At 64.4% G+C, this 55,183-nt stretch carries 56 protein-coding genes, 1 tRNA gene and 10 pseudogenes (1 of these 67 cut by a window edge); 47 read left to right on the top strand and 20 right to left on the bottom strand.

Annotation, left to right across the window (positions count from 1 at the left end; translation table 11 throughout):
• Positions 1–44: 44 nt before the first annotated feature.
• Together NW75_RS10640 and NW75_RS10645 are read right to left on the bottom strand one after the other, a co-directional pair.
• Positions 45–765 (bottom strand): annotated as a pseudogene (locus tag NW75_RS10640) (SIMPL domain-containing protein).
• 88 nt (positions 766–853) lie between these two features.
• On the bottom strand, positions 854–1,114 hold the full coding sequence (locus NW75_RS10645) for a GlsB/YeaQ/YmgE family stress response membrane protein (RefSeq protein ID WP_081988733.1): 261 nt from the start codon (positions 1,112–1,114) through the stop codon (positions 854–856).
• Positions 1,115–1,419: 305 nt separating this feature from the next.
• On the opposite strand from NW75_RS10645, the pseudogene NW75_RS10650 reads away from it, so the two are divergent.
• The 3 genes and pseudogenes from NW75_RS10650 (at position 1,420) to NW75_RS10660 (ending at position 7,110) form a co-directional block, all read left to right on the top strand.
• A pseudogene (locus NW75_RS10650) lies at positions 1,420–2,599 on the top strand (efflux RND transporter periplasmic adaptor subunit).
• A gap of 4 nt (positions 2,600–2,603) precedes the next feature.
• Entirely contained in the window at positions 2,604–5,768 is a 3,165-nt protein-coding gene (locus NW75_RS10655) for an efflux RND transporter permease subunit (RefSeq protein ID WP_033965195.1), read from the top strand.
• 79 nt (positions 5,769–5,847) lie between these two features.
• Positions 5,848–7,110 carry a DUF445 domain-containing protein gene (locus tag NW75_RS10660; protein ID WP_052192361.1) on the top strand — a complete coding sequence of 421 codons (1,263 nt, stop codon included), beginning with the start codon at positions 5,848–5,850 and terminating at the stop codon, positions 7,108–7,110.
• Positions 7,111–7,136: 26 nt separating this feature from the next.
• On the opposite strand, the pseudogene NW75_RS10665 reads toward NW75_RS10660, so the two are convergent.
• Positions 7,137–7,807, bottom strand: a pseudogene (locus NW75_RS10665) (HAD family hydrolase).
• Between the two features lie 63 nt (positions 7,808–7,870).
• Between NW75_RS10665 and NW75_RS10670 the strand changes: the two are divergent.
• Genes NW75_RS10670 through NW75_RS10685 form a run of 4 tightly spaced genes read left to right on the top strand, consistent with a single transcriptional unit; the run spans position 7,871 to position 11,358 of the window.
• Positions 7,871–8,968, top strand: a complete 1,098-nt coding sequence (locus NW75_RS10670) for an ABC transporter permease (RefSeq protein WP_033965197.1) — start codon at positions 7,871–7,873, stop codon at positions 8,966–8,968.
• Positions 8,965–9,906: an ABC transporter ATP-binding protein gene (locus tag NW75_RS23755; protein ID WP_156143020.1), complete on the top strand. Its 942-nt coding sequence runs from the start codon at positions 8,965–8,967 to the stop codon at positions 9,904–9,906. Before NW75_RS10670 ends, NW75_RS23755 begins: the two co-directional genes overlap by 4 nt.
• Entirely contained in the window at positions 9,788–10,759 is a 972-nt protein-coding gene (locus NW75_RS10680) for an MlaD family protein (protein WP_033965200.1), read from the top strand. Before NW75_RS23755 ends, NW75_RS10680 begins: the two co-directional genes overlap by 119 nt.
• Positions 10,756–11,358 carry an ABC-type transport auxiliary lipoprotein family protein gene (locus tag NW75_RS10685; protein ID WP_033965201.1) on the top strand — a complete coding sequence of 201 codons (603 nt, stop codon included), beginning with the start codon at positions 10,756–10,758 and terminating at the stop codon, positions 11,356–11,358. Before NW75_RS10680 ends, NW75_RS10685 begins: the two co-directional genes overlap by 4 nt.
• Positions 11,359–11,361: 3 nt before the next feature.
• Here NW75_RS10685 and NW75_RS10690 read toward each other — a convergent pair whose 3' ends face one another.
• Entirely contained in the window at positions 11,362–12,267 is a 906-nt protein-coding gene (locus NW75_RS10690; RefSeq protein ID WP_231565122.1) for a peptidylprolyl isomerase, read from the bottom strand.
• 114 nt (positions 12,268–12,381) lie between these two features.
• Between NW75_RS10690 and NW75_RS10695 the strand changes: the two genes are divergently transcribed.
• Together NW75_RS10695 and NW75_RS10700 are read left to right on the top strand one after the other, a co-directional pair.
• Positions 12,382–12,472 (top strand) — tRNA-Ser (locus NW75_RS10695).
• Positions 12,473–12,693: 221 nt separating this feature from the next.
• A complete protein-coding gene (locus NW75_RS10700) occupies positions 12,694–13,530 on the top strand; it encodes a universal stress protein (RefSeq protein WP_033965203.1) in 837 nt (278 codons plus the stop codon).
• 100 nt (positions 13,531–13,630) lie between these two features.
• On the opposite strand, the gene NW75_RS10705 is transcribed toward NW75_RS10700, so the two are convergent.
• On the bottom strand, positions 13,631–13,891 hold the full coding sequence (locus tag NW75_RS10705; protein WP_033965204.1) for a hypothetical protein: 261 nt from the start codon (positions 13,889–13,891) through the stop codon (positions 13,631–13,633).
• Here NW75_RS10705 and NW75_RS25145 point away from each other — a divergent pair.
• Positions 13,839–14,063 (top strand): hypothetical protein, encoded by a 225-nt coding sequence (locus NW75_RS25145; RefSeq protein ID WP_197057789.1) that lies wholly within the window; start codon positions 13,839–13,841, stop codon positions 14,061–14,063. The two genes, NW75_RS10705 and NW75_RS25145, sit on opposite strands and share 53 nt — an antisense overlap.
• Here the strand turns inward: NW75_RS25145 and NW75_RS26365 are convergent.
• Positions 14,005–14,364, bottom strand: coding sequence for a hypothetical protein (locus NW75_RS26365; RefSeq protein WP_231565134.1), 360 nt, complete (start codon positions 14,362–14,364; stop codon positions 14,005–14,007). The genes NW75_RS25145 and NW75_RS26365 overlap by 59 nt on opposite strands.
• On the opposite strand from NW75_RS26365, the gene NW75_RS10715 reads away from it, so the two are divergent.
• The 6 genes from NW75_RS10715 (at position 14,248) to NW75_RS10740 (ending at position 20,406) form a co-directional block, all read left to right on the top strand.
• Positions 14,248–15,786: an MBL fold metallo-hydrolase gene (locus tag NW75_RS10715; RefSeq protein WP_231565132.1), complete on the top strand. Its 1,539-nt coding sequence runs from the start codon at positions 14,248–14,250 to the stop codon at positions 15,784–15,786. The genes NW75_RS26365 and NW75_RS10715 overlap by 117 nt on opposite strands.
• Positions 15,787–15,867: 81 nt before the next feature.
• Positions 15,868–16,113 carry a hypothetical protein gene (locus NW75_RS10720; protein ID WP_033965207.1) on the top strand — a complete coding sequence of 82 codons (246 nt, stop codon included), beginning with the start codon at positions 15,868–15,870 and terminating at the stop codon, positions 16,111–16,113.
• Complete coding sequence (locus NW75_RS10725) at positions 16,113–16,451, top strand: TraR/DksA family transcriptional regulator (RefSeq protein WP_033965209.1); 339 nt, start codon at positions 16,113–16,115, stop codon at positions 16,449–16,451. Before NW75_RS10720 ends, NW75_RS10725 begins: the two co-directional genes overlap by 1 nt.
• Positions 16,452–16,650: 199 nt before the next feature.
• Positions 16,651–17,931 (top strand): MgtC/SapB family protein, encoded by a 1,281-nt coding sequence (locus NW75_RS10730; protein WP_033965210.1) that lies wholly within the window; start codon positions 16,651–16,653, stop codon positions 17,929–17,931.
• Positions 17,932–18,022: 91 nt separating this feature from the next.
• Positions 18,023–19,510, top strand: a complete 1,488-nt coding sequence (locus tag NW75_RS10735) for a thymidine phosphorylase family protein (protein WP_033965211.1) — start codon at positions 18,023–18,025, stop codon at positions 19,508–19,510.
• On the top strand, positions 19,507–20,406 hold the full coding sequence (locus tag NW75_RS10740; RefSeq protein WP_033965212.1) for a ribose-phosphate diphosphokinase: 900 nt from the start codon (positions 19,507–19,509) through the stop codon (positions 20,404–20,406). The genes NW75_RS10735 and NW75_RS10740 overlap by 4 nt, the downstream gene beginning before the upstream one ends.
• Before the next feature lie 52 nt (positions 20,407–20,458).
• On the opposite strand, the gene NW75_RS10745 is transcribed toward NW75_RS10740, so the two are convergent.
• Positions 20,459–21,535, bottom strand: coding sequence for an NAD(P)-dependent alcohol dehydrogenase (locus NW75_RS10745; RefSeq protein ID WP_033965214.1), 1,077 nt, complete (start codon positions 21,533–21,535; stop codon positions 20,459–20,461).
• A 268-nt stretch (positions 21,536–21,803) separates the two neighbouring features.
• Here NW75_RS10745 and NW75_RS27340 point away from each other — a divergent pair, with 268 nt between their 5' ends.
• Entirely contained in the window at positions 21,804–22,004 is a 201-nt protein-coding gene (locus NW75_RS27340) for an ArsA-related P-loop ATPase (protein WP_269430313.1), read from the top strand.
• The gene (locus NW75_RS27345; RefSeq protein WP_269430314.1) at positions 22,001–23,596 is read left to right on the top strand and encodes a TRC40/GET3/ArsA family transport-energizing ATPase; all 1,596 of its coding nucleotides are present in this window, start codon (positions 22,001–22,003) and stop codon (positions 23,594–23,596) included. Before NW75_RS27340 ends, NW75_RS27345 begins: the two co-directional genes overlap by 4 nt.
• Before the next feature lie 6 nt (positions 23,597–23,602).
• On the opposite strand, the gene lgt is transcribed toward NW75_RS27345, so the two are convergent.
• The gene (gene lgt, locus NW75_RS10755) at positions 23,603–24,478 is read right to left on the bottom strand and encodes a prolipoprotein diacylglyceryl transferase (protein WP_231565124.1); all 876 of its coding nucleotides are present in this window, start codon (positions 24,476–24,478) and stop codon (positions 23,603–23,605) included.
• Between the two features lie 128 nt (positions 24,479–24,606).
• Between lgt and NW75_RS10760 the strand changes: the two are divergent.
• Positions 24,607–26,356 (top strand): annotated as a pseudogene (locus NW75_RS10760) (chloride channel protein).
• Here NW75_RS10760 and trxC read toward each other — a convergent pair.
• A complete protein-coding gene (trxC, locus tag NW75_RS10765) occupies positions 26,353–26,796 on the bottom strand; it encodes a thioredoxin TrxC (RefSeq protein WP_033965243.1) in 444 nt (147 codons plus the stop codon). The pseudogene NW75_RS10760 and the gene trxC overlap by 4 nt on opposite strands.
• A 208-nt stretch (positions 26,797–27,004) precedes the next feature.
• Between trxC and NW75_RS10770 the strand changes: the two genes are divergently transcribed.
• Positions 27,005–27,664, top strand: coding sequence for a peroxiredoxin (locus NW75_RS10770; protein ID WP_033965245.1), 660 nt, complete (start codon positions 27,005–27,007; stop codon positions 27,662–27,664).
• A gap of 2 nt (positions 27,665–27,666) precedes the next feature.
• Positions 27,667–28,047, top strand: coding sequence for an ArsR/SmtB family transcription factor (locus NW75_RS10775; RefSeq protein ID WP_033965216.1), 381 nt, complete (start codon positions 27,667–27,669; stop codon positions 28,045–28,047).
• Positions 28,048–28,069: 22 nt separating this feature from the next.
• Here NW75_RS10775 and NW75_RS10780 read toward each other — a convergent pair whose 3' ends face one another.
• From NW75_RS10780 to NW75_RS10795, 5 genes and pseudogenes are all read right to left on the bottom strand, one after another.
• Positions 28,070–28,408 carry an ArsR/SmtB family transcription factor gene (locus NW75_RS10780; RefSeq protein WP_231565125.1) on the bottom strand — a complete coding sequence of 113 codons (339 nt, stop codon included), beginning with the start codon at positions 28,406–28,408 and terminating at the stop codon, positions 28,070–28,072.
• Positions 28,409–28,410: 2 nt separating this feature from the next.
• Positions 28,411–31,662: an efflux RND transporter permease subunit gene (locus NW75_RS10785; protein ID WP_033965220.1), complete on the bottom strand. Its 3,252-nt coding sequence runs from the start codon at positions 31,660–31,662 to the stop codon at positions 28,411–28,413.
• The gene (locus NW75_RS28240) at positions 31,659–31,970 is read right to left on the bottom strand and encodes a hypothetical protein (RefSeq protein ID WP_443024462.1); all 312 of its coding nucleotides are present in this window, start codon (positions 31,968–31,970) and stop codon (positions 31,659–31,661) included. The genes NW75_RS10785 and NW75_RS28240 overlap by 4 nt, the downstream gene beginning before the upstream one ends.
• Positions 31,971–32,675 (bottom strand): annotated as a pseudogene (locus NW75_RS28245) (HlyD family efflux transporter periplasmic adaptor subunit); the annotation flags it as partial.
• Between the two features lie 35 nt (positions 32,676–32,710).
• On the bottom strand, positions 32,711–33,049 hold the full coding sequence (locus NW75_RS10795; RefSeq protein ID WP_033965246.1) for a rhodanese-like domain-containing protein: 339 nt from the start codon (positions 33,047–33,049) through the stop codon (positions 32,711–32,713).
• Positions 33,050–33,147: 98 nt separating this feature from the next.
• On the opposite strand from NW75_RS10795, the gene NW75_RS10800 reads away from it, so the two are divergent.
• The 7 genes and pseudogenes from NW75_RS10800 to NW75_RS10825 all read left to right on the top strand — a co-directional run bounded on the left by NW75_RS10800 (position 33,148) and on the right by NW75_RS10825 (position 38,034).
• Entirely contained in the window at positions 33,148–34,122 is a 975-nt protein-coding gene (locus NW75_RS10800; protein ID WP_443024460.1) for an NAD(P)/FAD-dependent oxidoreductase, read from the top strand.
• Complete coding sequence (locus tag NW75_RS28250) at positions 34,119–34,427, top strand: hypothetical protein (RefSeq protein ID WP_443024461.1); 309 nt, start codon at positions 34,119–34,121, stop codon at positions 34,425–34,427. The genes NW75_RS10800 and NW75_RS28250 overlap by 4 nt, the downstream gene beginning before the upstream one ends.
• A gap of 23 nt (positions 34,428–34,450) precedes the next feature.
• Complete coding sequence (locus tag NW75_RS10805; RefSeq protein ID WP_033965221.1) at positions 34,451–34,654, top strand: YgaP family membrane protein; 204 nt, start codon at positions 34,451–34,453, stop codon at positions 34,652–34,654.
• Positions 34,651–35,922: a TolC family protein gene (locus NW75_RS10810; protein WP_033965222.1), complete on the top strand. Its 1,272-nt coding sequence runs from the start codon at positions 34,651–34,653 to the stop codon at positions 35,920–35,922. Before NW75_RS10805 ends, NW75_RS10810 begins: the two co-directional genes overlap by 4 nt.
• Positions 35,923–36,034: 112 nt before the next feature.
• Positions 36,035–36,307: a carboxymuconolactone decarboxylase family protein gene (locus tag NW75_RS10815; protein ID WP_231565126.1), complete on the top strand. Its 273-nt coding sequence runs from the start codon at positions 36,035–36,037 to the stop codon at positions 36,305–36,307.
• Between the two features lie 22 nt (positions 36,308–36,329).
• Positions 36,330–37,246, top strand: a pseudogene (locus NW75_RS10820) (MBL fold metallo-hydrolase).
• Between the two features lie 7 nt (positions 37,247–37,253).
• Positions 37,254–38,034: pseudogene (locus NW75_RS10825) on the top strand (sulfite exporter TauE/SafE family protein).
• Positions 38,035–38,128: 94 nt separating this feature from the next.
• Here NW75_RS10825 and NW75_RS10830 read toward each other — a convergent pair.
• From NW75_RS10830 to NW75_RS10840, 3 genes are read right to left on the bottom strand one after another with little or no spacing between them, the layout of a single operon-like run.
• Positions 38,129–38,551, bottom strand: coding sequence for a phytanoyl-CoA dioxygenase family protein (locus NW75_RS10830; RefSeq protein WP_137902951.1), 423 nt, complete (start codon positions 38,549–38,551; stop codon positions 38,129–38,131).
• A 17-nt stretch (positions 38,552–38,568) separates the two neighbouring features.
• Complete coding sequence (locus tag NW75_RS10835; RefSeq protein WP_052192362.1) at positions 38,569–39,183, bottom strand: acyl-homoserine-lactone synthase; 615 nt, start codon at positions 39,181–39,183, stop codon at positions 38,569–38,571.
• A gap of 56 nt (positions 39,184–39,239) precedes the next feature.
• Positions 39,240–39,998: a LuxR family transcriptional regulator gene (locus tag NW75_RS10840; protein ID WP_033965250.1), complete on the bottom strand. Its 759-nt coding sequence runs from the start codon at positions 39,996–39,998 to the stop codon at positions 39,240–39,242.
• A 362-nt stretch (positions 39,999–40,360) separates the two neighbouring features.
• Between NW75_RS10840 and NW75_RS28255 the strand changes: the two are divergent.
• Together NW75_RS28255 and NW75_RS10845 are read left to right on the top strand one after the other, a co-directional pair.
• Positions 40,361–40,411, top strand: a pseudogene (locus NW75_RS28255) (hypothetical protein); the annotation flags it as partial.
• Between the two features lie 16 nt (positions 40,412–40,427).
• Complete coding sequence (locus NW75_RS10845) at positions 40,428–41,063, top strand: DUF2285 domain-containing protein (protein WP_033965224.1); 636 nt, start codon at positions 40,428–40,430, stop codon at positions 41,061–41,063.
• Positions 41,064–41,250: 187 nt separating this feature from the next.
• Here the strand turns inward: NW75_RS10845 and NW75_RS10850 are convergent, their stop codons facing one another.
• The gene (locus tag NW75_RS10850; RefSeq protein WP_033965228.1) at positions 41,251–41,727 is read right to left on the bottom strand and encodes a rubrerythrin family protein; all 477 of its coding nucleotides are present in this window, start codon (positions 41,725–41,727) and stop codon (positions 41,251–41,253) included.
• Between the two features lie 204 nt (positions 41,728–41,931).
• Between NW75_RS10850 and NW75_RS10855 the strand changes: the two genes are divergently transcribed.
• The 17 genes and pseudogenes from NW75_RS10855 (at position 41,932) to NW75_RS10920 (ending at position 54,662) form a co-directional block, all read left to right on the top strand.
• A complete protein-coding gene (locus NW75_RS10855; protein WP_052192363.1) occupies positions 41,932–42,222 on the top strand; it encodes a PepSY domain-containing protein in 291 nt (96 codons plus the stop codon).
• Complete coding sequence (locus NW75_RS26380; protein WP_231565127.1) at positions 42,215–42,502, top strand: hypothetical protein; 288 nt, start codon at positions 42,215–42,217, stop codon at positions 42,500–42,502. Before NW75_RS10855 ends, NW75_RS26380 begins: the two co-directional genes overlap by 8 nt.
• Positions 42,460–42,816, top strand: coding sequence for a cytochrome b/b6 domain-containing protein (locus NW75_RS26385; protein ID WP_231565128.1), 357 nt, complete (start codon positions 42,460–42,462; stop codon positions 42,814–42,816). The genes NW75_RS26380 and NW75_RS26385 overlap by 43 nt, the downstream gene beginning before the upstream one ends.
• Positions 42,797–42,937: a hypothetical protein gene (locus NW75_RS26390; RefSeq protein ID WP_231565129.1), complete on the top strand. Its 141-nt coding sequence runs from the start codon at positions 42,797–42,799 to the stop codon at positions 42,935–42,937. Before NW75_RS26385 ends, NW75_RS26390 begins: the two co-directional genes overlap by 20 nt.
• A 73-nt stretch (positions 42,938–43,010) precedes the next feature.
• Positions 43,011–43,481 carry a winged helix-turn-helix domain-containing protein gene (locus NW75_RS10865; RefSeq protein ID WP_231565130.1) on the top strand — a complete coding sequence of 157 codons (471 nt, stop codon included), beginning with the start codon at positions 43,011–43,013 and terminating at the stop codon, positions 43,479–43,481.
• Complete coding sequence (locus NW75_RS10870; RefSeq protein WP_033965229.1) at positions 43,474–44,814, top strand: sensor histidine kinase; 1,341 nt, start codon at positions 43,474–43,476, stop codon at positions 44,812–44,814. The genes NW75_RS10865 and NW75_RS10870 overlap by 8 nt, the downstream gene beginning before the upstream one ends.
• 81 nt (positions 44,815–44,895) lie before the next feature.
• Entirely contained in the window at positions 44,896–45,429 is a 534-nt protein-coding gene (locus NW75_RS10875) for a hypothetical protein (RefSeq protein WP_052192365.1), read from the top strand.
• A gap of 61 nt (positions 45,430–45,490) precedes the next feature.
• Positions 45,491–46,216 carry a cytochrome b/b6 domain-containing protein gene (locus NW75_RS10880; protein WP_033965252.1) on the top strand — a complete coding sequence of 242 codons (726 nt, stop codon included), beginning with the start codon at positions 45,491–45,493 and terminating at the stop codon, positions 46,214–46,216.
• Positions 46,209–46,911 (top strand): annotated as a pseudogene (locus NW75_RS10885) (VIT1/CCC1 transporter family protein). Before NW75_RS10880 ends, NW75_RS10885 begins: the two are co-directional and overlap by 8 nt.
• Before the next feature lie 55 nt (positions 46,912–46,966).
• A complete protein-coding gene (locus NW75_RS10890) occupies positions 46,967–48,193 on the top strand; it encodes a 2Fe-2S iron-sulfur cluster-binding protein (RefSeq protein ID WP_033965231.1) in 1,227 nt (408 codons plus the stop codon).
• A 4-nt stretch (positions 48,194–48,197) separates the two neighbouring features.
• Positions 48,198–48,776: a hypothetical protein gene (locus tag NW75_RS10895; RefSeq protein WP_033965232.1), complete on the top strand. Its 579-nt coding sequence runs from the start codon at positions 48,198–48,200 to the stop codon at positions 48,774–48,776.
• The gene (locus tag NW75_RS10900) at positions 48,773–49,498 is read left to right on the top strand and encodes a cytochrome c3 family protein (RefSeq protein WP_033965233.1); all 726 of its coding nucleotides are present in this window, start codon (positions 48,773–48,775) and stop codon (positions 49,496–49,498) included. The genes NW75_RS10895 and NW75_RS10900 overlap by 4 nt, the downstream gene beginning before the upstream one ends.
• Complete coding sequence (locus tag NW75_RS27770; RefSeq protein ID WP_331386078.1) at positions 49,491–50,804, top strand: HAD-IC family P-type ATPase; 1,314 nt, start codon at positions 49,491–49,493, stop codon at positions 50,802–50,804. Before NW75_RS10900 ends, NW75_RS27770 begins: the two co-directional genes overlap by 8 nt.
• Positions 50,801–52,051: a cation-translocating P-type ATPase gene (locus NW75_RS27775; protein ID WP_331386074.1), complete on the top strand. Its 1,251-nt coding sequence runs from the start codon at positions 50,801–50,803 to the stop codon at positions 52,049–52,051. Before NW75_RS27770 ends, NW75_RS27775 begins: the two co-directional genes overlap by 4 nt.
• Positions 52,048–53,217: pseudogene (locus NW75_RS10910) on the top strand (AI-2E family transporter). Before NW75_RS27775 ends, NW75_RS10910 begins: the two are co-directional and overlap by 4 nt.
• On the top strand, positions 53,162–54,157 hold the full coding sequence (locus tag NW75_RS10915; protein ID WP_231565131.1) for a CYTH and CHAD domain-containing protein: 996 nt from the start codon (positions 53,162–53,164) through the stop codon (positions 54,155–54,157). Before NW75_RS10910 ends, NW75_RS10915 begins: the two are co-directional and overlap by 56 nt.
• A gap of 34 nt (positions 54,158–54,191) precedes the next feature.
• Entirely contained in the window at positions 54,192–54,662 is a 471-nt protein-coding gene (locus NW75_RS10920; RefSeq protein ID WP_033965234.1) for a CHAD domain-containing protein, read from the top strand.
• A gap of 54 nt (positions 54,663–54,716) precedes the next feature.
• Here the strand turns inward: NW75_RS10920 and NW75_RS10925 are convergent, their stop codons facing one another.
• Both NW75_RS10925 and NW75_RS10930 read right to left on the bottom strand, forming a co-directional pair.
• On the bottom strand, positions 54,717–55,100 hold the full coding sequence (locus NW75_RS10925) for a hypothetical protein (RefSeq protein ID WP_033965235.1): 384 nt from the start codon (positions 55,098–55,100) through the stop codon (positions 54,717–54,719).
• A 2-nt stretch (positions 55,101–55,102) separates the two neighbouring features.
• Positions 55,103–55,183: the 3' end of a hypothetical protein gene (locus NW75_RS10930; protein ID WP_033965236.1), read on the bottom strand. It continues 153 nt past the right edge of the window; only the last 81 of its 234 coding nucleotides appear in the window; its start codon lies off the right edge, out of view — the gene reads right to left on this strand; it ends in the stop codon at positions 55,103–55,105.

Below are 55,183 nucleotides of genomic sequence, written 5' to 3' on the forward strand. Positions count from 1 at the left end.
GCCCGGCGGCCTTTTTCGTTCAAGCGTCGCCCAGGCGACGCAGATTATTTGAGCAGGAAGCGTACCAACAGCGTCACCGACACTTCGGTTTCGCCCGCCGCAACGGGGGTCGCGTCGCTCGCCTTCATCTGGCGGGCAAAGAGCATCGGCGGCTGTGGCGTCGCGCCGTCATTGGCACCGCTTTCCGCGATCGACACGATCCGTGCCACCGACAGCCCGGAAGCCTTGGCGTAAAGCTCGGCACGCGCCTGCGCGATCTTCACCGCCGAACTCCGCGCTTCATCAAGCGCCGCGTCGGGCTGGTCGATCGAGAGGCTTGGCCCATCGATCTGGTTCGCGCCTTCCGCGACCAACGCATCCAGAATTGCCCCTGATTTGGCAACATCGTGAAAGCGAACGGAGACGCTGTTGCTGGCTTGATAGCCTGTGACCACCGGGGCCTGCCCGTCTGCGTAGCGATATTGCGGACTGAGCGAGACATTGGCGGTGCGCACGTCGCGAGCCGAGACTCCCGCCTTTTTTCAGCGCAGAGAGAACCCGGACCATGCGCGCGGCATTGTCCGACAGCGCCGCCGCTGCTGTCTGTCCTTGCGTAACCACCCCTGCCCGGATCGTCGCAACGTCGGGCACCCGCGCGACGTGCCCCTCCGCCGTGATATCGAGCAGGGTGCCATCGGGCAGCAAGGCCGGCGCGGTTTGCGCGACAGCGGGGCTGACCGCCGCCAACATCAAAGCGGGGGCAAGCAGAAAGAAGGTCGAACGCATGAAAACACTCCCGGTAGAACGAACCGCTCTTCGGCTCGCATTGTGCGGGCGACGATGGCAGCCTTCTCACCAACCGGAGATGAACAGATTATCGATTACGCCGCACAACAACGATACGGTACAGAGCCAGGACAATAACCGCGCCGCCAGTCGCGGCCGCATAGTTCTCCCAGCCACCCACCAACGCGATGTGCATCGATTTGGCAATGAACCCCGCAAGAAACGCGCCCGCAATGCCGATAAGAATCGTAACAATAAAGCCCCCCGGGTCTCTACCCGGCATGATGAGCTTGCCGAGCACGCCGGCAACCAGTCCGATCAGCAGCCAACCGAGAATAGAACGTTCCATCGCCTTTTCTCCCATAGCGTCCGCATTGTGGCAATCCGGGCGAGCCTCGCGCCCGCCCTGCATCGATGCAAGCAGTTTGTTTCGACACCGTGACAAAATGGGGCCATAAGCGGACATAAAGCTGCGCGGTTGCGACCGATTCGCGCCGATCGTATTGCGAGCGGGCCAGAAACACGCCATGCCATATTCTGACAGATCAGCCTCTTGAGGTTGGTGATCTATTTCTATAACACAGCAAGAATGAACGTCGGCAGCCGCACACTGTCGCGATAGGATGAGAGCCCAGGGGGCGGGGATTGACGCACATGAACTATGAGACGCGGGCGATCGGCAATGAGGAGGTGCTCAGCCTACCGGGCGGCCCCGGGCGGCCGCGCTGGCGGCTGTTTGCCATTGTCGGCGCGGTGATTGTGCTGCTTTTGGTGGGCGGTTATCTGATCTTCGGTCGGAGCAGCCCACCCGCGGCCAAGCCGACAGAACAATTGCCGCTGGTATCGGTGGTGATCCCCGGCCGCTCCAGCGTCGCGCGCACGATTTCGGCAACGGGGTCGCTTGCCGCACGGCGTGACATGCCCGTCGGCGTCTCCGGCGAAGGCGGCATCGTGACCCGCGTGCTGGTCGAACCCGGCCAATGGGTCGAGAAGGGCCAAGTGCTGGCGCGAGTCGACCGCTCGGTGCAAACGCAGACGGCGGCCTCGCTGGCCGCGCAGATCAAGGTCGCGCAGGCCGACGCGACGCTCGCCCAGTCCCAACTCGACCGCGCCAAGCAGTTGGTGTCGCGGGGCTTTATCTCCCGCTCCGACATCGACACCAAGACCGCGACTCGCGACGCCGCCGCCGCGCGCGTGAAGGTGGCCGAAGCGCAGCTGTCGCAGCAACAGGCGAGCAATGGTCGCCTGGACATTCGCGCACCCGCCGCCGGGCTGGTGCTGACGCGCAACGTCGAGGCCGGTCAGGTCGTCTCGGCGGGCTCGGGCGTGCTGTTCCGCATGGCGGAAAACGGCCAGTTGGAGCTGCGCGCGCAAGTCAGCGAAGCCGATCTGCGCGGGCTTCACGTAGGATCGCAGGCGAAGGTCACGCCGGTCGGCGGCAGCGACGTGTTTACCGGCGAGGTGTGGCAGGTCTCCCCCGTGATCGATCCGCAAACGCGTCAAGGCATCGCGCGCATCGCACTGTCCTATAACCCGCTCCTGCGACCCGGCGGCTTTGCTGCCGCAACCATCGTTTCGGGCTCGACCGACGTCCCGCAATTGCCCAACGCCTCGATCCAGAGCGATGAAAAGGGCAACTATGTCTATGTCGTCGGCCGACGACAAAGTTGTCCGGCGCGCGATCAAGGTCGGAGGGGTATCCGATTCGGGTGTCGCGATTGCGTCTGGACTGAATGGCACCGAACGGGTCGTCCTGACGGCTGGCGCGTTTCTCAATCCGGGTCAAAAGGTAAAGCCGGCGCTGGTGACAGCGGACGCGGCGAACAAGAGGTAGGACGATGAGCTTCCGGAACATCTCTGCCTGGTCGATCCGCAACCCGGTTCCGTCGATCGTGCTGTTCGTCATGCTGACGATCGCCGGGATCGTCAGTTTTCGCAGCCTTGACGTGAACAACCAGCCGGACATCGATTTTCCGGTCGTTATCATCGATATCGCGCAGCCCGGTGCCGCGCCGAGCGAGTTGGAAACGCAGGTTACCCAGCGTGTCGAGGCTGCCGTTCGATCGCTGCAAGGAATCGACGAGATCGATTCGACCGTAACCGAAGGCGATTCGCAGACGATCGTCCAGCTCGCGATCGGCACGCCGATCGATCGCGCGGTCGAGGACGTGCGCTCAGCCATCTCGCAAATCCGCAGCAATCTGCCCGAGGGCATTCTCGAACCGCAGATCATGCGCGCCGACACCACCGGCAACGATCTGGCCAGTTATGCCGCGATCAGCACCGACCTGACCGTCGAACAGCTGAGCTGGTACATCGACAATACCGTGTCGAAGGAATTGCTGTCGGTCTCGGGTCTGGCCGGGGTGCAGCGCAATGGCGGCGTCAACCGCGAAATCCGTGTCATTCTCGATCCCTTGAAGCTGTCGGCGCAGGGGCTCACCGCCGCGCAGGTCAACCAGCAATTGCGCCTGGTCAACCTCAACGCGGCCGGCGGGCGCGCCCAGATTGCGGGCTCGGAACAATCGGTGCGCGTGCTTGGCAATGCCCAGACCGCTTATGATCTCGGCCAGGTTCAAATCGCCACCGGCTCGGGCCGCACGATCAAGGTCGCGGATCTCGGCCGTGTCGAGGATCTCTATGCCGAGCAGCGTTCGGCTTCGCAGCTCAACGGCCGCCAGGTGCTGAGCTTCGATTTCCAGCGCGCCAAGGGTGCCTCGGACGTCACCGTTTTCGAAGAAGCCGAAAAGAAGCTGGCCGCACTCGAAGAGCGCAATCCCAAGGTTCACTTCAAACGCATTTCGGACAGCGTCAAATATACCAAGGCGCAATATGACGCGGCGATGGAGGCGATGGTCGAAGGGGCGGCACTCGCGGTGCTGATCGTCTTCGTCTTTCTGCGCGACTGGCGCTCGACGATCATCGCCGCGCTCGCCATCCCGCTCTCGGCAATCCCGACTTTCTGGGTGATGGAGCTGCTCGGCTTCACGCTCAACAACATGACCTTGATGGCGCTGAGCCTGGTGGCGGGCGTGCTGGTCGACGATGCGATCGTGGAAATCGAAAACATCGTTCGGCACATGCGGATGGGCAAATCGGCCTATCAGGCCGCGATCGACGCAGCCGACGAAATCGGGCTCGCCGTGCTGGCCACGACCATGGCGATCGTCGCGGTGTTCTTGCCAGTCGGCCTGATGCCAGGCATTTCGGGTGAGTTCTTCAAGAATTTCGGCCTGACCGTCGTCGCTTCGGTGCTGATGAGCCTTGCCGTCGCGCGCCTCATCACGCCGATGCTCGCCGCCTATTTTCTGAAGGCGCATGGCGAGGCCTCGCACGGCGAGGGCCGGATCATGGATATCTATATGCGCATCCTGCAATGGACCTTGCTGCATCGCTGGTCGGCGGTGGTGGGTGGGGCCGCTGCATTCGGCGCAACGATCTTCCTGTTCATGTCGATCCCCGCGACCTTCCAGCCGCTGCGCGACAGCGACAGCAGCACGGCGCTGGTCGAAATGGTGCCTGGCACGACGCTGGCCGAAACACAGGCCGTGGTGAACCGGGTTGCCGCGTTCCTGCAGAAGCAGCCAAGCGTGGAGTCGGTCTATTCGCGTGCCTTTGTCGGGAATGGCCGGGTGACCGCCATTTTCAAACCCAAGCGCGAGCGCAAGATGAAGAGCTACGAGTTCGAGCGCTCGCTCGCACCGGCGCTCCAGGCCATTCCCGACGCCCGGGTTTCCTTCCGCTCGAGCAGCGGCTGGGGCGGCGGCGGGCGCGCGCTCACCGTCACGCTTGGTGGCGACGACCCCAAATTGCTCGCCGAAACCGGTGCCAAGCTGGTCGAGCAGATGTCCAAGCTCGGCGATGTCGTCGCGCCGCGCATCGCTGGCGATTTGAAACGCCCTGAAATCGTCATCACGCCGCATATGGATCTGGCGGCAAGCCTGGGCGTAACGACCGCAGCGATGTCCAACGCGATCCGGCTCGCGACGCTTGGCGATATCGACCAGAACAGCGCCAAATTCTCGCTGTCCGATCGCCAGATCCCGATCCGCGTCGCGCTCGACCAGGATTCGCGCCAGCGCCTGTCGACGATCCAGAACATCCCGGTGCAAACCGCCACCGGCGGCTCGGTCCCGCTCAACGTCGTCGCCGATATCGGCTTCGGTGCGGGGCCGACCAAGATCGAGCGCGTGGCGCAACAGCGGCAGTTGACTGTCGGTGCCGATCTCGCGCCGGGCGTCGTCAGTGGTACCGCACAGAAGGAAATCCATGCGCTGCCAATCATGAAGACCCTGCCGATGGGCGTCAAAGAGCTCGTTCTGGGTGAGTCGAAGTGGCAGAATGAGCTGATCAACAACTTCATCGTCGCGCTGTTCGCCGGTGTCGTGTTGCTGTTCGCGGTGCTGGTGCTGTTGTACCGGCGCTTGCTGCCGCCCTTCGTCAACGTCCTGTCGCTGGCGGTTGCGCCGCTCGGCGGGTTGCTTGGCCTGTGGATCACCAACACGCCGATTTCGATGCCCGTCTATATCGGCCTGATCATGCTGCTCGGCATCGTCGCCAAGAACTCGATCCTGCTGATCGACTTCGCGCTCGAGGAGATGAACAAGGGCGTCGACAAGGTCGCCGCGATCATCGACGCCGGGCACAAGCGCGCGCAGCCGATCGTGATGACCACGGTGGCGATGGTCGCTGGCATGATGCCGACCGCGCTGGCGCTCACCGGCGATGGCTCGTCACGCGTACCGATGGGCATCACCGTGATCGGCGGTTTGACGATGTCGACGATCCTGACGCTGCTGATCGTACCGGCAAGCTTCAGCCTGGCGGTCGGCGTCGAAGCTCGGGTTGGTCCGTTCCTGCGCCGCAACCTGCTGACCTATCGCGCCGGCGACGATCATGGCCCGCTGATCGAAAACCGGCCGCGGCGGCCCGAACTCGGCCCGGCTGGCCCATCGCGAATCGTGTATCAGCCGGGGGACGACGAGCCGCATCCCGCCGAGTGAGCAGGTTGGGCGAAGTCTGGGATCGCCCGAAATTCGCTTTGCACTTGAACTATCGCCGCGTTCGGGGATTGGTCGGGGCATGAGCCGTACCCGACCACCCCGCACCTTCGAGGCCCCGCCCGCTGGCCTGGTGCGGATGCGCTGGATCGCGGGCGGGCTGCTCGTGCTCATGGCGGCGACCTTCCTGATCGCGCGCGCCTTCGATGATCGCTATCCCGCACTCGGCTTCGTACGGGCCTTTGCCGAGGCGGCGATGGTCGGCGGGCTGGCCGACTGGTTCGCGGTGACGGCCTTGTTCCGCCATCCGCTCGGCTTGCCCATCCCGCACACCGCGATCATCCCGCGCAACAAGGATCGCATCGGCACCACGCTCGCCGCTTTCCTGCGCGACAATTTCCTGATTCCGGGCGTCGTCGCGCGGCGCATGCGCGGGGTCGACATAGCCGGAGCGGCGGGCCGCTGGCTCGCCAATCCGCCCGGCGGCGATGGCCGGTTGCGACGCGGTGCCGCCGCCCTGGCCGCGCATATATTGGAAGCGTTCGACCAGCAGCGGCTCGGCGGAATGGTCAAGGCCGGGATCGGGCAACGGCTGCGCGCGCTCGACGTATCGCCTTTGCTCGGGCAGGCGTTGAGCGCGGCGATCGCCGAAGACAGGCATTTGCCGCTGCTCGACGGTATTGTGCGCTGGGGCGCACGGTTGCTGGCCTCCAACGAACAGCTTATCCGCCAGATGGTGCATGACCGGGCAGGCAGCGTGATGCGCTGGACCGGGCTGGACGAGACGCTGGCGACCAAGATCATCGATGGCCTCAATGGCTTGCTGACCGGCATCGCCGAGGATCCCGACCACCCGTTGCGCGAAAAGGCCGAGGCGGGGCTCGCCGCGCTTGCCCATGATCTGATCAACGATCCCCGCATGCGCGAGCGCGTGGCGGCGGTGAAAAGCGAGATCATCGACAATCCCGCGATGCAGCGCTGGCTCGACGGGCTGTGGGAGCAGGCGCGCGGCGGTATGCTGCGGATCGCGCGCAACCCTGATGCGATGCTGGCAGGCCCGGTCGGCGATGCGCTACGCCAGCTCGGCGAAACACTGCAGACCGATGCGAAGCTCCGCGCGACGATCAACCGGTTCGTGCGCCGCGCCGTGGTCGGCATGGCGGCGGATTATGGCGACGGCATCGTGCGGCTGGTGTCGGAAACGATCCAGGGCTGGGATGCGGGCACGATCACGCGCCGCCTGGAAAACGCGGTCGGCCGCGATCTACAATATATCCGCGTCAACGGAACGTTGGTCGGCGGCCTGGTCGGGCTGGCAATTCATGCAGTGGATGTCGCGTTGTAACGGTCGCCGAATACCCGGCCCGCGCCCTAACGCTCCCAATCCTCCACCGCCCAGCCGCGCGCGTGCGCCAGCGTGCGAAGCCGCCGGTGCGGGTTTGTGGCGATGCGACGTCGGCCCATTCCAGCGACGGCGCGTCCGACACATGGTCCGAATAGAAGCGCACCACGGCGTCGGCGCGCGCGATCCCCTGCGCTGCCAGCCACGCCTCGATCATCCGAAGCTTGGCCGCGCCATAGCAATTCTCCCCCGCGATGCGCGCGCGCAGGACGCCACCTTCCTGCACCACCCCGGTCGCGATCACGGCGTCGAAGCCGAGCCGTTCGGCGATCGCGCGCGCATAAAAGCCGTAGGACGCAGTCGCCAGGACCAGCCGATAGCCCGCGGCACGGTCCGCCGCGATCTGCGCGAGCGCACCAGCATAGACGCCCGTGCCCACGATCCGATCCGCGAATCGTGCCGCAGCGCGCGCTGCCACCGCCTCGGGCAAGGCGTTACCGAGCAGGAGCGCGTGCGTCCTTTCCTTCAACCCGGCCCGCCCGATCGCTCCGACAGCATAGCCCAACGTCGCCAGACCGGCGAGCGGGAGCAAGGCCAGCCGCCAGGGAGCCTCCGCCCATGCCGTGCGGACAAGGAACGAAGTCCAAGTCGGCGCGTATGTAATAGTCTTGTCCATATCGTAGACGCTAAGATGGTGCATTGCAGCGCCATAGGATGTTCGAGCCTTGCCGATCTACCCCGATTGCAGCACAGAAGGCAGCAGATGACCGATATGGCCGCCTTCTCGTTCGACCGCGACACCGTGCGCTTCACGGGAAGCCTTTCGTTGGCGGCGATCGGGACGTTGCCCGAGCAATTGCGCGCTTTTCAGGGCGAGGTCGCGCATGTCGACCTGAGCGCGATCACGCGAATCGATACGGTGGGGGCATGGCTGATCCACCGCTTCGCCGCCGAGCATGATGCAGATGTCGTCGGGCTCGATGCCGATGGCGAACATCTGCTGTCGCAAGTCGCCCATGCAGACCAGCCGGTGGCGATGCGCCCCGCCCCCGTTGGGAGCTTAACCCGCGTCGTCGGCGAAATCGGCGATGCGGTCGTCCAGACTGGACGCACGCTCTACGGCCTGCTCGGCTTTCTTGGCGCGACGCTGATCGCCTTCTGGCATGTGACGACCCACCCCAAGCGCTTTCGCTTCAATGCGGTGATCCAGCGTTTCGAAGTGGTGGGGGTGAGCGCGCTTGGCATCATCGGCCTGATGAGCTTTCTGATCGGCATCGTTATTGCACAGCAGGGAGCTGTGCAGTTGCAGCAATTCGGGGCGGAGTTCCTCACCATCAATCTGGTCGGGCGAATCACACTGCGCGAACTTGGCGTCTTGATGACCGCGATCATGGTCGCCGGGCGATCGGGCTCGGCCTTTGCCGCACAGATCGGCACGATGAAGCTGACCGAAGAAGTCGACGCGATGCGCACGATCGGCGTGTCGCCAATGGAGGCGCTGGTGCTGCCGCGCGTGCTGGCGACGGTGATCATGATGCCGCTGCTCGGCATGTACGCGTCGATCGTCGCGATCATCGGCGGTCTGCTGCTATGCTGGGTCTCGCTCGGAATTCCGCCGGTGACCTTCGTCCAGCGGCTGCGCGAAGTCGTGCCGATCACCGATCTTTATGTCGGGTTGGTGAAGGCACCGGTGTTCGGCCTCATCATTGCCGTGGCCGGTTGCTTCCAGGGCATGCTGGTGGAGGGCGACGCCGAACAGGTCGGCACCCGCACCACATCGGCGGTTGTGCAGGCGATCTTTCTGGTGATCGTGCTGGATGCCTTCTTCGCGGTCTTCTTCACCTCGATCGGCTGGATATGACGCGCGATAGCAAGGCAGACGATCCCGTCATCGTCGTGCGCGGTTTGCGCAGCGCGTTTGGCGACCAAGTGGTGCATGACGGCATCGACCTGACGGTGCGTCGTGGCGAAATTCTGGGTGTGGTGGGCGGCTCCGGCACCGGCAAATCGGTGCTGATGCGCTCGATCATCGGCTTACAGGTGCCGGTCGCGGGCGACGTCGAGGTGTTTGGCGAATCGACCGTCAATCGCGAGGAAATCGACCTCACCGGGCTGACCAAGCGCTGGGGCGTGCTGTTCCAGGGAGGGGCGCTGTTTTCGACGCTGACCGTGGCCGAGAATGTGCAAGTGCCGCTGCGCGAATTCTATCCCGATCTGGAAGGCGCGCTGCTCGACGAAATCGCGGCGTACAAGGTGGTGATGACCGGTCTGCCAGCCGACGCAGGGCCGAAATTCCCCGCCGAACTGTCGGGCGGCATGAAGAAGCGTGCCGGGCTAGCGCGGGCGCTGGCGCTGGATCCGGAACTGCTGTTCCTGGACGAACCGACCGCAGGGCTCGATCCGATCGGTGCGGCTGCGTTCGACGAACTCACCGCCTCGCTGCAAAAGACGCTGGGGCTGACGGTGTTCCTCATCACACACGATCTCGATACGCTCTACGCGATTTGCGACCGCGTCGCCGTGCTGGCCGACAAGAAGGTGATTGCGGTGGGCACGATCGACGAACTGCTGGCGCTCGACCACCCTTGGATCCAGGAATATTTCAAGGGGCCGCGCGGGCGCGCCGCGATCGCCACAGTCCACAACAATGAAGACGCGCGCAAGCGAAAGGCAGTAGCTGATGGAAACCCGCTCGAACCATGTTCTGGTCGGCACCGTCGTGCTGATCCTGATCGCGGTGATGTTGTTGTTCCTGGTGTGGATCGCACGCTGGGGCACCGCCACCGACAAGGAATATGATATCTTCTTCAAGCAATCGGTCGATGGTCTGGCCGTGGGATCGGCGGTCGCCTTTTCGGGCGTGCCGTCGGGCCAGGTCAAGGAAATCAAGCTGTGGAAGCCCGATCCGCAGTTGGTGCGCGTGCGGATCAGCGTGAATGCCGACACGCCAATCCTGGTCGGCACCACCGCCACGCTGCAGGGCAGCTTTACCGGCACCAGCACCGTGCAGCTCGATGGCGCGATCAAGGGCGCACCGCCGATCACATGTCCGGCGGTCAACCCGCTCAACGATTGCCCCAATGGCGTGCCGACGATCCCGACCAAGGCGGGAGGCCTCGGTGCATTGCTGAGTTCGGCTCCGCAATTGCTCGAACGTATTTCGACGCTGACCGAGAAACTGTCCGACGTGCTGTCGGAGAAGAACCAGCAGTCGATCACCGGCATCCTCGCCAATACCAATCGCCTGACCAAGGCATTGGCCGATCGCGGTCCCGACATCGCCGCCACGCTCGCCGAAACCAAAACGACCTTGCAAAAGGCGGGAATTGCCGCCGAACAGATCGGCAATCTCGCCGACACCACCAATGGCATGTTGAAGGATGATATCCATCCGGTGATGGGCAACCTCAACAAGGCGATCGCCAGCGCGCAGCACAGCATGGAAACGCTCGACGCCGCCGTCAGCGATGCGCGGCCCGGCTTGCAGGCGTTCTCCAAGCAGACCATCCCCGAGGTCGGCCAACTCGTCCACGATCTGCGCCAGATGTCGCAGGCGCTCACCTCGGTCGCCGAAAAGCTCGATCGCGGCGGCGCAAGCTCGTTGATCGGCCAGTCGAAATTGCCCGATTACAAGCCCGGAAAGGGACAGTGACTATGGTTCGTTCGTCCACCAAAGTGCTGCTCGCACTGGCTGCGATGGTGCCACTGGCGGGTTGCATCAGCTTTGCGCCGAAGCCGCCCCCTTCGCTGCTGACGCTGACCTCGACCACCACCTTGCCCGTCGGGAACACGCAGAATTCGGGGACCGCGCCCACCATCACCATCCAGGTGCCGGTGGTCGGCCAGTCGCTCGCCGGGACACGCATTCCGGTGCAAGCGAGCGAGACCTCGATCGCCTATGTCGCCAAGGCGCAATGGGTTGAGCCGCCCAACCGCATGTTCGCGCGGCTTTTATCGGACACGATCCCCGCAAAGACCGGTCGTATCGTGCTGAGCAGCTCGCAGGCGTTTTCCGATCCCGGCGCGGTGCTGTCGGGTGAATTGCGGGCGTTTGGCATCGATGCGGCCACGCAGGACGCGGTGGTCATCTTCGACGGATCGCTGATCCGCACCACCGGCAAGATCGTCGAGAAACGCCGCTTCGAGGCGCGCGTTCACGCCAGCGCGATTGCAGCAGGACCCGTCAGCGTCGCCCTCAATCAGGCCGCCAACACCGTTGCGGGCGAAGTGGCCGATTGGGTCGGCAAATAAGCCTCAGCGCGGTGGCGGGGCCGCGCGCACCGGCACCGGCAGGTTGCAGAGGTCTGCGGCACCCGCAGGCACGGTAAAGAACGGCCCGCCGCGATTGGCGCGCGCCGCCAACGTTGCGGCAAATACTGGCGCGTCGGGCCGTAGGTACTGAAATGCGGGCCGCTCGCCCGGCGGCAAATCGGCGGCAAGAACGATGCGCTTGATCGGCACGCGCATTTTCACATCTTCATACAGGCCAAGTCCCCCGCCGGTGCCGCGCGGCAGGGCCGACAGCGCCGCCATTCCGTCAATCACCCGCCCGACCACTGCGATGTTGCGATCGAGATGCCGCGGCGCGTGGCCGATCACGGTATAAAGATCACCTCCGGTGCCGGTATCGGGTGCGAGATCGCGCGCTACGCCGACCATGCCGTAGCAATGCGGCAGCCATTGCGCCTTGCCGTCGCCCGCCACGGCCCAGCCGCTCGGGGTGAAGCCGGTGTGCGTCGCATAGGCATCGCGATACGGATTGGCGACGGCACGGCCATGCGCGCCCCAGGCCCATTCATATTCGGCCGGCGGATGACGATCGATGCCGACGGCGGGCGGCTTCTTCTCGCTCGCATCGCCCCATTGGGTGACGTAATTGTCCTGCACGCGGTACACCGTCGCGTCGCTCCACCACCCGCTGCGCGCAATCGTTCGGATATTGGCGATATGCACGGGCGCGAACTCGGCGGCGAGCCAGATGACGGAGCGTTGGCCATCGGCAAAGTCGAGCAGAAGCAGATCATTTGGGTCGATCCCTGCCCACGCCTCCGCCGGGGCGGCGGCGGCGAGTTGTGCAGCGGTCGGCTTGGGCGTCGGCGCGGGCGGTGCGCTCGCGGCGATCTGGGCGGCGGCTAGCAGGGCGAAGATTGGCGGGACCATCGGCATTGTGCCATCGTGCCACGCTCATATGCACGGGCGCAATCCCCGCCCGCAGCAGATCGCTTGCACAGTCGCCACGGACGCTCTAGGGCGACCGTTCTGTCCAGGACATGCGGAGCGGTGGCCGAGTGGTCGAAGGCGCTCGCCTGGAAAGTGAGTATACGTCAAAAGCGTATCGAGGGTTCGAATCCCTCCCGCTCCGCCAAAATCCGTTGAAATCATTAGATTTTTTCTGGTTTTGTTGGTCCGTCCGGGTCTCCGTCCGGGTTTATGAGGCGGATTTCTGCGAACCGCTGCGACCACCCGATCAAATTCTGAGACGAGCCGCACGGCCGGCGCGCCTGGCAATGGGAAAGCGTCCGGGAATCTACGCATCTCCCGGGATTCCAAGTGAGCCTAATATCCCTTCAACGGGAGAGTTTTCACATGGGCATTCACGACATTCTACTGCAGCTTCGCAGTGCGCCAGAGCACTCGCCGCGCTGGTCGATCGATGCGGCAATATCCCTTGCCACAACGCTCGATGCTCGACTGTCCGGTGTGGTCTGTCAGATCGTCATCCCCCGCGTATCGAACTGGCTTGCCGACAAGCTGGTGCATGCCAACGCACTGATCGCGGAGGAAAATGCCAAGAGCCGGGAAAGCGCACGACATCTTCTGGATGAAATGACCACGCGTATTCCGGCCCAATCCCGTGGCGAACAGACCCTGATCGAGTGCACGGAATTCGCCATGTCCCGCGAACTGGCGAAACGCGCGCGGTCTCACGACATCACCGTCGTGCCCATCGATGACGGCCTCGATATCGCGTACGTGGTTCAAGACCTTGTGTTCGAGTCCGGGAGGCCGATCTACCTGATGCCGCGGAGTGGCGGCGGTGGACATCGGCTCGACATCGTTACTGTCGCCTGGGATGGTAGCCGTGCGGCCGCCCGCGCCTTGGCCGATGCGCTCCCATTCTGCAGCCTCGCCAAGACGGTGCGTGTGGCCTGGGTGTCGGGTGATAACGATAAGACAATGTCGGGTTCCGCTGCGGACATCTGCCGCAATCTTGCGTGCCACGGGATCGAAGCAGAAGCGGTCGATATTCCCGCCGATGGCCGCGATGCCGGCACGGCGCTGCTGGCGAATTGCAAGGCTTCGGGAACTGACCTTCTGGTGATGGGCGCCTACGGCCATTCGCGCGCCCGCGAGTTTGTCCTCGGCGGCGCGACCCGCTCCGTCCTGGCATCACCGGATCTTCCCATCATATTATCGCATTGATGGCGGCTGAAAGCTGGCCTGGAGACGAGCGGTGACCCTGTTCAAAGCGCTTTTTTGCCAGACCTCACCGCGTGGCGGGGCAGCCGCACTTTCCGGCCAATTATGACGGTACGGGATGCTGGTGGTTCGAGCGAGGCGTCTTGCCGCTCGGCGCGCCCATGGTTTCAATGTTGATCTGGTCGGCGAGATGCAATGGCAGGATAATCTGAGCGCTGACCGGGGGGGCGCTGCGAAGAGGGGCATAATTGTCATTTTCCGGCACAGCTCTCTTCGACGATAATTCGCGCGATCCAAATGCGATCGGCGTGATGATCGACCACCGCGCGGTGGGCTGGGTTCCATCCGAGATGTCGGCCGACATCCGGCCAGCGATCCTTCGGCTCAATCCGGAGGGCAAGCCGGTCACCTGCAAGGCAAAGGTGATAGGAGGTTGGGACCGTGGGCCCGATGATCGCGGATATTTCGGCGTGAAGCTCAGCATTTCGATGCCATTGAAAAGGGCAGTTCTATCGACAGCGACCGGGCCGGCCTGAGAATGAGTCCAAGATAAGTATACATACCAAGTGTCGGGCTCGGTGGTTCGGCGTAGCGGTATTCCATGGACCTGATCAGCAGCGCGGCAGCATGACGGAGAAACTCACACTCGCCTTTCACGGCGCGGCGCGCACGGTCACGGGTTCCTGCATGGAGTTCACACATAGGGGAAAGCGCATCCTCGTGGACTGTGGCCTCTTCCAGGGGTCGCGTACGCTGGAGACGCTGAACCGCAGCGCATTTGCGTTCGACGCGCGCCATGTCGATGCTGTCATCCTGACGCACGCGCATATCGACCATAGCGGTTTACTGCCTCGGCTGGTGGCCGAAGGCTTTACCGGCGACATCTGGTGCACCGAGCCGACCGCCGCGCTGCTCGAATTCATGCTTGCCGATGCGGGGCGCATCCAGGAGGGCGACGCCGCCCGACGTAACCGGCGCAAGGATCGCGCCGACCTGCCGGATATCGAGCCGATCTACACCGAACAAAACGCGATGACTGCTTGGCGACAGACACGGCCGATCCCGCTCGAAGAATGGTTTGAACCCGTTCCCGGTTTCAAGGCGCGTCTGTGGAACGCCGGGCACATATTGGGGTCTGCATCGGTCGAGCTGCAGGTCGATGGCACCCATATCCTTTGCTCGGGCGACATAGGGCCTGAACACAAGGCCTTCCACCCCGACCCCGAGAGTCCCGCCGACTTCGATCATGTCATCTGCGAGTCCACCTACGGAGACCGCAAGCGGGAAGACCTAACGATCGTTGATCGCCGCGCCCTGCTGGAGAAGGAAATCACCCAGGCGCTGGCCCGCGGCGGAAACCTTATCATCCCGGTGTTCGCGCTCGAACGGACGCAGGAGCTGCTGCTCGACATGGCCGCGCTGATCGACGCGAAGCGCATCCGGTCAGTGCCGATCTTCGTGGATTCACCCCTGGCCAACAGGGCAACGAGCGTTTTCGCGAAGTTTGCCGATACGCTCGAGGACATGAACGGCGAAAATATCTTCCGCAACACGGCCTTCCATTTCGTCGATGCGACCGCGGAGTCTATCCGGCTCAACAGCGTCTCGGGTGCCATCATCCTGGCGGCGTCCGGCATGTGTGAGGCAGGGCGCATCCGACATCACCTCAAGCACAACCTGTTCAAGCGCGAGGCGACGATATTGTTTGTCGGCTTCCAGGCCGAAGGAACGCTGGGCCGGGTGATCCTCGAAGGCGCCGAACGCGTGCGAATCTGGGGCGAGGATATCGTCGTCCGCGCACAGATCCGCCACATCGAGACCTATTCCGCACATGCCGACCAGGATGGACTGCTCGCCTGGATGGAGGCTCGCCGTCCTGTTGGCGGCAGCCTCTTCCTCGGGCATGGAGAAGCCTCGTCGATCGAAACGCTGCGCCAGTTCGCCCAAACCAGGCAGATCGCGTCCTCGATCCTCGTGCCCGAGATCGGGGAGGCCTATCATCTCGCGCCCGCGAAGCCCGCCGCGCGAACCAGGACCGCCGATCCGAGACTTCAGGACGTGATCGGACCCGACTGGCAGAACAGCTATGCCGATTTCGCGACCAAGCTGAAACGAGAGCTCGCGCAAATCAACGACACAAGGGCTCGCGAGCATGCCGTCGCCGACATGCGAGCGGTGCTCGAGAGCTACAAGCATGCCCGCGCAGAACAGTCGGTTCGACGCCACAGCCGCGAAAATCTCCCTTCGGCCATCGGCTGATCTGGACGGGTGGAGGGTACGGAGAATCCCGTAACGACTCCGTATCGGATGGGTGCCACCGTATTTGTGCGGAGGTGCCCCATGGACAAACTCGAAATTCCCTATCTACTCAAGCGAGCGTGTGCGCATCGGCTCCTCGGACAGGTTGCGAAATGCAGCGAGGCGCGGTCGATTCACCGCCAATTCGTCAAGAATTACCAGGGTCTTCTCCTTGCGATTCGCCACACGCGCTTGTCGCCGGTCATCCGTCAGGAGACACTGAATAAGCAACGGCTCGGTCTGCCCGACGAGATTTCAACCATGATCGCCGACAGGAAGGTGGCCTGATGCCGGATAAGACAGAGGCCCGTAGCCGTCTAACCGAGAGACTTGCCGCGTTGATGTCGCAGGTTGGGCGGATCGAAGCCGAACTGGGCCGACCGCTCGACGACGACTTTGCCGAACAGGCGGTCGACCGGGAGGATGACCAGGCGCTGGACACTTTGGAAAGCTCGACGCTCGCCGAGATCGAACTGACCAGGAACGCCATCGCTCGGCTTGGCTCGGGCAGCTACGGGATTTGCACCAGCTGCGGCAATGTCATTGCGGCCGAGCGGCTGAACGTATTGCCCGCGGCTGCTGAGTGCATCGGCTGTGCCAGCACGCGGCATATCGCCAGACCGTGAAGGAAGACCGGAGCGCGGAAGTGCTTTACCAGCGCAAGGATGTTTTCGAGTTCGTACGGCTCCCGATAACGTGCGCTTCGTAAAAACGCTTACGCTCGACTTGATCGATGACAGATTTCCGTTGGTTCGACCTTCTGTTGACGGGAACGATGAACACGGCCCCCCGGAGATCGACGAACCCCTACAGTGGAGAGATTGATTGGGGGCCACCAGCATCGACGCGATCGGAGCGATTGCCCTCTCGCTCACGCTTGGCCTGCTGATCGGTATCCAGCGCGGATGGACGCTGCGTAAAGAGCCGCCGGGCTCCCGCTTCGCAGGCATTCGCACCTTTGGCCTACTCGGGCTGGCAGGCGGCATGGCCGGTGCCATCCATTCAAGCGACAGCATTGTCGCAACGATCATCCTCGCTGGAGCGGCCATCCTGGTCCTGCTTGGTTACGCAGAGCTGGCGTGGCGAAGTGGCAAGGTCAGTGGGACAGCTAGTTTGGTGGGCCTGCTGACCCTCGGCTGCGGGTTTCTTGCGACGACCCAGCAAGCGATGCTCGCCACGATCATCGCCGTCGTGATCACCTTGGTACTGGCCTTGCGCCCGCAGCTTCACGTCTGGGTCGAGCGGTTGAGTGAAGCCGAAGTGAATGCGATCGCGCGGTTTGCCCTGATAGCCATGGTTATCCTGCCGCTGCTTCCCGATCGTACCTTTGGCCCCTTCGATGCCTGGAACCCGCGTCAGCTATGGATGGTCGTCGTGATGGTGTCGGGCTTCTCGTTTGCCGGCTATGTTGCCAGCAAGCGGTTGGGGGCATCGCGCGGCACGATCGCGACGGCGGGCGCCGGGGCAATGGTTTCGTCGACCGCGGTGACGGCGGCCCTGGCCACCAGGCTACGCAATATCGACGAGCGCGCTCCCATTCTCATCGCCGGAATCGCTACCGCTTCGACGGTCATGCTGCTGCGCGTGCTCGTCCTGGTGGCGGTGCTCGCACCCTTTGCATTTTCCACGCTGGCGCTGCTTGTCGTTCCCGCCGCGCTCATGAGCGCGGCGGCGACGCTCTGGCATATGCGCATTGCGATGCGGCGTCCGGCCAAACCGACCGAGGAGGTCGCGGTTCGCAACCCATTCGACATCCTGCCAGCCCTCGCCCTGATGGCGCTGGTGATGGTACTCTCGCTGGTCTCGCGCTGGGTGTTGCATAAGTTCGGCGATGCCGGGCTTGCGACCGTGCTTGCCCTGTCCGGCATGGTCGATGTCGATTCCGCCATCATCACCATGGGCGGATTGCCGTCCGGAACACTTGATGCGCGAACCGCAGGCCTCGTGCTCGCAGCGCCCGTCATGCTCAACACGCTCTTCAAGGCAGGAGCGGCGATCAGCCTCGCTGGCTGGACCAGGGGCTGGCAAGCCGCTTTGCCGCTCGTGGCAAGCGTCGCCGCCGGCCTGCTCATGCTGCCGATCGTGCTGCGTCAGGCTGGCTCGTGAGGGCACATCTTGATTCGGCGGCGCGGCCGCATCTGGCGGCGACATTCGAGCACCATGCGCAATGCCATGATATACGCGAACGGGGATATCGATGTTGAAGATCAGGCGCGTGGCAGTCGATACTTATCCTGAAAACACAGCATTCCTGCTACGCTCGGCCGACGGCTATGGCGCGGAGCAGTTTCAGGCCATGCGCAAGATCGAGATCACCGGAGACGCTAGCGGCATTCTCGCAACGCTGGCGATCTGCGACGATCCGAATATCGTCGGCGACGGCGAAATCGGCCTGGGCGAGCAGGCCTTCCGACGACTCGGGCTAGCCGAAGGCGAGAGCGTCTTGATCGCGCAGGCCAAGCCGCCCCGCAGCCTGGAGGCCGTCCGGCGCAAGATCGGCGGCGATGTTCTCAGCGACAGCGAGATCGCTGCCATCATCACTGATGTCGCGGCCTATCGTTACTCGCCGATGGAGATTGGCGCTTTTCTGGTGGCCTGCGCCGGCTTCATGACGACCCAGGAAACACTCGCGTTGACCCGCGCCATGGCCGATGCCGGCGACCGCTTTGACTGGCATGCTCCGCTGGTGGTCGACAAGCATTGCATCGGCGGCATCCCGGGAAATCGCACGTCAATGATCGTCGTGCCGATTGTCGCGGCGCACGGTCTCATCATGCCCAAGACATCGTCGCGCGCGATCACCTCCCCATCCGGGACCGCCGACACGATGGAGGTGCTTGCAAACGTCGATTTGTCGGCGGAACGCATGCGGGCCATCGTCGCGACCGAAAAGGCCGTCCTTGCCTGGGGCGGGCGGATGAACCTGTCCCCGGCCGACGACGTCCTGATCTCCGTCGAGCGGCCACTCCGCATCGACACGTTCGAACAGATGGTCGCATCGATCCTGTCCAAGAAGCTCGCCGCCGGTTCCACCCATATGGTGATCGACATTCCGGTGGGTCCCACCGCCAAGGTCCGTTCGCAGGGCGAAGCCGTGCGACTACGCAAGCTCTTCGAATATGTCGCGCACAAGGTGGGACTGACGGTCGATGTTGTGCTGACGGACGGCTCGCAACCGATCGGACGCGGCATCGGGCCTGTGCTGGAGGCCCGCGACGTGATGGCCGTGCTGCGTAACGATGCGGACGCCCCCGACGATCTGCGCGAGCGGGCGCTGCTGCTGGCGGGACGCGTGCTCGATTTCGATCCTGACCTGGAGGGTGGGCGCGGTTATGCGCGGGCGCTCGACCTGCTGGCATCGGGCAAGGCATTGGCGGCAATGGAACGCCTCGTTGCGGCGCAAGGCGCGCAGACCCAGACGTTCCGTCCGGGCGCGCTGCGTAGCGAAATCCTCGCGGACGAGGACGGCTCGGTCGCTGCGATCGACTGTCACCTGATCGCGCGCATCGCCCGGCTGGCAGGCGCGCCGATGGACAAGGGCGCGGGCATCGATTTGCTGTGCAAGATCGGTGACAGGGTTCGCAGGGGTGAGCCGCTTTACCGGATCCACGCGCAGTCGGAGACCGGCCTGCGCTTTGCCTGCGATCTGGCGGCCGAGGGCTCGGGCTACCGGCTGCTGTCATGATCGCGACGATCCATCATTTTGCCGAATCCCTTCAGGCCGCTCATCGCCTGGCCGACCTGCTGGGTATCGACTGCCGGGCGGTCAACGTCCGTCGCTTTCCCGATGGCGAAAGCCTCGTCCGGGTTGAGGATACGCAGCGCACCGCAATCCTGTATCGCTCGCTCGACCATCCCAACGAGAAACTGGTCGAACTGATGCTGGCGGCTTCGGCCCTGCGGGACCGCGGTGCGAGCTGCATCGTCCTGGTTGCACCCTATCTCGGCTATATGCGCCAGGACATCGCGTTCCAGCCCGGCGAAGCAGTCAGCCAGAAAGTGATCGGCACGCTGCTCGCGGCGCATTTCGACATGCTGGTGACGGTCGATCCGCATCTCCACCGAACCGCCTCGTTAGCGGCAGTTGCCCCGGGGATCGATGCAGTCGCAGTGTCGGCTGCGGAGACATTGGTCGAATTGCTCCGGCCGGAGATAACATCAGCCGTCATGCTGATCGGCCCGGACGCTGAATCCCGGCCCTGGGTCGAAACCGTCGCCGCTCCATTGGGTCTCCAGGTCCTGGTCGGTGAAAAGCGGCGGCTAGGCGATCGCCATGTCCAATTGGAGATAGCCGGTATCGAGCGGGTGCAGGGGCGGACCGTGGTGCTGATCGACGATCTCATCTCGAGCGGTGGCACCCTGGTGCGATGCGCCGAACTGCTCCACGCCGCTGGCGCAACACGCATCGAGGCGGTCGCCACACATTGTCTGGCCAGTCCTCACGATCTCGCGAAACTCGCCGCTGCGGGGGTGGCGCGAGTTCGGTCCACCGATACCGTGGCAGGCCCAACCGCAAGCGTCGCTATCGCGCCAGCCCTTGCCTCAGCGCTTGTGCGATGGACGCCGACCGCCGCGCAATGAAAAGAATTGCCGCCGCGCCTGTGCCCGTAAACTCGGCGGGCAGCGCGAACCGTCAGGGCCGGATCGCGACCTTCAACACACCATCCCGCTGGTTGGAGAAAAGTTCATACGCGCTCTCGATGTCGTCGAGCGCGAAACGGTGAGTGACAAGGGGCCCGGTGTCCACGCGCCCTGAAGCCACGACGTCCATCAGCCGCCGCATCCGTTCCTTGCCGCCCGGGCAGAGCGTACTGACGATCCGGTTGTCGCCGAGGCCCGCGGAAAAGGCATCGATCGGGATGCGAAGGTCCTCCGAATACACGCCGAGCGAGGAGAGCGTGCCGCCCGGCCGCAGCACGCGCAAGGCTGCCTCGAAAGTGGCCTGCCGCCCAAGCGCCTCGATCGAGACATCGACGCCGCGGCCATCGGTGATCCTGCGAATTTCATCGACCGGGTCGACCTTGCTGAAGTCGACGACATGATCCGCCCCCATCGCGCGGGCAATCGCCAGCCTTTCGGGCAGGGTATCGACCGCAATGATGGTGGTCGCGCCCATCAACTTTGCGCCAGCGGTGGCGCACAGGCCGATAGGCCCCTGCGCGAATATGGCGACCGTGTCGCCGATACGGATGCGGCCGGATTCTGCGCCGCTGAATCCGGTCGAGAGGATGTCCGGGCACATCAGCACCTGCTCGTCGGTGAGGCCGTCGGGCACCGGCGAGAGGTTGGCCATCGCATCGGGCACGAGCAGGTACTCCGCTTGCGCACCGTCGATCGTATTGCCGAACCGCCACCCTCCCATCGCTTTCCAGCCATGATCATGTGCGCCGCCGCATTGCGAGTGGAAGCCGCACAGAGATGCATTCGAGGTGCCCGACGGCGTGATCGCGCCGGCGATCACGCGCTGACCCTCGCGATAGCCGACGACCGCCGAGCCGAGCTTTTCAATGATGCCGACCGGCTCGTGTCCCACCGTCAGGCCCCGCGCAACAGGATATTCGCCCCTTAGGATATGGACGTCAGTCCCGCAGATCGTGGTGGTCGTCACTCGGATGAGCGCATCCAGAGGCCCGACATCCGGCACCGGTTTTTCCCCCAGGATGATTCGACCGGGTTCGAGGAAAATGGCGGCTTTCATCTTCAGTGCCATGAGTCAGAACTCCATCGACGCGGACGAACCGCACATTGGCTTATGTCCAACGCCACCCCGGGGTCTCTACGTGACGTTGCGTAGCCCTTGGTCTGCGCTTCCACACTTCCCGGCACGCCGTGAGACTACGTATGCCCGGCTGCTGAGCGAAGCGGTAAGCCATCCCTCAACAAAGAGGATTCGAACTTTTCGGTCCCTTCCACATCTTGTGAATTGCAGCGCCAGCCGGCGGCGGGCGTCCCCGCAGTGAAGAGGATCAAGCCAAGTCATGAACGATAGTTCGCTGACCCGCGTCCCACAATTTCTGGTCGAACCCACCCGTTTCCTATTCTTCACGGGCAAAGGAGGCGTTGGCAAGACGTCGATCGCATGCGCAGCCGCCCTTTCGCTTGCCGATCGCGGCAAATCGATCCTGCTCGTCAGCACCGATCCTGCCTCCAATCTCGACGAATATTGGACGTACCCTTGACCAATCAGCCGGTCGCGGTGCCGAACGCTCCCGGCCTGTACGTCCTGAACATCGATCCGACCGCTGCGGCAGAAGCTTATCGCACGCGCGTGCTGGCCCAAATGGAGCCCGATGCGAGCGCCCGGGACCGCGATACGATTCGTGAGCAGCTTTCGGGCGCCTGTACGACCGAGATCGCGGCATTCGACGAATTCGTCGGCCGCCTTGCCGATGCTGACGGCACCTATGATCACATCGTCTTCGACACCGCGCCGACGGGGCACACGCTGCGATTGCTCAGCCTGCCCAAGGCCTGGAGCGGCTTCCTCGCGGAAAATGACCAAGGCGCGTCGTGCCTGGGACCTCACTCGGGACTCAAGACGCAAGAGGAGCGCTTCAGAAGAGCCATGGCGGCGTTGTGCGATCCCGCGGCCACAGCCGTCATTCTCGTGACGCGCCCGGAACGCGGCGCGATCGCCGAGGCGGGTCGAACCTCGACCGAGTTGGCGGTGCTGGGGCTCGGCAACCAGCATCTCGTTGTGAACGGCCTGTTCCGCGCCAGCGACCCATCCGACGCGACGGCGGCGTCGCTGGAGGCCCAGGGACAGCAGGCGCTGGCAGAGATGCCAGCCGTGCTCCGGAAGCTTCCGCGCGACGACATAGAGCTCTGCCCCTTCGAGATGATGGGCCTGGACGCGCTACGTTCAGTCCTGTGCTCTGGCCCATTGTCGACAAACCCTGGCGAACCCGCCGTTGCTGCGCCATGGGTCGGCGACCTGCCCGGCCTCGATCGACTGATCGACCTGCTCGCAGCGGACGGCAAAGGGCTGATCATGGTGATGGGAAAAGGCGGCGTGGGCAAGACCACCATCGCCGCGGCCATAGCGCTAGGGCTCGTCGAGCGTGGCCACAGCGTGCATCTCAGTACCACTGACCCCGCCGCACACTTGGCAATGACGATGACCGGGAATGTCGCCGGGCTTCGCGTCGACCGGATTGATCCCAAAGCGGAAACCGAGCGGTACATCGCCAAGATCATGGAGCAGAGAGGCGGCATGCTCGATGCGCAGGGTCAGGCCCTGCTGCGCGAGGACTTGGCCTCGCCTTGCACGGAGGAAGTCGCCGTCTTCCATGCCTTCTCGCATATCGTCGCCGAGGCGCGCAGCGCGTTTGTCGTGCTGGACACGGCCCCCACCGGTCACAGCCTTCTGCTAATGGATGCGACCGGCGCCTATCACCGCCAAATGACACGGCAATCGACTTTGCACGACCTTGCCGGCCGCATAACTACGCCGCTGATGCGGCTCCAGGATCCCGACTATACGCATATTCTGCTGGTTACTCTTGCGGAGACCACACCTGTCTCGCAGGCAAGCGCATTGCAGGACGATTTGCGGCGCGCGCAAATCGAGCCTTTTGCCTGGATCATCAACAAGAGCCTGCTGGCGGCTGGCTCGAGCGATCCACTGCTGCGCCAGCGGCTCAGCGGCGAGCTGAAACAGGTCGATCGCATACGCGGATCGATGGCTAAGCGACTGTTCTTTGTGCCTTGGCAGGCCACACCGCCGGTGGGCGTCCCCGCGCTCGCACGGCTCGCCCATGACGGCGCATGAACTGCATCACGGGCGTTTCAAAAAAAGACTTGGACAATCGGAAGCGCCTGCCGAGACGACGGGTCGAATTGTTGCACGTAGAACCATCAGGAATCCAGCGAAGACCATCGGCACGCAAAGCCACTGACCCATATGAAGACCTGTCGCGGAGGCAAAGGCAGCCAACTGTTGATCGGGCTCGCGAATGAACTCGACCAAGAACCGGAAAACGCCGTAGCCCAGGACGAACGCGCCACTCAGCAACCCAGGTCGGCGACGCGCGCTGGTGAAACGGAATAGGCACCAGAGCAAGAGGAAGAGGATCGGCCCCTCCAGCATCGCTTCGTAGAGTTGGCTGGGATGGCGTGGGAGAGGCCCGGCGCCTGGAAAGACAATTCCCCATGGCAGGTCTGTCGGCCGTCCCCAAAGCTCACCATTCACGAAATTGGCGAGACGACCGAGGAACAGTCCGATCGGTGCGGACATTGCGACATAGTCGATGATCCGCAACCAATTTAGACGATGTCGCTGGGAGAACAGGAAAATGGCGATCGCAACGCCCAGCGCGCCGCCGTGAAACGACATACCCCCAGCCCAAAGCTTGAATACCTTCAAGGGCTGCGCGAGATAGGTTCCAGAGTCGTAGAAGACCACATAGGCGAGACGCCCACCGAGGATGATGCCCGCGGTGACCCATGTCACCAAAGCATCAGCCTGCTCCTTCGCCATGGGGGCGCCGTCATCGGCGAGCAGCTTCACCAGATAGAACCAGCCGAGGAGAATGCCGGCTATATAGGCCAGGCTGTACCAGCGCAGCGCGAATGGACCGATCTGAAGCAGCACGGGATTGAGGTGCAGCGACGAAAAATAGATCGCGGTTGGGACGTGACCCGCGAGACTCATGCGACAGTCCGATCTAAGGAGAAAATTGCTCAATCGCATTTTCGAGTCTCGTGCTCAAACGGTAATCCTTGCCATGTTTCCAGTCATTTCAGTTGCGCCTGCAGATCAGGCGGACACCATTTCGCCCCATGAATGAGCGCCTGTTGCGGCCTTCGGCGCTCCTTTACCTCGCGCGACGCATCTTTCGATCGAGCGAAGCCAGCTTCATCCTTCTCGCCGTGGGGGTTGGCATTGCGGCCGGGCTCATTGCCGCGGTGCTGGGCAGTCTCGCGCATCTTTTCCAATCCACGCTCTATGACCTCAATTTTGACGATCGGCTGAGTGGCCTCGCCATCATCTCGCCCATCCGTCTGCTGGCACTGCCCTTGGGCGGCGCGCTACTGGGAGCGGTCATCCTGATCGTCCGCAAGCAAAGGCGCACGTCGATCGACGTGGTTGAAGCCAATGCCTTGCATGGCGGACGCATTCCGTTTCGCGACACGCTGCTGGTTTCTGGCCAAACCTTACTCTCCAACGGCTGCGGCGCGTCCGTCGGCCTCGAAGCCGCATATGCGCAGGCCGGAGGCGGCATCGCATCGCTAATTGGCCAATGGCTCAATCTGCGGCGCAACGATATGCGCGTGCTCGTGGGGGCCGGAGCAGGTGCAGCCATCGGCGCGGCGTTCGGAGCACCGTTGACCGGTGCCTTTTATGCCTTTGAAATCGTCATCGGCGCCTATACGCCGGCGAGTATCGCGCCGGTGCTGGCTGCCACCATTGCCGCAGTGATCACGGCCCGCACTCTGGGCGCGACGCCCTATCTCATTGCGGCCACCAGCAGCCAAAATCTCGCGACCCTCGACTATCTGATTTACGCAGTGCTCGGCCTGATCGCGGCCATGCTTGGCATTGCGCTCATGCGTCTGGTCTCGTTCGCGGAAGCGGCCGTTCGACATACCATGCTGCCGGAATGGTCGCGTCCGGTCTTGGGCGGGCTGATTCTCATGCCCATTGCCATGATCTCGCCCCACGCGCTCTCGGCCGGGCACGGCGCCCTGCATCTGACCATTGGCGGCGAACTCGCTTTGGGCATGCTGACGCTGATCTTTGGCTTGAAAGCCTCGCATCGATCGTGTCGCTCGGCTTCGGGTTCCGCGGCGGCTTGTTTTTCGCGTCATTGTTCCTGGGCGCCTTGCTTGGCCAGATCCTGGCGGGTCTTTGGGCACTCATTCCCGGGGCGGTCACTCTCTCACCGGTGGATGCAGCGCTTGTCGGCATGGCGGCGCTCGCGGTCGCGGTGGTGGGCGGCCCGATGACGATGTCGCTCCTGGTGCTGGAGGCCACACATGACTTCGAGATTACCGCAGTCGTCCTGACCGCCGCGCTATGTTCGAGCGCGCTGGTACGCGAGCGCTTTGGCTATTCCTTCTCGACCTGGCGATTGCACTTGCGTGGAGAAGTCGTCAGGAGCGCGCGCGATGTCGGGTGGATGCGCCTACTGACAGCGCGCCGCATGATGCGCACCGCACCGGCCACTGCGTCGCCGACCCTGTCGATGGCTGCATTCAAGGAGCAGTTTCCTTTGGGTTCGACGAGCCGGGTTTTGCTCGAAGATCATGACGGGTACTATGCCGGCCTGGTGCCGACGGCCTCGGTCTACGCCGACACCGGTCCGACTGACCGCATGATATCCGAGCTGACGATCCTGCGCGACGCCACCCTGTCTCCCGATATGCCGATCGGTGCGATCATGGCGCGCTTCGACGAGAGCGAAGCCGACGACCTGGCGGTCGTCGATCCCGCAGGCGCATCCTGGGCATGCTGACCGAAAAATATGTCCGCAAGCGCTATGCTGACGAGATCGATCGGTCGCAGCGCGATCTCTACGGCGAAGACTAGCTGGGAGGCAGGTGCTGGTTGACCCAACTGGTGATGGCGCGTTGGTCCATGGCACCAGCGCTGCGCGCGATCTCACGTCCGCCAGAAAACAGGATGAGCGTTGGAATCGACCGAATCGCGAACCGAGCGGCAACGGCCTGTTCTGCTTCGGTGTCGACCTTCAGCAAACGCACCCTTGGTTCGAGACCCTTGGCCGCGGCGGCAAAGGCAGGAGCCATCGCCTTGCATGGACCGCACCAGCTTGCCCAGAAATCGACGAGGACGGGTAGCGAGCCTGTCTTCACATGGCGATCGAACGCCTGGCCACTTACAGCAACCGGCGCTCCCTGAAACAGCATCTGGCTGCAGCGCCCGCATTTCGGGCTTTCCGAGATGCGGGTGGCCGGAACGCGATTTGCGGTCGCGCAGGAGGGGCAGATGATGACGACAGGATCAGCCAACGCTGCACTCATCCCGCTATTCCCTGTAATTGACGTGCCTGGCCCGCACCAGAGGAAGGGCCAGGAGTCGTTCCATTTGGGCGCGCCGGGAGCCATGTGACGCGTCGTCTCGACATTCTCATGACCAAAGCCCTCAATTTCTCGCTTACATTTGTAATGTAATCATGTAGGGAATAATGCCAAGATGCGTGAGACGGAATTTTCCGAAATGGACGAAACATCGGCCGATATGGGCGGCACCCCACAGTGCCTGCAGATCGGCGATCCGGCCCCCAATTTCCAGGCGCGAACGACGATGGGGATGGTCAACCTCTCCGACTTTCGCGGTCGATGGTTGATCCTGTTCTCGCATCCCGCCGATTTCACCCCGGTCTGCACCAGTGAGTTCGTCGCCCTGTCAAAGGCGAGCGACCGATTTGAGGCGCTCAACTGCGCGCTGCTCGCCGTCTCGGTCGACAGTCTCTATTCGCATCTGGGCTGGATCCGCGCGATCCGCGACGGGTTCGGGGTCACGGTGAGCTTCCCGATTGTCGAGGATCCATCGCTGATCATCGGGCGGGCCTACGGCATGATCTCAGATCGCTCGCCCGACGCGGCCACGATGCGATCGACCTATTTCATCGATCCCGACGGGATCATCCGCGCGATGATCTGCTATCCCGCGACGATCGGACGCTCGGTCGATGAGATGTTCCGGGTATTGGCCGCCCTGCAGATTGTCGATGCCGATCATGTCGTGACCCCGGAAGGCTGGCATCCCGGCGACGCGGTGCTGTTGCCGCCCCACCAGGATCAGGCTGCTCTGCTGGCCGCGGCGGATGACCCGCTGTGGTTTTACCGCAGCAAGCCGCAGTCGCAGAAAGGGTAGGCATGGCGGACACTTTGCCCGCCCCGGATCTCGAAGCGCTCGCCGAAGTGATGCGCACGTTGGGCCATGATACCCGCCTCCGGCTGATCGCCACGCTCCTCGCGCAAGGCGAGAAGTCGGTCGGCGAAATCGAGGCTTTGACCGGCATCGGCCAACCGGGGCTGTCGCAGCAGCTCGGCGTGCTGCGCAAGGCTGAATTGGTTCAGACCCGGCGCGCCGCAAAGCAGGTCTATTACAGTGTGGCGTCGGATGCGTTTATCGCGGCGGCGGCCTTTCTCACCGCGCTTGCAAGGACTGGACCTGCCGAAATGGCAGCTCTGGCTGACCGAAAGGCGGCGTCGCCGGCACGTGGATCGGCTGCCATGTTCGCCAAGATCCTTTAGTTCCCCGGCGGCCGGTTGCTGGTTACGGTGCGCGCTCTGCAGCGGGCACGCCGGTGACTTGCTCGCCGAACTGATCACACAGGAAAGCCATCAAGGCCTGAACCCTGAGATCGGCGATGCGGTAGAAGATCGTGGTGTTCTCGCGCCTGGTCTGGACCAGGCCGCCCTCCCGCATGCGGGCGAGATGCTGCGACACGCTCGATTGCGACAGGCCGCACAAGCCGACCAACTCGCCGACCGATGCCTCGCCTTCGCGCAGGCGGCAGAGCAGGAGCAAGCGCTGTTCATTGGCAACGACCTTGAGAAACGCGGCAACCTCGGTGGCGCGTTCGCACAGTATTTCCACCGCACTGTCGGTCATCGTCATTTGCTTGCCGGTCTCCCGTCGTCACGCAGCACCACGTAGATGGCGGGGATAACCAGCACGGTGAGCAAGGTCGAGGAGGCGAGACCAAAGAGGAGCGAAATGGCGAGGCCCTGGAATATCGGGTCGGTGAGGATCACGGCAGCGCCGATCATCGCGGCGGCTGCGGTCAGGACGATCGGCTTGAACCGGATCGTCCCCGCCTCGATCAACACGTCGCGCAGCGGCTTGTCGGGCGTTGCCGTGTGCCGGATGAAATCGACCAGCAGGATCGAGTTGCGCACGATGATGCCGGCCAGCGCGATGAAGCCGATCATCGAGGTGGCGGTGAACGGCGCACGGAACAGCATATGGCCGATCACGATGCCGACCAGCGTCAGCGGTACCGGTGTCAGGATGACGAGCGGCAGCCGGAAGCTGCGGAATTGGGCGACGACCAGGATGTAGATGGCGAGCAGCGCGACCATGAACGCAGCCCCCATGTCGCGGAAGGTGACCCAGGTGATCTCCCACTCGCCGTCCCACAGCAGGCTCGTCGTCTTTTCGTCGGTGGGCTGGCCGGCCAGGCGGATTACCGGCTTCTGCAGGCCCTTGGCGGCCCAGTCATAGCTGTCTATCGCGCGATCGACCGCCAGCATGCCGTAGATCGGCGCCTCATAATCGCCGGCAAGCTCGGCGGTCACCATATCGGCAAAATGACCGTCGCGCCGGAAGATGGCCGGGCTGCTCTGCTCCTGCTGGGCATCGACGACGGCGCCGAGTTCGACCAGCTTTTGGCCGGTAGCGCCTTGCGAGACCGCCACCGGCGTACTGGCAAGCGTCTGCGTCCAGCTTCGCGCGGATTGCGGGAGGGCGATGGTGATCGGCAGCGGCGTGCGTTCATCCCCGCGCGGCGCGTACCCGACCGTCTTGCTGCCCAGCAGCGCGCCGATCGAATCGTTGATGTCGCGGCTCGACAGTCCGTAATAGTCGATCCGGTCCCGCTGAGGGATCAGGCGGAGCTTGGGACGGGGCTGCCCGAAGCTGTTGTCGACATCGACGATGTAGGGAATCGACTTGAAGATCTTTTCCAGTTCGGTCGCGGTGGCACGCCGGCTCTGCGCATCAGGACCGTAGATCTCGGCAAGCAGGGTGGCGAGCACGGGCGGTCCCGGCGGCGTTTCGACGACTTTGACCGAGGCACCGTCAGGGAGCTTCAGCGTCTTGAGCTTCTGGCGCAGGTCGAGGGCTATCTGGTGGCTCGAGCGGTCCCGGTCGCCCTTGGGTAGCAGCGTCACCATGACATCGCCCATCTCCGGGCGGCTGCGCAGGAAATAGTGGCGCACGAGCCCGTTGAAATTGAACGGCGCGGACGTGCCGAGATAGGCTTCCATCGCGGTCGCCTCGGGCAACTCGCGGGTCAGGCGGGTGACATCTTCGAGGACGCGGCCCGTGCCTTCGAGGCTGGTGCCCTCGGGCATGTCGACTACGACCTGGACTTCGGACTTGTTGTCGAAGGGCAGCAGCTTGACCGTTACCGCCTTGAAATAGAACATCGAGCAGGCGACCAGCGTGGCAATGCCAACCGCGATCAGGAAATTGCGCGCTGACTTCCGGTTATCGATGATCCGGTGCGCGACCCGCGTATAGAGGCGGCCGAGCTTGCCGCCGCTCGCATCATGCCCGTTCCCGTGATCGCCATCCGCGCCATCCGCGCCATCCGCGCCATCGGCTGCCAGCGTCTTGCGCGCGAAGCGGATCATCAGCCACGGCGCGATCACCACCGCGACGAAGAAGGAAAAGACCATCGCGGCCGACGCATTGACCGGGATCGGCGCCATATACGGTCCCATGAGGCCCGAGACGAACAGCATCGGCAGCAGCGCTGCCACCACGGTCAGCGTAGCGACCACGGTCGGGTTGCCGACCTCGGCGACTGCTTCGATCGCGGCCTCGGTACGGGTGCGATCATCGGGCATCGCCCAATGGCGAGCGATGTTCTCGATCATCACGATCGCGTCGTCGACGAGGATGCCGATCGAGAAGATCAGCGCGAACAGGCTGACGCGGTTGATCGTGTAGCCCATCAGGTTCGAGGCGAACATCGTCAGCAGGATCGTCGTCGGGATCACCACGGCGGTGACGCCGGCCTCACGCCAGCCGATCGCGAAACCGATCAGGATAACGATCGAGATCGTCGCGAGCGCGAGGTGGTAGAGAAGCTCATTGGCCTTTTCATTCGCGCTTGCGCCGTAATTGCGCGTGACCGCGACATCGATACCGTCGGGAATGAGGCTGCCCTTGAGGCTTTCGAGGCGTGCGAGCACCGCCTCGGAGACGACGACCGCATTGGCGCCCGACCGCTTGGCGATCGCGAGACTGACCGCCGGCGCGTTCGACCAACGCCCGTCGTTGCGTGCCCAGCGCCACGCGCGGGCCTGATCCTCGCGGGGCCCCTGGGTGACCGTGGCGACATCGCGCAGATAGACCGGGGCCCCGGCGACTGACCGGACGGTGAGCATGCCGACGTCCTGCGCCGAAGAAAGCGTCTGGCCAGCGGTGACCGCGACGGCTTGCCCGCCGTCGCGAACGCTCCCGGCGGGGAAGCTGCGATTGGCCTGCGCGGCCGCATCGATCACGCTGCCGAGCGGTACGCCATATTGGCTGAGCTTGCCGGGATCGGGCGCGATACGGATCTCTTCGGGGCGCCCGCCGGTCAGGAAGGTAAGCCCGACATTGTCGACCTTGGCGATCTCGGTCCGCAACCGGGTGGCAAGCGCATAGAGCGCCTGGTCGTCATATCGCCCGGCCGCGCCGGGCTTGGGCGACAGCGTCAGGACGATGGCGGGGACATCGTTGATCCCGCGCACCGTGACCTTGGGATCCGGAATACCCACCGGAATGCGGTCCCAATTGGCGCGCAGCTTCTCGTCGATCCGCGTCGCGGCGTCCTCTGGGTTCGATCCCACGAGGAACCGTGCGGTCACCATCACGCCGTCGTCTTCGGTCTGGGTATAGACATGCTCGACGCCATCGACACTTTTCACGATCGTCTCGAGCGGGATGCCGACAAGCTGGACGGCGTCCGGCGCGGAAAGGCCTGGTGCCATCACCTGGATGTCGACCATCGGTACGCTGATCTGCGGCTCTTCCTCGCGGGGAATCGTGAACAGGGCCAGAAGGCCGATCGCGATCGCGGCCAGCAGGAACAAAGGCGTCAGCGGCGAGGTGATGGTCGCGCGGGTGAGGCGCCCCGATAGGCCGAGATTCACTTACCGCGTCCGGGAGAGAAGAGGATATCGCCCGCGGTGACGCCCCCCAGGATTTCGAGGTTGCCCGGATCGCCCGTTGGCGCGGTCTGGACCGCCACCGCGCTGATGCGTCGGTCGGGGGTGACGACATCGACATAGTCGATGCCGTAGCGGGTCGAGATGAAGCGGCGCGGCACCACCATGGCCCGGCGCTGGCCGACTTCGATCGTCACGCCAACCCGCCGTCCAACCAATTCGCTGGAAAGGCCAGGCACGGTCGCGTCGACCTGCACCCGGCCTCCGGCGATGGCAGGATAGACCTGTGCCACCTGTCCCTGGCGCGACCCTTCCGGCAAATCCCCTTGAGCAACTATGACCCGCGTGCCGACACGCACGGCGTTTGCCAGCGACTCCGGCAGATCGATGCGGAGAACAGGCGGCCCTGCCGTAACCGTCGCGATCGACATGCCCGGCGCCACGACCGAGCCAGCGGGAATATCTGCACGCAGGACGCGGCCCGAGGCGGGTGCGAGGACCGCGCCCTGCCCGGCGACGCTGCGCTCGCATTCTGCTGCGCGCGGGCGGCTGCCACCTGGGCATCGGCGGCGCGCGACATCGCGACCGACTGATCGAGGCGGGCCTTGGCGTAGACATTGTGATTGTAGAGATCCTGGACACGCGCAAGGTCGCCTCGTGCGCGGGCTGCTTCGGCTTGCGCGGCGGCAACCTGCGCGCCTGCCGCACTGGTTTCGTAGCCAAGGCGCGAATCGACGATCGAGCCGATGCGCTGGCCCTTGGTCACAATGTCGCCAGCGCGAACGGAGAGACTGACCAACGTGCCGGGAATGCGGGCCAGCGCCTGCGCCTGATCGCGCGTCGTGATTTCGGCGCCGACCGCCTTCATGTCCGTGGTTTGGGCAAGTCCAACGGTCAGCCGCTCGCCGGCGGGTAAGGCTGCAGTCTTTTCTTCGTTCGGCGCGCTGCCGCCGCAAGCCGTTAGCGTTAGAGCCGCTCCAGCGACCATCCATGCCCATTTTGTCATTGCCGACGGCTCCCCTGTTGCACGGCCCTAGCCGCGTTCGACCGGCAGGCCGGCGGCCTTCCAGGCGCCGATGCCGCCAGCGAGATGCGTGTCGATGCTCGACTGCGCACTGGCGCAGCGGTCGAGTGCAAGGCCCGAGCGCTTGCCGCCAGCGCATTGGAGCACGATCGTCTTGCCCGCTGCATCCGGAACATTACGCAGTGCGAAGGTCGAGAGAGGGGCGTTTACTGCGCCCTTGATATGCTCGGCGGCAAACTCGTCGGGTTCGCGCACGTCGACGAGGAGCGCCGAACCATCGGCCAGCATCGCCTTGAGGGTCTGCGCATCGATTTCGCGGTGCGCCTTGGTCTTGCCGAATCCGAACATGCCCGGGCCTCCTGATTGGATCATCAATTTGTATATTGCATATATCGTGTAATCATTATATTCAGTCAAGCACGATATTGAGGCGAGGAACCGACATCATGAACAAACCGAAGATCGTGGTGCTGGGCGCCGGCTTGGGCGGCACCATCGCCGCCTACGAAATCCAGGCCGCCGCCAAGGGCCGCGCCGAAGTCATGATGGTGTCGGACACGGAAACCTATTCGTTCATCCCTTCGAACCCGTGGGTGGCTGTCCGCTGGCGTGAACCCGAGGCGATCCAGGTGCATCTGCCGCCGATCTTCGCCAAGAGGAAGATTGGCTTCACGGCGGTGGGGGCGAAGCGATTGCACGCCACCGAGAAACGCCTTGAACTCAATGACGGCAGCAACATCAATTACGATTATCTCGTAATTGCTACTGGCCCTGATTTAGCGTTCGACGAAATCGAGGGATTGGGGCCGCATGGCGGGCACACCGTTTCGATCTGCCAGACCGCGCACGCCTCGGCTGCGGCGGACGCATTCGATCGGTTCGTCGAAAACCCAGGCCCTATCGTCGTCGGCGCGGTGCAGGGCGCGTCCTGCTATGGCCCGGCTTACGAGTTTGCGCTGATCCTCGACACCGAACTTCGCCGGCGCAAGATCCGCGACAAGGTGCCGATGACCTTCGTCACCGCCGAACCCTATATCGGCCATCTCGGGCTCGACGGCGTCGGCGACACCAAGGGCCTGCTCGAAAGCACATTGCGCGAGCGCCACATCAAATGGGTCACCAACGCGCGCGTCGCGAAGGTTGAAGCGGGCATGATGCATGTCGAGGAGATCGCGGAAGGGGGCGCGGTCGCCAAGACGCACGATCTGCCGTTCGCATTCTCCATGATGCTGCCGGCTTTCCGCGGCGTGGCGGCCGTGCGCGATATTCCGGGCCTCACCAACCCGCGCGGCTTCATCCTGATCGACAAGCACCAGCGCAATCCGGCCTTCCGGGAGATCTTCGCGCTCGGCGTCTGCGTCGCGATCCCGCCAACCGGGCCGACGCCCGTGCGGTCGGCGTTCCCAAGACCGGCTTCATGATCGAGAGCATGGTGACCGCGATCGCGGCTAATCTGGACGCGATCCTCGACGGCAAGGAGCCCACCGCCGAGGCGACCTGGAATGCGGTGTGCCTCGCCGACTTTGGCGATGGCGGCGTCGCTTTCGTCGCGCAGCCGCAGATTCCCCCGCGCAACGTCAATTGGGCGGCGAGCGGAAAATGGGTCCATTTCGCCAAGATCGGCTTCGAGAAATATTTCCTACGCAAGGTGCGCAAGGGCGAAAGCGAGCCCTTCTACGAGAAGCTCGCGCTTCACGTCATGGGCATCAAGAAGCTTCGTTTTTGAGACCGCATAACAGGAGAATTGCCATGACGATCGACCGCGCTGTTTTCATCTTCCTCGGCTGCGTTGTCCTGCTTGGCGTGACGCTGTCGCTGACCGTCCATCCCTATTGGATCGGCCTGACGATCTTCGCCGGGCTCAACGCGATTCAGACCGGATTTACCGGCTTTTGTCCGGCGGCGATCGTCTTCAAGGCGCTCGGCTTCCGACCAGGCGTTGCGTTCAAATGACCGCCAAGCGCCGCCTTGCGCACCTGATGCTGTGGCTTGGCGCCCCGCTGGCGGTGTGCAACGCGGCGCAAGCCACTACGCTTGACGAGGCTCTGGCTGCGGCGATCGCGCATGCGCCCGAAATCGCCGCAGCTGACGCGGATGCGGATGCGGCCAAGGCGCGGCTCGAGCAGGCGAAAGCGGGCCGGCTGCCGACCGCGACGCTCAGCGGCACGATCGGCTATGGCCGCCTCGATCCGCGCGGCTTCTTCGGACTTGGCGCGGCGAACGTGACCCCGCGCGCCGCGCAAATAACGGTCGAGCAGCCCCTATTCACCGGGGGCAGGGTCAGCGCTGGGGTCGATCAGGCCCGCGCCGGTATCGTCGGCGCCGAGGCGGGGCAGGTCGGCATGCGCAGCCAGCTCGTGATGGCGGTGACCCAAGCCTATGGCGACGTGCTGACGGCCGCGCACATGGTCGATCTCTATGGCCGCCTTGTTATCCAAACGACCGAGATCGAGCGCCAGGCGCGGCTCAAGTTTCGTGCGGGCGAGAGCCCCAGCACCGACGTCTCCCAGGCGAGTGCCCGTCTTGCCGAGGCGCGCGCCGGGCTTGCCCGCGTCGAAGGCATGCGGGTTTCCTCTGCAGCGCATTTCCGTAACCTGACCGGCCTTGAACCGGTAGATCTTCAGCCGCTTCCGTCCAATCCCGCCCTTCCCGCCACGCTCGACGAGGCGATGGATGCGGCAACCCGCAACAATCCCGCGCTGGCGCAGTCCGAAGCCAGCCTACGCGCGGCTCAGGCCGCGGCACGCGGTGCGCGCGCGGAGCGCCTGCCAACGGTTGGTGCCTTTGTGGAAGGCGCCACGGTGCGCGATCAATTCTTTCCCGACTATCGCGCGGACAGCGCGACCGTCGGCATCCGCGCGCGCTGGGAGCTGTTCAGCGGCGGCCGGGTGTCGGGCAAGGTCGCCGAGACGGATAGTAGTGTCCGGGCAGCCGACGCACGGGCAAGGGCCATGCGGATGCAGGTCGAGGAACAGGTCATCTCCGCCTTTCAGGATGTTCGTACGGCGCAGTTGGTCGAACAGGCGGCAACTGAACAGGCCGCCGCCGCTGCGCAGGCGCTCGACAGCATTACCCAAGAGGTTCGGGTCGGCATGAAGCCGCAGCTCGACCTGCTCGACGCCGAACGCGAATCCATAGCCGCCGAGGCTGGCGCGGCGCGCGCGGGTACCGATCGTATCGTCGCCGCCTACCGGCTGCTCAGCCTGCTGGGTCGCTACTGAATCTAAGGATCGCCGCTATGAATAAGGATTGGCCGGAAATGGCCGCGCAACTAACCGGCGCGATCAAGGAAGTCCGCCTTGGCAGCCAGAGGTCACAAAGGCCTTCTCGGCGATGGCCAGAGCTGCGACCGAGGCGGGAACGCTCGATACCAAGACCAAGGAACTGATCGCGCTTGCCATCTCTGTGGCGATCCGGTGCGATGGCTGTGTCGCCTTTCACAGCCAGGCGGCGGTCAAGCGGGGCGCGACGCGCGAGGAGATCATGGAGGTGATGGGCATGGCGCTCTACATGGGTGCCGGACCAAGCCTGATGTATGCTGCCCAGGCGGTTGAGGCCTTCGACCAGTTTGCGGCCCAGGCCGGCACCGAGCCTGGGAGTGCATGAGGTCGTGGCGGTGGAGCACGACATGACCGACTTGCCGCTCGAACAGGCCGTCCGCATTGTCGAGGGTGCGGCCGCCGGCGACGTTGCCGTGCACAGCGTCTTTGACGAGGCGACCTTTACCGCGACCCACGTCGTCAGCGATCCGGCAACCCGCAAGGCCGCGATCATCGACAGCGTGCTCGACTTCGACCCCGCGTCGGGGCGAACCTCGCACGAATCCGCTGATCAGATCATTGCCTATGTCGAAGCCGAGGGTTTAGAGATCGAATGGCTGCTCGAGACCCATGTCCATGCCGACCATCTCTCGGCGGCGCCCTATCTGCGGCAGCGCCTGGGCGGCACGCTCGCGATCGGACGCGATATCCTGACGGTGCAATCGACGTTCGGCGCGATCTTCAACGAGGGGCCGGACTTCGCGCGGGACGGATCGCAATTTGATCGCCTGCTACTCGATGGCGAACGCTTCCGGCTTGGATCGCGCGAGGGAATCGCGCTCCATGTCCCCGGGCACACGCCCGCCGATATGGCCTATGTCATCGGTGACGTCGCGTTCGTCGGCGATACGCTGTTCATGCCCGATTATGGCACTGCCCGCGCGGACTTCCCGGGCGGCGACGCCCAGACATTGTTCCGATCGATCCACCGGCTGCTGGGGCTCCCGGACCGGACCCGGCTGTTCCTTTGCCATGATTACAAGCGCCGGGGCGTGAGCATTTCATGTGGGAGACGACGGTGGCGGCGGAGCGACAGGGCAATGTCCACGTCCATTCAGGCGTGACCGAGAAGGCGTTCGTCGCGATGCGTGAAGCGCGCGACGCCACGCTTGGTATGCCGCGGCTGATCCTGCCTTCGATCCAGGTCAACATGCGCGGCGGCAACCTTCCCGAGCCCGAGGACAACGGTACGCGCTATCTCAAACTTCCTTTGAACAGGCTGTAAGGCTCTCATGCTCGAGCCAGTCCAATATCTGCTGGGCGCCGCTTCGGGCTCCGTCGTCGGTTTCACGCTTGGTCTGGTCGGGGGCGGAGGCTCGATTCTGGCGGTGCCCCTCATGGTCTATCTCGTGGGCGTGGCTTCGCCGCATGTCGCGATCGGCACCAGTGCACTTGCGGTCGCTGCCAATGCCGGCGCCAACCTCATTCCCCATGCCCGGCAGGGCACGATCAAATGGCGCTGCGCAGGCATGTATGCGTTTGCCGGTGTGCTTGGTGCCTATGGCGGTTCGACGCTGGGCAAGGCGTTCGACGGGCAGCACCTGCTCTTTCTGTTCGCGCTGCTCATGCTGGTGGTCGGCGCGCTGATGCTGCGCAATCGCGGCAATTTTGGGAAATCCCGACGTTCAGTGCCGGCGCGAAAATGCCCCCAAGGTCATTGCCTATGGCAGCGCGACGGGACTGTTCTCGGGCTTCTTCGGCATTGGCGGCGGCTTCCTGATCGTGCCTGGCCTCATGGCCTCCACCGGCATGCCGATGATTAATGCGGTTGGCTCCTCTCTCGTCGCAGTGACAGCCTTTGGCCTGACGACGGCGCTCAACTACGCCTTTTCCGGGCTGATTGATTGGGGCCTGGCCGCGACCTTCATAGGCGGCGGTATCATCGGCGGTGTCATTGGGGCAGCCGCATCCAAGCAGTTGTCCGCCCGCAAGGGTCTTCTCAACAGTGTCTTCGCGGTGCTGATCTTCTGTGTCGCCCTCTACATGCTCTGGAAAAGCTGGTCCGCAATGTGACACCTGCTCCAGCAGGATCGTCGAGCAACCCGACCGCTGCGGCACTCCGATTCTGGCAATGCCCCGCCAATGCCGTTGGTATTGCTTCTCGGAATCAGGGTGTTAGTCTGGCAGGGCGCCGCCAGGGTGGCGCCGAGGCTTGAGAACCTCGCTTCTGGTCGCGGTGGGGAAGCTGCGCCGGAGCGCCGGGATGCACGGCGATCGCCTGGGTGGTGTTGAGCTGGAGGCGGTCGCACCAGGGGGAAAGCACCGCCTCGACGATACCGAGAATCAAACGATGTTGAACCAGCGCCGCCGCGTGCGGCGTCCGGATGAGAAGGCGACCGAACCGCTTGGTGGTGTCGCCGTAGAAGCCACCCTGGCCGAATGGCGTGCGGGCGAAATCATTGGCCAGATCGTCGTCGAGCGCCGTGATCACTGCGGCCGGCAGTGCGTCGGGAATGATACAATAGCCCTGGGCCATCAGGTCGGCGGTGTGCCGCGCGATCTCGCCGGATAGGTCGGGTGTGTCGGTCATGTTCCGTCTCCCCCGCGTCAGGCCGCGACGCGTCGGTCGACGCGCAGCGCGGCTGCCGTGGTACGTCCGGACTCGAGCAGGCTCGGCGTTTCCGGGGTGATTTCGATGCGGAGCGCCGCCAGCATCGTGCCATCGATGACGCGCGGCAGCCCGAGCGGCATGCAGCGCCAGCCAAAGGCGAGTATCTGCTGGAACCAGCCCATCTCCGCGATCGCGCTATAGGCGGTGATCCCCGTCGCCAGCGCATGATCGACCAGCGCGGTTACCAGCATGTCGCGCACCTGGCGGCGCTCGCGCGCGCTCAGCCCGCGATCGAGGCAGAAGCGCGTGATCTCGAAGATGTCGGCGGCCTGCGGCGGCGCCTCGTCGCACAGTTCTGCATAGAGGCTGTCGAGGATATGCGGCCGCGTCGTCGGCAGGAGCCGGGCCGATCCGAGATGGGTGCCGTCGGGGTTGGCGAGGATCAGATAGGTTGCGTGGACATCGTCGAACTGGTCGATCTCATAGCGGCCATCAAGGACCGGTACGTCCCACTTTAGCAGATCGACGAAGACCGACTTGCGGGCGGCGAACATCGAACGCAGGACCGCGTCTGATGCCGACCGCGCGGCGGATTGAACAACATGCAGCATGAAATTGGCTCCTTGACCGTGATCGGCCAAGGGTCGCCCTGCTGCGGGTCACGCCGCTATTCCGGAAAAGGGTAATATCGGCGGCGAAAGATATCGGAGAAGGTCAGCGTTCCGTCGAAGAGCGTCAGGATCACCAGATATGTCCGCTTGTTCACACCGTAGCGCTCGCAAGCCTGCTTGATATGGCGGGCAACAGTCTCCTCGCCGACACCCAGGATTTGGCTGATTTCCCAGTCGCTCTTGCCCCGCGCGACCCAGAGCACGCAGTCGCGCTGGCGGTCGGTGAGGACCGGCCGCGGCGGCATCTGGAGGCCTCCGCGCATTGCCCAGAGCCGCCGCGCGCCCTCGAACGCGAACATCCCCGCAAGCTGCGCCAGCGGCAGCATCTCTTGGCGGATCGGCCGGCCCGCCTCGTTTGCGAACGAGCAGGAGCCGCGCGCCTCGCCGGGCACATGCGCCGGGACCGTAAAGCCGTCGCCGATACCCTGGTCGCGGCCCAGCGCCAGCACCCGGTGGTCTTCGCGGGTCATCGGGATCATCTCAGACATCCGCGACCACGGGAAACCCAGGCTGGTCATATGGCTCGCGCGGTGGACCGGGTCAGAGACGCCGAGCGCATTGCGGTCATAATAATCGGCCCAGCGCGCCGGATAATTATGGAGGCGAATGGCGCTGCCGCTGGCCGCGACAATGTCGACATGATGCGTCAGCGCGAAATATTGGAAGCCCAACTGGGCAGTCACCGCCGCCATTGCGGTGGTGAGATCGTCCGCGCTCGCCGCGGCCTCGACAACGCGCATAAACTGCGTCGCCATGCTGTGCATGCCCATGGGGCCGCTTCACGATCGCCGGCGATGTCTCAAGTCACCGCAATTCCGGTGATCGCCCTTTCCCGACACTTCGGGCCGGACTCTGGTGTCTCACGTCAGTGTCCGACGACTCCAGTAATAAAACTGTCATATCACAGAGGCTTTTCGCGAAAAAGCACGGCTCAACTCGATCCGGGACCGCCAAGTCGCAAATTGACCGTTACATCCATTTTGGTTGTTCTTGATCGCCGCCCCGATTGCTTTGCCAGGGGTGGCCGATGAGCGTGCCGACTGGCGGGCAACCCTCGCCGGACTGGCGCGACGCGGCGGGGTATGCGCGACTGCGCGGAATCGATCGCGCCGGATTGATGTGGGAATGGGTGCGCCGCGATCCCGACTATATTGCCTGGCATGTGCGGGCCAGTAGCGTCACCCGTGGCGTCCGTCCCGAACCGCTTGCATGGGGGCTTCACTTTCGCCGAGAATCCGAGCCGCGCTGCGCCCGAGGCCCGGATTATCTGGCATGTCGATTTCGATCCGGCAACGATTTCCGTCGCCGCCATTCCCGCGGATCGGGCGGATCCCGACAGCCTGGATCTTGACCTCATCGCGCCTTGGCTTGCCATCGCGATCGACGCGGACGAACGCGAACATGCCGTCCTTTCCGATGGCTGGCATCACATCCGTTTCGATGTCGAGGAAGGCCGCCTGTCGGGACAGCAAGCGGTCCTGCTGCACTTCAGATTGCGGGGCATAGTGTCTTCGGAGCGGAGATTGCTGCCGCTGCGCCGATTCCTCGACCTGTGTCGCAGGCGACGGTTCGCGCGCTCGTTGTTTCCGCCCGATCCCCAGATCACGCGCCTTATCGATATGCTCCGCGTCCATGATGCGCTCAGGGAAGGTGCCAGCCAGCGCGAGATTGGAGCCGCTCTGTTCGGCGAGGAACGAATTGCACGAGAGTGGAACGCTGCGTCCGATTCACTTCGCTCGCGGGTCCGTCGCCTGGCGCGTGAGGCCGGCGTTATGGCTGTGGGCGGCTATCGCTCGTTGCTCGGCAAAAAATCACGATAGCGAGTTCGCTTGTGTTTCCGCCACGCTGAAACGCTCTCGGGTACTCGGGCCACATCCAAAGACGAGCCGGCTCGCATACGGCTCACTGCCGGCTGCGATGGCTCGACATTAGCGGGGCGCATCGTTCGATTGCATTCGAATTCGGTGCCGACCAGCCGGGGGAAGCCGGCCGGCACCGAGCGCTGGCTTACCGGGGCGACAGTTTCGCCAGCGCAGCCTTGTAAGCTTCGTAATGCGTACCTTCGTCGACCGCGATCTGGCGGAACATGGCCGCGACTTTGACGTCGCCATCGGCCTCGGCCTGCCTGGCGAAATCGATATACATGGTGACGTTCTCATAGTGCTCGCCGGCCATGGCGTCCTCGAGGTTCGCGTCGTTCTTGCCGCCAAGCGGCAACGCCTGGGCTTCGCGATCGAAATGCTCATTGGCCTCGATGTTCGCCGACTCTCGGAACAGCCTGGCGAGTTCGGGCTTGCCAGCAGCCTCGGCCTGGTCGGCATAACGAAGATATTTGAGGTTGGCATAGGCCTCGCCGTGCATCGCGGCCTCGAGATTGGCGCGCGTCTGTGCCGAAAGCGGCTTCGGCTCGGGGGGAGCGGCCATGGCGCCGGTGGATAGGAGGGCAGCAGCGCAGGTCGCCGCCGAAAGCAGGATTCGGTTCATGATGAAAACTCCGGGTTGCGCCGAGAGCGGCGACAACCGGCATCTCGACCGAAGTCCTGACGCATCCCTGACGTTGCTTCGAAAATAACTTCGAAGTGCTGGTCGATTTCTATTTCACTGCCCTGTCAGCTTTTCGTCAGCGGCGGGGACCAGATCGATCGAACCGGGCGCATCGCCCCACCTCCGACGATCAAGGATTGCCCCATGAAGCGTTCTCTTATGCTCAAGCTCGTTTTGACCGCATCCGCCCTCTCCATCACTTCCATCGCCGTTGCAGCGCCCGTGTGCACCACTGTGCCGCAGGCGAAGTGGCTGACGCCGGTGCAGATGAAGGCGAAGATCGCCAAGATGGGCTACCGCGACATCAAGGTCTTCCAGGTGTCGGGCAGTTGCTACGAAATCTACGCCCACACCAAGGACGGCAAGCGCGCCGAAGTCTATTTCAACCCGGTGACCGCGCCGTCGTTCAGAACAACGTCGATTGATCATGGCTGAGGTTGGCGCCGCTCCGCTCGCTATCCCTCCCGTCCCGGGCAAAGCCCGGGTCAGGGTGTGGGATCCGCTCGTCCGCATCTTTCACTGGACCGTCGCGGGCGGCGTCATCGCCAACCTGACCTTCCTGCGCCACGAGGAGGCGCCGCATATCTATGTCGGATATGCCGTTTTGGCGGCGCTCGCCATTCGGCTCGGCTGGGGCTTCGTGCGCGCGGACATGCCCGCTTCGCCAGCTTCGTGCCGGGGCCGCGACGGCTGCTCGGCTATTTCGGAGCCATGATGCGGCATCGCGAACCGCGTTACGTCGGCCATAACCCCGCCGGCGCGGCGATGATCGTCTTGCTCATGGCGCTGCTCGCCACGGTTGGCACGACCGGGTGGATGATGGGCCTCGACGCCTTCTGGGGTATCGCCTGGGTCGAAACGCTGCACGAGGTCACGGCCAACCTGTTGATCGGCGCGGTCGCGCTGCATGTGATCGGCGCTATCGTCGAAAGTGTGCGTCACCGCGAGAATCTGCCGCTCGCGATGATTACCGGCTACAAGCGTGCCGCGGAGGGGACGGATATCGATCATGCGCCTGTTGCTCGTTGAAGATAATGCCCGGCTGGCGAGCCTGATCCGCGAAGGCCTCGACCGGCAGGGCTTCGCGGTTGACTGGTGCGAAACCGTCGACGCGCCGAGCATGCGCTCAGGATCAATGATTATGACCTGATGCTGCTCGATCTCGGCCTGCCCGATGGCGAGGGTCTCGATCTTGTTCGATCCTTGCGCCGGCGCAGGATATGATGCCGATCCTGGTTCTGACGGCGCGTGGTGGACTCGACGACCGGGTGATGGGCCTCGATGCCGGCGCCGACGACTATCTGGTCAAGCCGTTCCAGATCCCCGAGCTGGCCGCGCGCTGCCGTGCCTTATTGCGACGCCCCGGCGCTTCGCTTGGCACCCATCTGACCGTCGGCAATGTCATCCTCGATTCGGCCGAGCGCTCGGTGACGGTCGGGGGAACACCGGTCGACGCCACGCCACGCGAAGTCGACCTGCTCGAATGCCTGCTCCGGCGCGCGGGGCATGTTGTTGCCAAACCGGCGCTCGAAGGCGCGCTTTATTCGATGGATGCCGAGGTTACGCCGAACGCGCTCGAGGCGTGCGTGTCGCGGCTGCGCAAACGCCTGACCTCCGCCGCCGCTGACGTGCAGATCCGCACCGTCCACGGCGTCGGCTATGCCTTGTTCGCCCCCGCCACTGTCCATGGATAAGGCCGGCAATCGCAAGCGAGGGCCGACGGGACCGGCCCTGTTCCGTCAGATTGCGACCCGGCTCGCCGGGTTTACGCTCCTATTTGCGTTGCTCGACGTTGCGATCGTCGTGTTCACCTATAGCAGCCAGCCGGAATCGCTCGCGCAGGAACTGCTGACGCTGGAGGCCGGAAAAGCGCAATCCGCGACCGCCTTGGCACCCGATTTCCTTGCCGGTCCCCCGGGGGCCGAGCACTGGTCAGCCCGCTATGTCGACCAACGGGAGGTAGCCGCGGCGCAGCCAACGATTGGGTCGGTCTCTTCCCCCGGCACCCTGATGGACTGGACAAGGCGGGAGCGGGTGCCGGCCGGCTACCGGATAACGGGCGTTCGATCGGTTGTTCAGGACGGCCAACGACGCTGGCTGTTCATGCAGTTCGAAGGCGACGGCATCCGGCCCTATGTTCCCGTCATCGTCAACGAGATCGTCCAGCATGTCGCGCTGCCGCTGATCCCGCTGTCGGCGCTGCTGCTGCTGTTCAACGTCGTCGCGGTCCGGCGGGTTCTCACGCCGCTCAAGCGGGCTGAGGCGGAAGTCGATGCGCTTGATCCCGAAAACGGTCTGTCGCGCTTGTCGGAGGTGACCGAGCCGCGCGAGGTGAATACCCTCGTGCGTGCCGTCAACCGCGCGCTTATGCGCCTTGATGAATCGATGGCGATCCTGCGCGGCTTCACCGCCAACGCGGCCCATGAACTGCGCACGCCGCTGTCGATCATGCAATTGTCGCTCGACCGGCTGCCACCGAGCGAGGTGCGCGACGAACTGCAGGCCGATACCCAGCATATGACCCGCCTGGTCGGCCAGATGCTCGATCTGGCCCAGGCCGACGCGCTTGCGGTCGAGCCATGTATGCTGGTCGATCTCGCCGAGATTGGGCGCGATGTCGTGGCGATGATGGCACCGAAGGTGTTCGCTGCAAACCGCGACCTGAGATTCGAGGCGAACGGCGAGACCATGGTGCTGGGCCATGCCGAAGCGATCACCCGCATCTATCGCAACCTCATCGACAATGCGCTGGCGCACGCGCCCGGCGACACGCCGATCGATGTGACCGCGGGTCCCGGCCCCCAGCTCACCGTGCGCGATTATGGCCACGGCATAGCTGACGAAGACCTGCCGCATATCTTCGAACGGTTCTGGCGCAAGGACCGGCGCAAGTCCGATGGCGCGGGGCTTGGTCTTGGTATCGTCCAACGGCTCGCGCAGGCGCATGGCGGCACCATCACCGTCGAGAACCCGACAGGCGGCGGCGCGCTCTTCCGGGTTTCGTTCGCTGCGCCCGCGCGGGGCTGATAGAGCGAGGCGCAATCGGCAATCGAGGCTTACCTGCTACCCTATATTCTCCTTTTTGCCGTCGTTCTCGGCGTGAACCTGATGCCAGCGTTCGGCCCGCCGACATGGTCGATCATCGTCCTGTTCGGGCTCGGCACGCAGATGCCGACACCGGCGATCATCCTGACGGGAGCGCTCGCGGCAGCGTCGGGCCGGTTCCTGCTTGCGCTTGGCTTCCGGCTTCTCGGCAACCGCGTATCGGTACGAACGCGGCGCAACCTTGCGGCAGCACGCGCCGCTTTGGAACGGAACAAGCGCGGTGGCCTTGTCGCGCTGGCACTCTTTGCGCTTTCGCCGGTGCCATCCGCGCAACTTTTCGAAGCCGCCGGATTGACCCGCGTTCGACTGGCAGGCTTCACAATTGCTTTCTTCGCGGGACGGATCATTTCCTATTCGATCTACGCATTCACCGCGAAGAGTATTCAGAAATCTTCGATGGGCGACGTTCTTCTCGATGCTTTCACCAGCCCGGCCAGCATCGTTATTCAGGTTCTGATGATCGTCGCACTTGTTGGCCTGACCCGGATCGACTGGGCGCGACACCTTGGGGGAAACGCTCCGACAGACCGCCAATAGCGCCAGGCGTCAGGTCTCCGTCAGAAGTCGAGTCCAGGATCACCGCACCACGGAGGTGATCATGTCTGACACATCGACTGCCAATTCACAGCCATCAGCAACGATCCGCGTTTGGGATCTGCCCGTGCGGCTGTTCCATTGGCTGCTGGTCGCCACGATCCTGGTGGCATTCCTGTCCTCGGAAGAAGACAGCGCGCTTGCGCCCTGGCATGTCCCCGCGGGCTGGGTCGCCGCCGTGCTTATCGCATTCCGTCTCGTCTGGGGTCTTGTCGGCGGCGAACACGCCCGCTTCGCCAATTTCCTGAAGCCCGGGCAGATCGCGCACCATCTTCGCGGCCTGTTCGCCGGCAAGCCCGAGCGGTCGATCGGGCATAATGCGCTTGGCGGCCTGGCGATTGTCGCGTTGCTCGGTACGGTCGGCGGCATCGTCTATACCGGCGCGACGATGCAGGGCGAAGGCGGCGAAGGCCTCCACGAAGCGCTGGCGAACATCCTTCTCGGCCTGATCGCGATGCATGTCGTCGCGGTCATCGCCATGTCGCTCATCACGCGCGATAACCTGATCCGCGCCTTCATCACCGGCCGCAAGCGAGCGGCCCTGCATCCGGGCGTGCCCGACGCCCGGCCGCCCGCCACGCTGGCTGTCCCGCTCGCCGTGGCCGCCATTGGTGCTTCTACTTATGGAGCACTGGCGCTCGACCCCCTAGCCTTCACCCCCGGTGCGCATGCCGAGGCGGGCGAACGGGGCGACGGCGCGGCTGCGAAGGGCGAACAGGACGATGACTAGGCTTCACCTCAATCCCGAACGCCATCTCGTCTCGCGAATCGGCTGGCTTCGCGCGGCGGTGCTCGGCGCGAACGACGGCATCGTCTCGACCGCGAGCCTGATCATCGGCGTCGCGGCGGCGGCCGCGAAACCGGCAGACATATTGGTCGCGGGCGTTGCCGGCCTCGTCGCAGGTGCGATGTCGATGGCCGCGGGCGAATATGTCTCGGTCAGCTCCCAGTCGGATACCGAACGAGCCGATCTCGCGCGCGAGCGCGGCGAACTGGCGGGCAATGTCGAGGCCGAGGTGCACGAACTCGCCGGCATTTATGTCAAGCGCGGCGTCGATGCGGCGACCGCCGACACCGTCGCGCGCCAGTTGATGGCAAAGGACGCGCTCGCCGCCCATGCCCATGACGAACTCGGCATTTCGGAAATGACGACCGCGCGGCCGATCCAGGCAGCGCTGACTTCGGCCGCGACGTTTTACCGCCGGCGCCGCTCTGCCGCTGGCGATCGTGATCATCGCGCCCGGCGGCTGGCTGGTCGTGATCGAAGCGATTGCCTCGCTCCTGTTCCTTGCTCTGCTCGGCGGGGTTGGCGCGCGGGCGGGCGGAGCGCCGGTGTGGACCGCAACGCTGCGCGTGACATTCTGGGGCGCGCTGGCGATGGCGGCGACTGCGGGGATCGGATTGATGGTCGGAACGGCAGTATGATGCCGTCGCGCCATCCCCGCGGCCTTGCCACCCCGCCGCCCACGCGCTTGCGCGAGTGACAGCGCTCGCGCTTCTCGGCTATATTTCTGCTGCCCTGCTGGTTCAGGTGGCGCTTGCCATTGCCGTAGCGATTCTTCGCAGAGCTTCGACATCAAGGCAGGATGCCGCGGTCGATCCCCACCGCCCGGCCGGCAGCGAGGCGGCTTGGGCTGGCCTTCGCGCGTTTCGCGTACGTCGCCGCGACTATGAGGACGATGCGCTCGGCCAATGCTCCTTCTATCTCGAACCGGTCGATGGCGCGCTGTTGCCACCGTACAAGGCCGGACAGTTCCTGACCGTTCAGCTTGATCTACCCGACGCCCAAGGCACCGTCCGGCCGGTCACGCGCTGCTACTCGCTGTCCGATCGCCATGACGGCCGAGCCTATCGCGTCACGATCAAGCGTATCCTGCCGCCCCCCGATCGGCCCGAGCTACCACCCGGCCTGGTTTCCGGGCATTTCCACGATCACCTCTTTCCCGGTTCGATCGTGCAGCTGCGCGCGCCGGCTGGCATTTTCGTCCTTGATGATGAGCCGAATGTCCCCGCCGTCCTGATCGCCGGCGGCATCGGTATCACGCCGCTCTTCGCCATGGCGCGCGAGGCACTTGCCAGGAAGCCCGATCGCGCAATCCATCTTGTCTACGGCGTGCGCGACAGCCGCGAGTTGGTGTTCGAGACGGCAGTTGACGCGCTACGAGAGCTGCATCCCCATTTTCACGTCACCATCGTCCAGAGCTGCCCATTGCCCGGTGAAGCCGGAGGGTCGGACTGTCAGGCGACGGGTTTCATTGATATTCCGCTGCTGCAGCGCGTTCTGGCGCAAGGGCGCCACCATTTTTATGTCTGCGGACCGCCGCCGATGATGGCGAGCCTGGTTCCCGCCTTGCGCGTCTGGACAGGGGACGGCGCCGCGGTGCGATATGAGGCGTTTGGCCCTGCGTCGCTTGCGTCGGCTGAGGCCGTCACCGCGATGCCGCTCGACCGGCCGCTGGCGGTGCGTTTTTCCCGGTCGGGGCGGACGCTGAGTTGGACCGGAGAGGAGACCAACCTGCTCGACTTCGCCGAGCGCCACGGGGTCGAGGTCGAGTCCGGCTGCCGGTCGGGCAGCTGCGGGACGTGCGAAACCACGATCGGCATCGGCGAGGTCCGCTATGCGCAACCACCGTCCTTCGAGGTCGCCCGCGGTCGCTGTCTGCTCTGCGTCGGCGCGCCGGCTGGCGATCTGGTGCTCGAGGCATGAGCGGATGGCGCACCAGCTGATGAGCCGGGAGGTCATTCCCTTCTACCTCTCGCTCGCGTTGCTCGGCGGCGCGGCGCTGGCGCTCGATGCGCTGCTGCACCTGTCGGGCATGGTCTGGATCGGACGCTATCTCGGCATTCCCGGCGTGCTGCTGATCCTCGCCTCGTCGGGCTATTCGCTGCGCAAGCACAAGCTGATCAATTCGGGCAAGCCCGCCACGCTGCTGCGCTGGCACGAACGCCTCGCCTGGGCCGGGTCGCTGCTGATCCTCGTCCACGCCGGCATCCATTTCAACGCGATCCTTGCCTGGCTCGCGGTCTGGGCGATGCTGATCAACGTCGCCAGCGGGCTGACCGGCAAATTCCTGCTCGGACGGTCACGCAAGCGACTCGAGGTGACCCGCGCCGGACTGCGGGCGCAGGGCCTGTCGTCGGAAGAAGTTGATGAACGGACTCACTGGGACAGCCTGACCTTCGATGCCGTCAAGCAGTGGCGGGTCGTCCACCTGCCGATCACGCTGGCGTTCGCGGTGTTGGCGCTTGCCCATATCATCGCGATCTTCCTGTTCTGGGGCTGGAAATGATGCGCCGCTGGGGTTTGATCCTGATCGCCCTCAACCTCTGCGCGTTGATCGTCCTGGCCTTTACCCGCCCGCATCTGATGGTCGCGCCCGGGGCCCTGACCCCGGCACATAGCGCGATCACGCGCGACTGCTTTGCCTGCCATGTCCCGTTCAAGGGCGTGTCGGCGGACCGCTGCACCGCCTGCCACAAGGTCGCGGATATCGGCATCCGGTCCACCAAGGGCGTGCCGCTGGAGGCGGGCAAGCGCCGCATCGCCTTTCACCAGTCGCTCGCTCAGCCCAATTGTCTGGCCTGCCACAGCGATCATAGCGGGCCGCAACTGGTGAAGGCGTCGCAGACGAGCTTCGCGCATGAACTGTTGCGGCCCGATGTTCGCGGCCTGTGCGCATCGTGTCACCGCGCCCCGCCGACCGCCCTCCATGCCCAGGCGGGCAGCAACTGCGCGCAGTGCCACACCCAAAAGGGCTGGAAGCCCGCAAGCTTCGACCACGCGCACTTCTTCGCGCTGAGCGGACCCCACAATACAAGCTGCGCCACCTGTCATGTTGGCGGCAATTTCTCCCGCTACACCTGCTACAGTTGCCACGAGCATCAACCCGACCAGATTCGCGCCAAGCATGCGGAAGAGGGCATCCGCAATATCGACAATTGCGCACGCTGCCATCGTAGCGGCTCGGGCGAAGGCGGCGAACGCGAAAGGGGCGGGCGTGACGATGATTGAGGGCATTCGACCGGCCGGCCTGACCGCCGATGCGGCGCGCGCGCGACTGGCGGCAGACGGACCCAACGAGCTGCCACGGGCCGGACAAAGGTCCATCGTGCGCATCGCACTCGAGGTCCTGCGCGAACCGATGCTGGCGCTGCTGCTCGCCGGCGGGGTCGCCTATCTGCTGCTCGGAGACATGACCGAAGCGCTGATCCTGCTTGGCTTCGCGACCTTTTCGGTCGCCGTCACCGTGATCCAGGAAACCCGCACCGAGCACGTCCTGGAGGCATTGCGCGACCTGTCGGCGCCGCGCGCGCTCGTCATTCGCGATGGCACGCGCGTTCGCATCCCCGGGCGCGAGGTGGTGCGCGATGACCTGCTCGTCCTTGAGCAGGGCGATCGTATCGCCGCCGATGCGATGCTGGTCGAGGCGGCCGATCTCCAGACCGACGAATCGCTGCTGACGGGCGAATCGCTTCCGGTCGGCAAGGTCATCGCCATGCCCGGTGTGACGGAGGAGACGCCTCGCCCCGGCGGAGAGGGGCAGCCCTATGTCTATTCGGGCTCGCTGGTTACGCGCGGGAGCGGCATTTCCCGGGTGCTTGCGACCGGATCGCGCAGCGAGATCGGCCGGATCGGCCAGTCGCTTGCGACCCTCGATACCGAGGTGCCACGCCTGCGCCGAGAAACGACGCGGATCGTCACGTGGTGCGGTATCGGCGGCGGGGCCGTAGCACTGCTGGTCGTCTTGCTGTTTGGCCTTTTGCGCGGCGGCTGGATCGAGGCGGTGCTGGCCGGCATCGCGATCGGCATGTCGATGCTGCCGGAGGAGTTCCCCGTCGTCCTGACGGTCTTTCTCGCGATGGGTGCGTGGCGGATCGGCAAGGTCGGCGTCCTCACCCGGCGGGCCGCGGCGATCGAGACGCTCGGATCGGCAACCGTGTTGTGCACCGATAAGACCGGCACGCTCACCGAGAACCGCATGTCGGTCGCCGAACTCTGGCTGCCATCCGGCGAGATCCACATGATCGGCACCGACGCGGTCCCGGATGCCTATCATGGCTTGATCGAGACGGCGGCGCTCGCCAGTGCGGCTGAGCCGACCGATCCGATGGAGATTGCGCTGCACGGTGCTCACGGCGCGGTCCGGGGAGCCGCAGTATCCGCTGGTGCTCTGGCGCATGCCTATGCGCTGCGTCCCGATCTGCTGGCGATGTCGAACATCTGGGAGGATGGCGCCGCGCTGAACCTGTCCGCCAAAGCGCCCCGGAGGCGATCGCCAGCCTGTGCCACCTGCCCGCGCACGAACATGCGGCGATGACCGCCGCGGTTGAAGCCATGGCGGCGCGCGGCATTCGCGTCCTTGGCGTCGCGACCGCGACCCCACACGATCGGAGCTGGGCCGAAACCCAGCACGATTATGACTATGTGCTCACCGGACTGGTCGGGCTGGCGGATCCGATCCGCGCGAGCGTGCCGGGGGCGGTCGCGGAATGCCGCAGCGCCGGCATTCGCGTCGTCATGATCACCGGCGACTATGCCGCCACCGCACGATCAATCGCGACCCAGGCAGGGATCGCCGATGGCGACGTGATGACCGGCGCTGACCTGGCGGCGCTCGACGACATACAGCTTGCCGAGCGGTTGAAGACCGTCACCGTGTTTGCCCGCATCATGCCAGAACAGAAGCTGCGCATCGTCCAGGCGTTCAAGGCCGATGGCGAGATCGTCGCGATGACTGGCGACGGTGTCAACGACGCCCCCTCGCTCAAGGCGGCCCATATCGGTGTCGCCATGGACAAACGCGGCACCGACGTCGCGCGCGAGGCTTCCGCCATGGTCCTGCTCGAGGATGATTTTGGATCGATCGTGCAGTCGGTCCGGCTCGGGCGGCGAATCTATGACAATATCCGCAAGGCGATGGCCTTCATCTTCGCCGTCCATGTGCCGATCGCGGGGCTTGCCCTGCTGCCCCTGTTCTTCGGGCTGCCGATCCTGTTCGGGCCAATCCATATCGCGCTGCTTGAAATGGTGATCGACCCGGTCTGCGCGCTGGTGTTCGAAGCCGAGCGTGAGGAGGACGACATCATGCGACGCCGCCCGCGCGATCCCGCCGAGGCTCTGTTCTCGCTGCCGATGATCGTGTGGAGCGTCTTTCAGGGCGGAGCTGCCTTCGCAATGCTGGCCACCGTCTTTCTCGTTGAGACATGGTCGGGGATGCCCGAGATGGAGCTCCGCGCGCTGACCTTCTTCGCGCTGATCGCCGAGATCGTCGCGCTGATCCTGGTCAACCGGTCGTTCAGCGCCTCGCTCGGCGAAGCGCTTATCCGGCACAATGCTGCGCTGCGTTATGTCGCCGCTGCGATCACGGCCGTGACCGCCTTGATCCTGTTTCTGCCACAGGCGCAGGCTCTGCTGAATTTCGGGTCGATCGCCTGGACCGACATGGTGCTGGCGATCGGCCTTGGGGTCATGCTTCTGGTGCTGCTCGAAGCCTGCAAGCCCCTGGTCCGGAGGTTGACCGCTTTCGCCCCGCGCCAGGAACGCAGCCTGGTCTTGGTGCCATGAGCGAGCGCGCACCTTCCGGCATGTCGTTGGGGCGCACTTTCCTTCTCGCACTGGTCGCCGTCGCCACGCTCGCCTTCCTCTGGCTTGTGGCGCCGTTTTCGGGCGCGATCCTCTGGGCGGTGATTGCGGCCGTGCTGTTCGAGCCGCTCAACGCGCGGTTGCTGGCCGCGATGCCGCGGCGTCCGGGCAGGGCGGCTCTCGCGACCCTCCTCATCATCGTTGTGGTCGTCGTGGTGCCGGCAATGCTGCTCGGCGCGGCGTTGCTGCGCGAGGCTGCCGCCTTTTTACGCCCGCGTGCAAAGTGGCGAGATCGATCTCGGACGGCTGTTCGTCCAGACGCAGGGGCATTTGCCAGCCTGGGCCAGAAGCTGGCTCGCCGACATCGGCCTGGACGACGTCGGCGGCCTGCGTACCAAACTCAGTCAGGGTTTTGCGAGCAGCTTTCGCGCGGTAGCCGTTCAGGTGCTCAGCATCGGTCAGGGAGCGTTCGGCTTTTTCCTCGCCCTCGGCGTGATGCTCTACCTGACCTTCTTCCTCCTGCGTGACGGGCACGCACTGGCGGCGCGGGTCGAGCGCGCTATTCCGCTGAGGCGCGATCAGCGCGCGGTGCTGGTCGCGAAATTCGTCGCGGTCATTCGCGCGACGATCAAGGGCAGCCTGATCGTCGCCATTCTGCAAGGCACCGTCGGCGGCCTGACCTTCTGGCTGCTTGGGCTCCCCGGCGCCTGCTTTGGGGCGTGGCGATGGGGGTGTTTTCCCTGTTTCCGGCGATCGGCACCGGCCTCATCTGGGTGCCGGTAACGCTCTATCTGCTGACCACAGGCGCGATCTGGCAGGGCGCGATCCTTTTCCTGTGCGGATTCTTCATCATCAGCAGTGTCGACAATATCGTGCGCCCGATCCTGGTCGGGCACGACGCCCGAATGCCCGATTATGTCGTCCTGGTCGCCACGCTTGGGGGATTCGAACTGATGGGGTTCAACGGGTTTGTGATCGGGCCGGCCATCGCCGCGCTGTTCATGGCGGCGTGGGAGATCTTCGGCGACGCTGAACCCCCTGCCCCTACGATCGAGTCCGACGATCGCGCTCTCCCACGATGGGGAGCGGCGAATGAACAGCAAGAAAGCAGCTGGCCGTATATCATCGGCCGTAACAATGCCGGATGAAGTCGAACTCAAGCTGGCGCTGAGCCCGCGGCACGCCGATGTCCTGGAATCCGCTGGCCTGATGGCGGGCACGCCGAGGAAGACACGTCAACGGTCGATCTACTTCGACACATCCGATCACCGGCTGTTGCAGGCAGGTCTTTCGCTGCGCATCCGCCGCTCCGGGCGCAAGCGGGTCCAGACGATCAAGGCCGGCGGCGCGCCGGCGGCCGGCCTGTTTGCACGGCCGGAATGGGAGCGAGCGGTTGCCGACGATACGCCCGTCATCGACGACACCACGCCGATCCCGGCGCTCCTCGGTGATCTGGGTTCGGGTCTTGCGCCTGTCTTCACCGTCAACGTCGAGCGCCGGGCCTGGGACATCAACGAAGGCGGCGCGGTCATCGAACTGGTACTCGACCGCGGCGAGGTGGTGGCCGGTGATCGTCGATCGTCGTTCTGCGAGGCCGAGCTGGAATTGAAGAGCGGTGAGCCCGCCGCCCTGTTCGCGCTCGCGCACAAGCTTGATGCCGCCGCACCTGTCCGCCTGGGCATTCAGACCAAGGCCGGGCGGGGCTACGCGCTGCTTGCGCCGGTCGTGACGGCTTTCAAGGCCGAGCCGGTGTTACTGAACCACGATGTAATAGCAGCGCGGGCATTCCAGCATGTCGTCCGCGCCTGCCTGCGTCAGTTCCGGTTGAACGAAGACCTGTTCTTCACCGGCCGTGCGCCAGAGGCGTTGCACCAGGCCCGCGTGGCGCTGCGCCGACTGCGCTCGGCCTTTTCAATCTTCAAGGCGCTGCTCGATGACGGCGTCGGCACGGGCCTGCGCGATGAGCTGCGCTGGCTTGCGACCGAGCTCGGCGAGCGCGAAGCATCGATGCCCTGCTCGAGCGGGCGCCGCCCGGTGCGCTTCGGGACCACCTCGAGACCGCGCGGCAAACCGCCTATGTCCATGTAGACGCGACCCTTGGCTCGCCCCGCGTACGCGGTTGATGCTCGATCTCACCCAATGGAGCATGAGTGGCGCATGGTTGGCCGCGGCGACCGCCGCGGACGTGCGCGACGCGTCGGCGCGCGTGTTTGCCGGCGCCGCTCTCGATCGTCTCCGCCGCAAGGTGAAGAAACATGGTCGTAATCTGGCCGAAGCGGATGACCCGGCGCGTCACGAGGTCCGCAAGGACGCCAAGAAGCTGCGCTACGCGGCCGGGTTCTTCGCCGCCCTGTTCGATCGCAAGCAAGAGCGCCGCCGCTACGGGCATTTCATCGCGGCCCTCGAGGGCTTGCAGGACGAATTGGGGAACCTCAACGACCTGGTGACAGCGCCGACTATCCTGACCGGCCTCGGCATTGGCGATCCGCCGGATGCCATGGCCTTGCTCTTCCCGGGCAGCAAAACGAAGCTGCTCGAAGGGGCTGGCGACGCCCACGCGATGCTGATCGACGCCGCGCGATTCTGGCGCTGAGCGGAACGCGATCCCCCACAAACTGTCGCGTATCTCGTGCGCTGCGTCGACCGCCTACCAGCCGCGATGCGCTTCGCTGTCGATCCATTGGCCGATGCGATCATAGCGATAGGCTATGTCACCGATTGCCCGGCGGTCGCCCTCGCGGCACTCGCGACGCTGCCGGTCTTCCAGGCGATCGATCGCTGTGTGGATGCGATCGGCATCATCGTCATCGATCTCGTCCTCGGAAATTTCGTGGCGAAGCCGATCTTCGAGCATATGCGCGCGCTGCCCCGAACAGATGACCCGCGCCAGCCCGTCATCGTCGTCATAGCCACGATCGTAGCGGGGAAACGCGCCACCCGATCCCACATAAACACCCCAACTCTGGGCATTGGCCGACCCACTTGCGATGAGGGACGCACCCAGCACCGCGACACTCCAAATCTTGCGCATACTCACTCCTCATCAACCGGACCCATCTGGAATTGCCGATTACGAAAGGCCGCTTGGCGCGACGCTGAACGCGCCGTCGTGCC

The sequence above is a fragment of the Sphingomonas sp. Ant H11 genome, from assembly GCF_000797515.1.
Lineage (GTDB): Bacteria > Pseudomonadota > Alphaproteobacteria > Sphingomonadales > Sphingomonadaceae > Sphingomonas.

Coding starts and splice junctions, on each gene's coding strand:
- NW75_RS10645 (WP_081988733.1), bottom strand. CDS start 1,114: ATGGAACGTTCTATTCTCGGTTGGCTGCTGATCGGACTGGTTGCCGGC.
- NW75_RS10655 (WP_033965195.1), top strand. CDS start 2,604: ATGAGCTTCCGGAACATCTCTGCCTGGTCGATCCGCAACCCGGTTCCG.
- NW75_RS10660 (WP_052192361.1), top strand. CDS start 5,848: ATGAGCCGTACCCGACCACCCCGCACCTTCGAGGCCCCGCCCGCTGGC.
- NW75_RS10670 (WP_033965197.1), top strand. CDS start 7,871: ATGACCGATATGGCCGCCTTCTCGTTCGACCGCGACACCGTGCGCTTC.
- NW75_RS23755 (WP_156143020.1), top strand. CDS start 8,965: ATGACGCGCGATAGCAAGGCAGACGATCCCGTCATCGTCGTGCGCGGT.
- NW75_RS10680 (WP_033965200.1), top strand. CDS start 9,788: ATGGAAACCCGCTCGAACCATGTTCTGGTCGGCACCGTCGTGCTGATC.
- NW75_RS10690 (WP_231565122.1), bottom strand. CDS start 12,267: ATGGTCCCGCCAATCTTCGCCCTGCTAGCCGCCGCCCAGATCGCCGCG.
- NW75_RS10700 (WP_033965203.1), top strand. CDS start 12,694: ATGGGCATTCACGACATTCTACTGCAGCTTCGCAGTGCGCCAGAGCAC.
- NW75_RS25145 (WP_197057789.1), top strand. CDS start 13,839: ATGATCGACCACCGCGCGGTGGGCTGGGTTCCATCCGAGATGTCGGCC.
- NW75_RS10705 (WP_033965204.1), bottom strand. CDS start 13,891: ATGTCGGCCGACATCTCGGATGGAACCCAGCCCACCGCGCGGTGGTCG.
- NW75_RS26365 (WP_231565134.1), bottom strand. CDS start 14,364: ATGGTCGATATGCGCGTGCGTCAGGATGACAGCATCGACATGGCGCGC.
- NW75_RS10720 (WP_033965207.1), top strand. CDS start 15,868: ATGGACAAACTCGAAATTCCCTATCTACTCAAGCGAGCGTGTGCGCAT.
- NW75_RS10725 (WP_033965209.1), top strand. CDS start 16,113: ATGCCGGATAAGACAGAGGCCCGTAGCCGTCTAACCGAGAGACTTGCC.
- NW75_RS10735 (WP_033965211.1), top strand. CDS start 18,023: ATGTTGAAGATCAGGCGCGTGGCAGTCGATACTTATCCTGAAAACACA.
- NW75_RS10740 (WP_033965212.1), top strand. CDS start 19,507: ATGATCGCGACGATCCATCATTTTGCCGAATCCCTTCAGGCCGCTCAT.
- NW75_RS10745 (WP_033965214.1), bottom strand. CDS start 21,535: ATGGCACTGAAGATGAAAGCCGCCATTTTCCTCGAACCCGGTCGAATC.
- NW75_RS27340 (WP_269430313.1), top strand. CDS start 21,804: ATGAACGATAGTTCGCTGACCCGCGTCCCACAATTTCTGGTCGAACCC.
- lgt (WP_231565124.1), bottom strand. CDS start 24,478: ATGAGTCTCGCGGGTCACGTCCCAACCGCGATCTATTTTTCGTCGCTG.
- NW75_RS10770 (WP_033965245.1), top strand. CDS start 27,005: ATGGACGAAACATCGGCCGATATGGGCGGCACCCCACAGTGCCTGCAG.
- NW75_RS10775 (WP_033965216.1), top strand. CDS start 27,667: ATGGCGGACACTTTGCCCGCCCCGGATCTCGAAGCGCTCGCCGAAGTG.
- NW75_RS10780 (WP_231565125.1), bottom strand. CDS start 28,408: ATGACCGACAGTGCGGTGGAAATACTGTGCGAACGCGCCACCGAGGTT.
- NW75_RS10795 (WP_033965246.1), bottom strand. CDS start 33,049: ATGTTCGGATTCGGCAAGACCAAGGCGCACCGCGAAATCGATGCGCAG.
- NW75_RS10800 (WP_443024460.1), top strand. CDS start 33,148: ATGAACAAACCGAAGATCGTGGTGCTGGGCGCCGGCTTGGGCGGCACC.
- NW75_RS28250 (WP_443024461.1), top strand. CDS start 34,119: ATGATCGAGAGCATGGTGACCGCGATCGCGGCTAATCTGGACGCGATC.
- NW75_RS10805 (WP_033965221.1), top strand. CDS start 34,451: ATGACGATCGACCGCGCTGTTTTCATCTTCCTCGGCTGCGTTGTCCTG.
- NW75_RS10810 (WP_033965222.1), top strand. CDS start 34,651: ATGACCGCCAAGCGCCGCCTTGCGCACCTGATGCTGTGGCTTGGCGCC.
- NW75_RS10815 (WP_231565126.1), top strand. CDS start 36,035: ATGGCCAGAGCTGCGACCGAGGCGGGAACGCTCGATACCAAGACCAAG.
- NW75_RS10830 (WP_137902951.1), bottom strand. CDS start 38,551: ATGACCGACACACCCGACCTATCCGGCGAGATCGCGCGGCACACCGCC.
- NW75_RS10835 (WP_052192362.1), bottom strand. CDS start 39,183: ATGCTGCATGTTGTTCAATCCGCCGCGCGGTCGGCATCAGACGCGGTC.
- NW75_RS10840 (WP_033965250.1), bottom strand. CDS start 39,998: ATGGCGACGCAGTTTATGCGCGTTGTCGAGGCCGCGGCGAGCGCGGAC.
- NW75_RS10850 (WP_033965228.1), bottom strand. CDS start 41,727: ATGAACCGAATCCTGCTTTCGGCGGCGACCTGCGCTGCTGCCCTCCTA.
- NW75_RS10855 (WP_052192363.1), top strand. CDS start 41,932: ATGAAGCGTTCTCTTATGCTCAAGCTCGTTTTGACCGCATCCGCCCTC.
- NW75_RS26380 (WP_231565127.1), top strand. CDS start 42,215: ATGGCTGAGGTTGGCGCCGCTCCGCTCGCTATCCCTCCCGTCCCGGGC.
- NW75_RS26390 (WP_231565129.1), top strand. CDS start 42,797: ATGCGCCTGTTGCTCGTTGAAGATAATGCCCGGCTGGCGAGCCTGATC.
- NW75_RS10865 (WP_231565130.1), top strand. CDS start 43,011: ATGCCGATCCTGGTTCTGACGGCGCGTGGTGGACTCGACGACCGGGTG.
- NW75_RS10870 (WP_033965229.1), top strand. CDS start 43,474: ATGGATAAGGCCGGCAATCGCAAGCGAGGGCCGACGGGACCGGCCCTG.
- NW75_RS10875 (WP_052192365.1), top strand. CDS start 44,896: ATGCCAGCGTTCGGCCCGCCGACATGGTCGATCATCGTCCTGTTCGGG.
- NW75_RS10880 (WP_033965252.1), top strand. CDS start 45,491: ATGTCTGACACATCGACTGCCAATTCACAGCCATCAGCAACGATCCGC.
- NW75_RS10895 (WP_033965232.1), top strand. CDS start 48,198: ATGGCGCACCAGCTGATGAGCCGGGAGGTCATTCCCTTCTACCTCTCG.
- NW75_RS10900 (WP_033965233.1), top strand. CDS start 48,773: ATGATGCGCCGCTGGGGTTTGATCCTGATCGCCCTCAACCTCTGCGCG.
- NW75_RS27770 (WP_331386078.1), top strand. CDS start 49,491: ATGATTGAGGGCATTCGACCGGCCGGCCTGACCGCCGATGCGGCGCGC.
- NW75_RS27775 (WP_331386074.1), top strand. CDS start 50,801: ATGACCGCCGCGGTTGAAGCCATGGCGGCGCGCGGCATTCGCGTCCTT.
- NW75_RS10915 (WP_231565131.1), top strand. CDS start 53,162: ATGAACAGCAAGAAAGCAGCTGGCCGTATATCATCGGCCGTAACAATG.
- NW75_RS10920 (WP_033965234.1), top strand. CDS start 54,192: ATGCTCGATCTCACCCAATGGAGCATGAGTGGCGCATGGTTGGCCGCG.
- NW75_RS10925 (WP_033965235.1), bottom strand. CDS start 55,100: ATGCGCAAGATTTGGAGTGTCGCGGTGCTGGGTGCGTCCCTCATCGCA.